The following is a 56198-nucleotide window of genomic DNA, read 5'->3' as shown; positions in this document are numbered from 1 at the left end:
GGAAGGTGGTGTCGGTAATCAGCACCCGATTCTGTTCACGAATCCAGCGAATCAGCCCGTCCACGCCTTCGCGGTCCAGAATCTGTTTGGTGCCGTCCGGGTACGGCTGGGCAAACGAGGTCCGGGGGATGCGCGGCGTGTCAAAGTGCGGTTTTTTCTCCTGCTTTGGCAGGCCCGGGTACCCGTTGACAATCGTGTTGCCGATGTAGGTAAGCAGCTTGGTGCCGCGGTCTTGGCGGCCCGGGAAGATGAACAGTTCCGGTTTGGTGTCGATGAACGAGGTGTCGTATTGGCCGCTCAAGAAATCGGGATGCGTGACGACGTTCTCCAAAAAGGGCAGATTGGTTTTTACCCCGCGAATGCGGAATTCGCGCAGCGTGCGCAGCATTTTGCGGGCGGCCTGGTCAAAGGTGGTCGCGTAGGTGGAAATTTTCACCAACAGCGAGTCGTAGTAGGGCGTAATGATCGCGCCGGGGTAGCCATTGCCGCCGTCCAACCGCACGCCGAAGCCGCCGCCGGAGCGCCAGGCCAAAAGCCGTCCCGCATCGGGCAGGAAGTTGTTTTCCGGGTCTTCCGTGGTGACGCGGCACTGGATGGCGTAGCCGCTCATCTGCACCGCCTCCTGCGACGGGATGCCGATTTCCGGATCGGACAGCGCGTGCCCTTCGGCGATGCGGATCTGCGCCTGCACGATGTCAATGCCGGTGATCAGTTCGGTAATCGTGTGCTCCACTTGAATGCGTGGATTTACTTCAATAAAGTAAAACTGGCGATCCGGCGTCAACAGAAACTCGACAGTGCCGGCGTTGCTGTAGCCAGCTTGTCTCATCAGCTTCAGCGCGGCCTGACAGATGGCCTCGCGCAGTTCGTCATCCAGCGCCAGGCTGGGGGCCACTTCCACGACCTTTTGGTGGCGGCGCTGCACCGAGCAGTCCCGTTCGTACAGGTGCACGATGTTGCCGTGTGAATCGCCAAGGATCTGCACCTCGATGTGTTTCGGCTTTTCCAGATAGCGCTCCAGATACACCTTGGCGTTGCCAAACGACGAGCGGGCTTCGGAGCGGGCCCGATCGAGCGCTTCCTGCAGCTCGTCCTGGCTGCGCACGATGCGCATGCCCCGGCCGCCGCCTCCCGACACGCCCTTGATGATGATCGGGTAGCCGTGCTCTTTGGCAAACAGCAACGCATCCTGCATCGTCTCGATCGGTTCCGGCGTCCCCGGTATCACCGGGATGCCTGCGTTGATCGCCATTCGGCGTGCCTCCACCTTGTCGCCGAACGCCTCAATCAGCTCGGGCGACGGGCCGATGAAAATGATCCCTTCCTGCTCGCAGCGGCGGGCAAATTCGGCGTTTTCAGCGAGAAAACCGTAGCCCGGGTGAATGGCGTCGACGTCGTTGCGTTTGGCGATCTCAATAATGCTGTCGATGTCCAGGTAGGCTTCGATCGGGCCTTTGCCGGCCCCCACCAGATAGGACTCGTCCGCTTTGAAGCGGTGAATGGAGACGTTGTCCTGTTCCGAGTAGATGGCGATGGTGCGAATCCCCAGCTCGGTAGCGGCGCGGAAAATGCGAATGGCGATTTCCCCGCGGTTGGCGACCAACAGCCGGTTGATCTTGCGCTTGTGCATGGTGCTCTCCCCCTTCTTCTCTCGCAGTCGTGAGCGAAAATTATATATAGTGTAAATATACAAAAATGCGCGAGAGGAAACATCAGTTTTTTTTACCATTCCGGGAGTGAGAGGAGACATTTCCTGAATGTAAGCCGTTGTGTCATCGGCAAATATTCGTAAATGACAGGAGGAAACCAGATGAATCCACATCGATTGCCCGTTTTCGTCTACGGTTCGCTGCTGCCAGGGTTTCGCAACTGGGAGCTGTACGTCAAACCGTATCCCCACCAGGCACTGCCGGCGGAAGTAAAAGGGCAGCTCTACCATTTGCCCACCGGGTATCCCGGTCTGCTGAGAGAAGGGGAGGGAACGGTTAAGGGAGGCGTGCTCCTGTTTTCGCCGGACGTGTACGACGAAGCGCTGCGCGGTCTGGACGAACTGGAGACGTATTTTGGACCGGGCGACCCGCGCAACGAATACGAGCGCGAAATCATGACGGCGCGGCTGGTGACAACGGGGGAAGAACAGCGCGTCTACGTGTATCGCTTCGTGGACGAAGCCTTTGCGAGACAGACCGGCATCTTCCTGGCCGACGGCGATTGGGAGGCCTTCATGCGCCGCAAGAGAGAATAGGGGTGTGCCTTTTTGCCCAGAATGGTAGGGAAAGGAGGGAGCCCTGCCATGGAATTGTTGCATGCCGCGCCCGCCGACATCTGGCGGCTGTTGATTCCAGCGGCCAACTGGATGTATGTTGACGACATCCCGGAGGACGAACTGATCTTTCACTACCGCGATCACATCTACTTCGTCAACAGCGACGGTTCCGTTCTCGCCCTGCCCAAGCCCGCCTGTTTTGAGCGGATGGACGCAAGCGAGTGTTTGCAGCTTTTGGCCACCTCGGACGAGACGATCGACTTTGACGACAACGGAGAGTTTGACTACGGTTTTGTCTTGAAACAGATGGGCTATGTCGTGCCGACCCGCCGCTCACGGGAGAAGGCCACCTACCGGATCGAGATTGTCAATACGATCCTGCCCCAGTCGATGAGCACGCAGTACGTATTGAAACGGGTGAGCTTCGAGTTTGCCCTTTTTCACGCGCTGATGCGCTGCCACGAACTGAACATGAGGAGCAACTGGGAGTACGAACACGAAGTAAAACGCATTGACAAAGTGGATCAGCGAACGGAGAAACACGTCCGCTTCCAGGTGTAAAATTCTACTGTTTGCATAGTGAAAAAGGTAGAAAAATAGAGTATGATAAGTTAGGTACATATGAATCTCTGGTGAGGAGGAAATGTTCATGACTGCTACGATCGAACGCCAAGGCGTGGTCACGTTCAAAGGCAACCCGGTCACCCTGCTGGGCCCGGAAATCAAAGTGGGTGACACCGCTCCCGATTTTACCGTGCTGGCCAACAACCTGACGCCGGTAACTCTGGCTGATTCCAAAGGCACTGTACGTATCATTTCTGTCGTTCCGTCTCTGGACACGGGCGTGTGCGACGCGCAAACCCGCCGGTTTAACGAGGAAGCAGCCAAACTGGACGGCGTGACCGTCCTGACCATCTCCGTTGACCTGCCGTTTGCCCAAGCCCGCTGGTGCGGCGCCGCCGGCATCGACAAGGTGCAAACCCTGTCCGATCACCGCGATCTGTCGTTTGGTCTCGCGTACGGCGTCGTGATCAAGGAGCTTCGTCTGCTCTCCCGCGCCGTCTTCGTCGTCGATTCCAACGACAAGGTGGTATACGCCGAATACGTGCCGGCCGTGGGTGAACATCCGAACTACGAGGCGGCAATCGCGGCGGCCAAAGCAGCGAAATAACGGATGTTCTATGCAATAACCCCTTCGTCAAACGAGGGGGTTTCAGCATGTAGACAAAGTCCGTGGCGCATGGGAGATCGGGCCCGCTCGCTCTCTTGACGCCCAGCAAAGAAGTGGATGATGTCCGCTCCAAAACGCGACGCGGGCAGGGGGCAAACATCTGGGTGTTTCGGCGAAGTGAGACTTGTGCCCCCTGTTTTTCCCCGCGTCTTTCGTTTTTCCGCTGAGCAGGTCGTCAAAGGAGCTCGCTTGGCCCATCCCTCCATGCGATGTACGTTGTCTTCAGCTTCGGTTGATGAATGTGCAGGCCTTCCGGCCTGGAAAACATGAAAATTACTTCCTTGTGGACACTTACTAAATAAACAGTTTGTCTTCAGTCTGTAGCTGCCATTATTGGCAGCTTGTTTGATGGTGTCACGATTCCCTTTTCTTGATTTTTCCAAACGGCTTCATGTAGGTAACGAACGTCATCAATATCAAACAGAGAAGGTTAAACGAACCAGTTACGATCATGGAGAGCCAGGTATTTTGAAAATCTTCACGCTGGATTGCCGAAAAGCCCAATTGCTCTGCGGTTGTGAGCAGAAAAGAAAACCAATCTTGGAGAAAGAAAATGCCCAGAAGAATGGTACCAATGGTTAAGACAAACTTGATGACAACCCAGTAATGTTTGAAAAGTCCCCAGTGAGTCCATACGGACAGCATGACACCCGTGATCAATGTGGCGAGCGCCGGGTATTTTAGCATGCTTTCATCAATGACGTGCATGCTTGCCAGGGTATAATACAGCTGTGCACCATTTTCCGCATTTTTTGCATACAAGCCAAGCAAGAACATGCCCATCGTACCACCGAACCACAGAGCAACGGCAATCACGTGTATCGAAACCAATAATTGTTTTGTTCGGATACCGAGTCGTACAGCCATCCGCAGAAATTCCACCTTTCATTTCGATGATGTAATACTTTTGGTCGACATTATAATTTGTGTGAAGAAGCATTTCGTCCATCCCGGGACTGTTTTCGCCTAAGACTCCAGAAGGGGATCATCGTTTTTCCGTGTGATGGTCAGCGTACGGCTTCGATCATCCAAACAGCCGTACGCCCCTCTCACATAGGTTGACATTAAAATCTGCATTTGTATCTGCAACTCTTCCGCGGGAAATTGGCGCGGGCTCCAGTCTCCAGGTTCCAGGCTCCAGGATGGCGGCTGAACAGTGCCGTCCCTCCGTTTGTGCTATACTGACCAGGAAGGGTTTCCGACAAAGGAGAGACGACATGTTGGAAGAACTGATACGGTTTACGGCTACGGAGCGGGAAGCGGATATGACGATTCGCGATGCGCTGCAAAAACGGTTCGGGGTGTCCCGACGGCTTCTGGTCCGGGCCAAATACCAGGGAGCGATCACCCGCAACGGAACGCCTGTTTTCGTCACGGAGCGGCTGCGGCCGGGGGATGACGTGGCCATCCTGGTGCCCGCCGAAGAGGAAGAAACGGTGCAGCCGGAGCCAATGGAACTGGCCATCCGTCACGAAGACGAGGACATCCTGGTTATCGCCAAGCCTGCGGGACTCGTCGTTCATCCCACTGGCGGACACACGGGCGGAACGCTGGCCAATGGCGTGGTCGCCTACTGGCGGGAGCGGGGGGAGCGGCGCAAGTTTCGCCCCGTCAACCGGCTGGACAAGGACACGTCCGGCCTGCTGATCGTCGCCAAAAACCAATGGGCCCACGAGCAGTTCAGCCGCATGCAGAAAGAGCGGACGCTGCACCGCTGGTACCATGCGATCGTCGAAGGGATCGTGGCCGAAGAGGAAGGAACGATCGATGCCCCGATTGGCCTGCGCGACGATTCGATCATCGTGCGCGAGGTGCGGCCGGACGGCCAGCCGGCAGTCACCCATTACCGGGTGCTGGCGACAGGCGGCGGGATGAGCTGGCTGGAACTGAAGCTGGAAACGGGCCGCACGCATCAAATCCGCGTCCACATGAGCCATCTCGGTCATCCGCTGGCAGGCGACGACCTGTACGGCGGCAGCCGGGCCCTCATCGGCCGTCAGGCACTGCACGCGACCAGATTGTCGTTTGTCCATCCGCGCAGCGGGCAGGCGATGGAGTGGAGCGAACCGATACCGGCAGACATGCAGGAACTGGCGGAGCGCGTTTTCGGACACCGGGACTAATCAATTCAGACGTACGGCTCCCTGACGTACGCATCGGCGGGGAGCGTGCACGTCGGCAGATAAGTGACAACATTTCGTCAATTTCCTCTGGCAATAGGAAAGTGTTTCCGTTATGATGAGGATAGAGACAGACAAGAGAAGAGCGGCAGCATGTGTCGACGGCTGGCTGTCTGCGGGGGAACGCCCGCAAGGTTTTCTTCGGTAGCGGACAGAGCCCAGCTTGCGCCTGATGCCCGTCTTGACTTGCATTGACGACAGCGGAATGCTCTGTTTTCGCATGCAGTCGGGACGGTTTGGGGGTAAGCTGGGCTTTTTGTGTGCCGTTCCCAGCCGGCAGGGCTGCCGAAGAAGGAGCGCTGCGCAAAAAATGCAAAAGATCAGGGATGCGTACATGCGTATGGCGAGGAGGGATGTGCGTGAAATTGGTGTCGTACCGTCGCGGCGGCCAGGGAGATTGGCGGGCAGGCTTGTTTCGAAGCAGTTTTGTGATCGACATCGCGCAGGCGATTCCGGAGGCCCCCGCTTCCGTGCTGGCTTTGCTGGACGAGTGGGAGCGCTGGAGGGAGCGGCTGCAGCGTCTGGAGATTGAGGCGGATACGGCTTCCTGCGCGGTGCCGGCGGAGCAGGCTGTGCTGGGTCCTCCCGTGCCCCGTCCCCGCAGCTTTCGAGACTTTTACGCGTTTGAGGAGCACGTCAGGACGGCGCGCGGCCGCCGCGGGCTGGACATGATTCCGGAGTGGTATCATTTTCCCGTCTTTTACTTTTCCAACGCTGCCGCTTTTGTCGGACCGGAAGCGGCGGTAAAGCGGCCCAAGGCGGCGCACTGGCTGGACTACGAGCTGGAGGTGGCCTGCGTCATCGGCAAAGGGGGCGTGGACATTCCCGTCGAGCGGGCGGAGGAGCACATCGCCGGCTACTGCATCCTGAACGACTGGAGCGCCCGCGACGTGCAGCGGGAAGAAATGAAGGTGGGACTCGGGCCGGCAAAAGGAAAGGATTTTGCCACGTCGATGGGGCCATGGCTGGTCACTCCTGACGAACTGGAAGACGTCCGCATTCCCGGCGAAAGCGGGAGCCGGTACAATCTCACCATGATTGCAAGGGTAAACGGCGTGGAGTACTCGCGCGGACGTTGGGCCGACATCCATTACACCTTCGCCGAGATGATCGCCCGGGCATCTGCCGATTGTCCGCTTTATCCCGGCGATGTGATCGGCTCGGGCACGGTGGGGACCGGCTGCATCCTCGAATTGGGGCCGGAACGCTGCCCGTGGCTTGAGCCGGGGGACGTAGTGGAATTAGAAGTAGAGCGTCTGGGGGTTCTGCGCAACGTCGTGGTCGAATAAAGGTTCAGCAAAAACATGAAGGGAGGAAAAACGGATGCCCTTTTACCATCGCATGGGGGAGGTGCCGAAAAAGCGGCACACCACTTTTTACAAACCGAACGGAGAGCTGTACCGCGAGCAAGTGATGGGCACGAAAGGCTTCTCCGGCATTCAGTCGATCCTGTACCACCATCATCCGCCGACGCAGGTGCGCGCGACGCGCCGTTGCGGCGAGATGAAGCCGGAGTACGTGGAGCAGGCGGATCTGCGGCACCAGCATTTCAAAACCTTTGACCTGAAGGCCGGGGGCGATCCGATTTCAGGCCGGCAGTACCTCTTGGGCAACAGTGACGTGGTGCTGGGCGTCTGCGCTCCGACCGAGCCGATGACGTATTTTTACCGCAACGCGGACGGGGACGAACTGCTGTTTGTCCACCAGGGGGAAGGGGAGCTGGAGACTATCTTCGGCACGATCTCTTATCGGCAGGGCGATTATCTGGTGATTCCGATCGGCACCACGTACCGGATCGTGCCGTCCGCTCCCAGCAGGTTTCTGGTGATCGAATCGCAAAGCGACATCGTTCCGCCCAAGCGCTACCGCAACGAGCACGGCCAGCTGCTCGAGCACTCGCCGTATTGTGAGCGGGACATCCGCGTCCCGGAGCGGCTGCAGACGCACGTGGAAGCCGGGGAATTCGAGGTGCGCGTCAAGCGGCAGTCCGTCCTGTACAGTTATCTGTTTGACTTTCATCCCTTTGACGTGGTCGGCTGGGACGGCTATCTCTACCCGTACGCCCTCAGCATTCACGACTTTGAACCGATCACGGGACGCATTCACCAGCCGCCGCCGGTGCACCAGACGTTTGCCGGAGAGAACTTCGTCGTCTGCTCCTTTGTGCCGCGGCTGTACGACTACCACCCGCAGGCGATTCCGGCGCCGTACTACCACAGCAACGTGGAGAGCGACGAGGTGCTCTATTACGTGGACGGCCAATTCATGAGCCGCAAGGGAATCTTCGAAGGCTCCCTCACCCTCCATCCGATGGGCATTCCGCACGGTCCCCATCCGGGCAAGATCGAAGAGAGCATCGGCAAAACGGAAACCAGGGAACTGGCGGTCATGCTGGACACGTTCAAGCCGCTCATGGTGACGCGCCAGGCGCTTGGCATCGAGGACCCGGACTACATGGCCAGCTGGCTCCCGCCCCAAACGTAAACAGGAAAGGGGATGCGCATGGAAATCGACATCAGTGCCATCGGGCGCCAGGACAAATACAAACTCTTGATTGGCGGGGTCGTGCCGAGGCCGATCGCCTGGGTCACGTCCCTCAGCGCAGACGGTGTGGTCAACGCCGCGCCGTTCAGTTACTTCAATGTGGCCAGCATTGAACCGATGTTGGTTTCCGTCGCGGTCATACGCAAGCCGGGCAGTGTGATGAAGGACACGGCCCGCAACATCGCAGAGACGAAGGAATTTGTCGTCAACATGGTGGACGTGTTCAACGTGGATGCGGTCAATCAGACCTCCGCCGATTACCCGCCGGAAGTGAGCGAGGTGGAAGAGCTGGGGCTGACCCAACTGCCGTCCGTCGCCGTCCGCCCGCCGCGTCTGGGCGAGTCGCGCGTCCATTTTGAGTGCCGGCTGCACCGTTTCATGACGCTGGGCGAGCCGGCTGCGTCGGACCTGATCATCGGCGAGGTGGTGCACGTCCACATCGACGATTCCCTTTACCGAGACGGCAAGATCGACATCGACACCTTCTCCCCTGTCAGCCGCCTGGCCGGCCACTGGTACGCCACGCTGGGCGAATTGTTTGAACGGCCGCGGCCGATGTATCAGCCAAAGCAGGACAGCTGATTTTTCCTGCACTCTGATTCCAGGCGGCAAAGGCACGCTCCCGCCGCTGTCACATAGACTGTGGTGGACCCTTTTACATGCAAAAAAGGAGGAGTACGCGTGCAATTTCATTACGATGAAAAGATGCCGCTCAGAATCTTGGACGAAGGTGAATTCTGGAAACTGCAGGAGAGTGAACACACCGTTGTGCTGCGTGAGCTGGTGCCCAATCTGGAAGAGGAGTTCGTCGATGCGCTCGCCGAGTGGGAGCAGGCATTTGCCCAGACGCAGGGTTTGTTTGTCCGCTACATCGAGGCGGTCATCCGTTCCTGCAACAGGGTGAGCGATCCGCTCATGCGGCAAATCAGGGAGCTGGTCACGTTTTCCATGGAACAGAGCCAGCAGTTTATCGCCCTGTTGAATCAGATGGGTTCGGACAGTCCGGCGTTTCGCAGCAATCCCACGGCGCTGGCGGTGTTGAACCACATCCGCCGTGAATCGGAATACTTTATCGGCATTACCGAAGCGCTGATGGCCAAGGCGCTGATCTAGCCCGCTGCCTACAGAAAACACGGCACCATCAGCAGATCATTCCACAGGCTTCACGGGACGGAGCGGGCCTCCGTCCCCGGACGGAGGTCAAATCCCCCTGGGGCCAGTTTTGGGCAACCTTTCTTTCGGGTATCTTGGAGGTAACATCAGAAACGGATACAGAGAGGAAGGAATGTCATGATGGAAAGACGCTTATACCGATCCAGCAGCGATAAACGACTGTTTGGCGTGTGCGGAGGCATCGCCCGATTCCTGCGAATTGACTCCACCCTTGTGCGGGTGGCAGCGGTGATTCTCACCGTGTGCACCTTCGTGCCCCTGTTGATTTACCTGCTGCTCGCGTTGATCATGCCGAAAGAGCCGGCCTGGCCGTACGGACACGACGCCTGCGATCCGTACGATCCGCTGTTTGCCGGTCGGGGATACGGATCTGATCTGGACAGTGAGATTGAGCGCCTGGAAAAACGGGCTTTGATACAAGAAGTACACCGCCTTCGCGCCGAATTGGCGAAATGGAAAGGTCTATAAGAAACCGGCAACAACTGCGTACTTCCGCATATCATGTAAGGTGGAACCTTTACATAGAATGGGGAGGGGAAAGCAGTGCATCTCGGCTTGTTCGATCTGAAGCAAAGGCTGGAACAGACCCGCAAGATATTGCGGGAAAAACAGCAAGTGAAGCGGTTGATTGAAGAGGACATCCGTGAATTGGAAAAAGACGTGCAGGAATTGGAAGCGCTTATGAACCGCTACGCGAACAGTGTGCAGCGCTAATCACCAACACCGTAAGTCAATAAAGCGGCAGCCCCCTTGCTTGGGGAGCTGCCGCTTTTCTTTGCAGACCTTGTTAACCGTACGGTCAGGTCGACTGTCACTGCTTGGTCAGAATCACGGGACCGTCGGCGGTAATGGCGATCGTGTGCTCGTACTGGGCAGACAGCTTGCCGTCACGAGTCCGGGCCGTCCAGCCGTCCTCGTCAATCTTGACGTGGTAGCTGCCTACATTCAGCATCGGCTCGATTGTAATCACCATGCCTTCTTTCAGACGGGGGCCGCGTCCAGGCGGTCCAAAGTGGGGAATGTACGGCTCTTCATGAATCCGTTGGCCGATTCCGTGACCGGTAAAGTCGCGCACGACCGAATAGCCCTGCGCCTCGGCGTAGCTTTGAATCGCGTGGGAAATGTCGCCGACGCGGTTGCCCGGGACAGCCTGCTCAATACCCAGATAGAGCGCTTTTTCCGTCACCTGCAGCAGCCGCTTTGCTTCGGGTGAGATGTTGCCCACCGCGTACGACCAGGCGGAGTCGGCCAGCCAGCCGTCCAGGTTTACCACCATGTCAATCGTCACGATGTCGCCGTCTTTCAGCGGTTCCTTGGTGGGAAACCCGTGGCAGATGACGTCGTTGACGGAAGCGCAGGTGGCGTAGGGGTAGCCCTGGTACCCTTTCTGCTCAGGCGTGGCTCCGTGTTTTGCGAGAAATTGCTCGACAAATTGGTCGATTTCCCAGGTAGTTACCCCGGGGCGAATCCGTTTGGCCAGAGCGCGGTGGCAGGCGGCGAGAATTTTGCCGGCTGCCCTCATCCGTTCGATTTCTTCCGGTGTCTTGAGGATAATCATCGGCTCTCTCCTTGTGTTCCAGTTGTTCTCGTTATTAGTGTAGACCTCTTTGCCGTTGATTGCCACCGTCATTTCCGCGTGGTAGGATGGGAAGAGACAGTGAAGATGGGGGTACGTTGCATGGACAAATTTCAAGAGCACCTGGCTCACTACCAGGCTCATGTGAAGGAAGATCTGGAAAAGCGCGTGGCCTTTATCCGTGAGCAGATTGACGGACCCGGGCTCGGCGGCGCCGTCGTGGGGATTTCCGGCGGCATTGACAGCGCAGTATCCGCTGCTCTCTGCGTACGGGCGCTGGGCAGGGAGCGGGTGATCGGCGTATGGATGCCGGCGTACTCGCAAGCCATTCATGCGGAGGATGCCCAAAAGCTGGCCGACGCGATTGGTCTGCAGTTGGTGACCGTCGACCTTGGACCGGCGTTTGACGCGATCGTCCCGGAAATCGAAAAGGTGCTTCCCCTTGACGACAAAACCAAAGGAAACACCAAGGCGCGGCTGCGCATGACGACGTTGTACGCGATTGCCAACCAAAAGGGCTATCTGGTGGTGGACACCTGCAACCGCAGCGAAATCTACATCGGCTACATGACCAAGGGCGGCGACGGATTGGCCGACATCAATCCGGTGGCCAGCCTGACCAAGCACGAAATACGCATTTTGGCGCGCGAACTGGGCGTGCCGGAGTCCATCCTGACCAAGGCGCCGTCCGCCGACCTGTGGGAAGGGCAGACGGACGAAAAGGAAATGGGCTTTTCGTACGAAGATCTGGACCGACTGCTGATCACGGGCGAGACCGATCCGGAGGCCAAAAAGCGGATAGATTACCTGCACCGCATCTCTGAGCACAAGCGGCGTCCGATGCCGGAAGTGTAGACAGGGACAGGCGAGTCACTGCGAATGACGGTGCCTTGCCGTTCGGCGGCTCGCGGAGAAACGGGGAAGACGTTGATTCTCCGCCGCGTTTGTACGATAATAGAAAGTATGCACAGATCTGTTTAGGAAAGAGGTGGAACAGATGTCGACAACCGAACTGATGCTGAAAACGACTTTGGAAGGACGCGTGTTGCGAACCCTGCAGGCTTACTTCCGCAGCCCCAACGATGTGTTGGTCCGCGAAAGCCTGTGGGCAAACGGCCTGTCTGAAGAGCAGGTAGACGTTACCATGAATCTGTTGCAGCAAAATCTGACCGTTTCCGAAATCATGGAACAGCTGCGGGAAAAAGGCTTTTTCGCGTAACCTCGTGACAAAGCGCTTCGATTGACGGCCTGTTTTCACCCGCCGGTTGCCGTGAACGTCAAAAAAAGAGACCGGGTCGACAAAACTGTCGGTACCGGTCTTGTTTTTTTATTTTGCATAGGGAGACGCGCCCGTTTTCCCGCTTACCGTGACTGCCGTTGGGCAAGTGAACGGCGGGCCCGTTTTTGCCGGTACCACTGCAGAGCGGAGTAGACGAGGAAATAGCTGCCGATTGCGACGATGAGGCCCATGATCGCGCTGCCGGTAAAATAGGCGAGTCCTTTTTGCTTCATCCAGGCGATCCAGTTTGCCCACGGCTCGTTGTTGTGCTTCATATGTTCATGCAGCGGCCGGCCGATAATGGAGTAGCCCAGTTTGTAATTTAGTACCATAAAGATTGGCAGGATCATTTTTCCGATTACAAAGCCGATCAATCCGGCGGGCAAACTGCAGCGAAACAGCTTGACCAGCGGAAACAGCAGGAGGAATGCCAAACCAAAGGTTGGCAGCGTGATGAACTCAACAAATATGCCGACGGAGAAACCTCGGGCGACAAAAGAGGGCGCCCCTTTCATCCGAATCAGCTTGTAGTACTCGTATTTCAACTTGCGGTAGATTTTTTTCCACATTCCGGCTTGTCCCTCATTTATCCTATTTCCATACTCCCACTCATTATAGCGAAAAGTGAGTGGGAAAGCCACGGCGAGAACCCATAAAATTCGTCATTTTTAGACAACAGTTGCGATACAGGCGCACAAACTCATGGCCTGCCAGGCAAGGTCAACACTCGCTGCAAAGAAGATTATACTTCCTTAAATGGGAATAATTCACAGATATTTGTCGCCCGCTTCTTCTTTTGGCATAATGTATTGAAAGAGGGGACAAGCGCGAAATGTGGTGAAAACATCTTGAATGAAATAAATGAAATTGTAACAGTTTTTGGCGGATACATCTCCCAATACGGGTACGGCGCCTTGTTTGGCCTGTTTTTTCTGGGGATTCTCGGAATGCCTCTGCCGGAGGAAACGCTCCTGGTCTTTTCCGGGTTCCTCGTCTCCACTGGCCAGTTGAAGTACGTCCCCACGTTTCTCGTCTGTTTTCTGGGGTCCATTACGGCGATGACCACTGCGTACTGGATCGGCAGGACGTTGGGATTCGTCTTTATCGAGCGGTATGGGAAGCGGCTCGGCCTGGGCTACGCGCTTTATCGCAAGACGGAAGACTGGTTTAACCGCGTGGGCAAATGGGCGCTGCCGCTCGGCTACTTCATTCCCGGCATTCGCCAGTTTACCGCCTATTTTGCCGGCATCACCCGGCTTCCGTTTCCGACGTTCATGCTGTATACATACACAGGGGGCTTATTCTGGTGCGCCTTGTTCGTCACGATCGGCTGGCAATTGGGAGAACGCTGGGAGCAGTTGTTCGTGCTGGTCGCGCGCAACCTGGCAGTCTTCTTCCTGGCCCTGCTTGCCGTTATTGTCTGCTGGTCCTACTGGCGCAAGCGCAAGGCTGCCGCAAAAACGAAACGGGAGGAATTGCCATGAACGATGAGCAGCGCCATCAAGACAAACAATTGTCTGACGAGCGATTGCCCGCCGTCCGGAGACCGGCCGAGCTGGTGCCGTTGAAACTGCCGGAGAAGCACCAACGCTTTTACGACAAGCTGCGGGCGAAGATCCAGGCTTTTATCCGTGAAAAGGGAGGCAGCGAAAAGGCAGCCGCGTACATCCTGCTTGCGCCCGACCTGTTTGTGCTGCTGGCCCGCCTGATGCTGGACAAACGCGTCGGTGTTCAGGCGAAAGCGTTGGCCGGGATTGCCGTGGCCTATTTTATCACGCCGATTGACTTCATTCCGGAAGCCTTGACTGGCGCCCTTGGTCTGCTCGATGACGTCGTGCTGGCGGTGTACGCGCTGCGGCGCATCCTCGTCGACGTGGACGAGGCGATCGTGCGCGAACACTGGAACGGGGAAGAGGATCTGCTCCAGGTGATTACCAGGGTGATCAAGTCGGCTGACGAGCTGGTCGGCAAGAAAATTGTGCACAAAATCGAAGAGACCCTGTTTCGCAAAAAATAGACGAGGAAGGACAGACAGATGAGATATCTGCTTGATTATCAAGAGGGAGAACGGGTTGTCACGTTTTGTCTGGTCAAGAGCAAGGAGGTGGGCGTCGCCAGCAACCAGAGCGAATACCTCAGTCTGGAGCTGGGAGATTGCTCCGGCACGATTGCCGCCAAACTGTGGGACGTCACCCCGGAGCTGAAGGAAGCCATCCAGGTGAAATCCGTCATCAAAATCGACGCGACGGTGCAGGTGTACCGGGGGAAAAAGCAGTTGGTCATCCAGCGGGTCCGGCTCGCGTCTCCGTCCGACGACGTGCAGATGGAATCGCTGGTGCCGGTCTCGCCATTCCCCGCCGACGAGCTTTGGGAGAAGCTGCAGCAGGCGGTTCGCGGGATCAGAAGCGAGACGCTGCGCGCGATCGTGACGGAGGCGCTGACCGACGAGGAGATCGGCGGACGCCTGCGCTGCTATCCGGCTGGTGTGCGCATGCACCACAATTACTACCACGGCTTGCTGGAGCACATCGTCTCACTTTTGGCCGCAGCCGAGCGGCTGGTGCCGCTCTACCCTCAGGTGGACCGGGATGTGCTGTACGCGACGTGCATTTTGCACGACATCGGCAAGCTGTACGAGCTGTCTGACCCGATCGCGCCCGACTACACCACCCCCGGGCAGTTGATCGGCCATTTGGTGATGGGAGCGGAGATCATCAGCGGCATCTGCCGCAAACTTGACATTCCCCTCGGTGATCCCGAAGTGCTGCACTTGAAGCACTGCATCCTGAGCCATCATGGCGATGTGGAAAACGGGTGGGGAAGCGCCGTCTCCGGCAAGACGCCCACTGCCGTGCTGTTCCACTATCTCGACCAGATTGACAGCAAGATGAACGCCCTGGGCCAGGCGCTGGCCGAGATGGGGGACGAGGAGTGGGCCTACGCCGGCGCCTTGAGGCGAAAGGTGTGGCGCGGCTATTGACAGCGACGAGGCAAAAGCGACAGCCGCTTGCGCCTCGCCGGAGCACTTTTTGAAGCGGATCGGGTCCGCTCTTTTTTCATTTATAAAAACAAACCGAATAGACAATCACTTTCGGTCGCAGTAGGATTTTTCCCTGCTGGTGTCGAATACCCATCTTGATTCCCATTTGCTTGGCAGACCTGTTGCCAATAGCGTAGAAGGAGTAAGTTTAATGAAACGGCCAACCTATACCCTGTCGAGTATTATTAAAAAGGTGTTTCGGTCTGGCGAACGCTCCCTTCCCCGCGAGGAGATCTGTTCCCGTCTGGAAGCGAGCGGGTTGACAACCGGCTTCGGCATGGACGGCAGCGCCCTGCTCGCCAAGGTGCTGCGAATGGAGCAGGCACCGGTGAAAGTTGGGCGTTCCGAGGCGATTATCGAATTGACCTATCAGCCCCATCAACTGTTTGATCTGGCGTACCGTTTTGTGCGTGATACCCATATGCCCAAAACGTTGGAACAAATAGCGGCGGAGCTTCGCCGTCAGACCCAGTTCGGCTGGAATCAGATCATGCGCATGCTGCAGTTGGAGCGGGACCCCCGCTTCGTCCAGTACCAGGGTGATGGCCGCTGGTTTCTGGCGGAATGGACACTGGCCAATGACCAGGTATACGCATTCTGCCGCGCCAACGGCATCACCCAGGTGGCGGCCCGTACCGTTCACCACTTTCTGGAGCAGGAGGTGGGCGTGGCGGACGACGCGATGTTTTTGCCGGCGCTGGACGACCGCTTTCGGTTGGACGGCGAGATCTTGTACATAATCGCCCGCGACGGTGACGAAGAGCAAAGTCAAGCCGGTCTGGAAGCGGCCGCAGCCGTGGAGACGGCGGACGAAACAAAGCCTGAGGCAGATTCGGCAGAAGCCGGCCATACAGCCGCCGATGTAAAAGACGCGGGACAGTCCGGCACCTCACAGCAGCAGTCCACGGACGGACAGCGGGAACGCGAGGCGCAGCCCGCACAAAACCATACACACCGCCATCAGGAAGTGCACGAACAACTTCACTTTGAGGAGGAATTGTCCATGAATACCGTACAAACCCAATCGGTTCTGGAAGAAGTACAACAACTGCTGCGCCAGGCGCTGGGACGTCTGGAGTCGCGCAACGCGGAGATGGCCCAGGAAGTAGTGGCTCATTTTCAGCAAAGCAACATGCAGGCCATCGAGGTTCTGATGAAAGAGAAGCATAAAAACGAGCAGATCGCACTTGGCATTCAGCAAGTGCTGACGACTACCGAACAGCAATGAGCGATCTGGAGGCCATGATCCGGTTTGAGCAGAGGTTTTCCTTGCTGCGCGAGATTATCGCGCGTTATCGGATTCGCCTACAGGAAATGGAACGGGAAGTGGTGGAGCTGTTCGCCGCGAATCAGCTTTCCGCCATCGCTGACTGCATGAGTGAAAAGCACCGCATCGAAGCGCTGATATACCGGCTGGAGCAGTTTATCGCCCAGTGGGAGTCGTCCGCAGTGGCGGGCATCGCTCATGACCGACACGAGAACACTTGAACACCTGATAAGAAATGCGGTATATATAGGGGGATTGCGCTAGATTCCCCGCGCATGCCGCGGTGGAAATGAAAGGAGATCCAAACCCCTTATGTCTGTAGGAAGAAATGATCTTTGCCCCTGTGGAAGCGGGAAAAAATACAAAAAATGTTGCGGCATCGTGACACCGATCACGGAGCTGCGCAGCCGACACGAGCAAAAACTGCAAAAGGAGTACGCATCCTGGGTCGAACGGCTGAACCACTTCGTCGCCGGCAAGGTCAGCAGCGAAACCGTCCAACAGGCACGGGAGCGCTTTGCCGCGGAGGTCGGACTGGCGGCTGAGAGCGTCATGAATCCGGAGTGGGCGGCCCACTTTTTCAACTGGTTCGTCCTTGATGTGAAAGCCAACGGCGAAACCGTGCTGGAAAGCTATCTGAAGCAGCACGGCCGCCGGATGGACCTGGATCTGCGCCGCTCCTTCACCCGTCTGCACCTGAACGCCTACGAGATCGTGCAGGTGGAGCGGGATGTGCTGACGGTCCGCCATCCGCTCAGCGGCGAGACCCGCTATGTGCTGAGAACCAGCCCCCTGAACATGCAGCCTGGTCAGATCATCGTGGGCCGGTTGCTCAATCTGGGGCTGCGTGATCTTTTGTTCTCGGGCAGCATCATCTTGCAACCACACGTAAAGCCCGCATTGGTGGAGTGGTTGGGTGAACATCCGGAAGTGCTGGAAGCAGCGGATAACCCTGAACGGCGCACCTACACCACCGCGCTGTATCGATTCATCGTCGCCTTTGGCGCATCGGAGGGCGGCAGCCGCGGCGACTGTCTTACCCGGCGCACCTACACGATTCCGGACATGGACCGGCTTCGTCAGGCGATCGATGCGCAGCGGGCGTTCGAATTGAAAAAGCGGGACGGCAGCCGGGAAATCTGGGTGTACGCCCCGCGCAAGGAAGAGCATCTCTTTCCGACGCTAAAAGATGCGCTTCTGGAGCTGTACGAAGTGCAGGCTGAATTGATCCTGCAGGACAATACGGCCTGGGTGGAAGGCTATCCGGCGCAGATTGACGAAGTGGCATCGCTGCTGCAACTTCCCGGCCAAGCATCCGAGGAAGAGATTCGCGTGCTGACGTCTACTGGTTCCAGGTTGGCGAAAGGCACGTTGTTTGTCACCAGCGAGCCAATGCTGCCGTCCCCTGTTTTGCAGTGGGCGATGCGCGCCTATTTTACGGAAAAGTGGCTCGTGACCCCGCATGAAGCCTTGGACGGGCTGGCTCCTACGCTGGCAGCAGCTTCTGCGAACGAGACGCTGCAAAACAAGCTTCAGGAACTGATCGATCATCTGGTGCGGGACGGACAGTCCGGCCAGGGACTGGGGCGGCTCATCCACCTGGATACGCTCAAGCCGCGGTTGGCGCTGCCAAACAACACCCTGCACGTGGCCAACCTGCTCAGCCGTCCGCTGATCGAAGGGCTGCCGGAGAGCGTCTATACGGTGCAGCCGGAGCGGCTGGCCGATATCAACCGCTTTGTGGCGGAAATGACCGAGGGCAAGTCGGAAGCGACGGTCAAGAAGTACGACGAAGCGATGAACAACTTCCGCACGTTTGTCCGCAGCGCTTTTGGCCCCTCCTTTACCTGGGAGCAGCTCCGGCAGGAAGACGTGGCGTACTTCCTCGTCCACGACATCTTTACCCGCGTGGACGCGGCCACCAAGACGCTGGCCGGCAACCTCTTGTCGGTGCTGATGGCCTTTTTCAAGTGGCTGGACAAGCAGTACGGCACGTCAATTGCCGCCGCCATGCAGCCGCTGTTCGGCGAGTTGAAAGAGGCGCTTCCGGAGGCGTACCGCCTGCGCGGTCTTCTGGAAAAAGAGGCGTACCAGCGTCTGTTTGGCGCGGACGGGCCCAAGCAGGTGGCAGAAGAACACCTCGTGCTGATCAGCCGGGAAACAGACGGTTGGCTGGCGAAACGGCCGAGCGGCGAAACGATCCGTCTGTCGCTTGCCGCACAGGCGGCCGAAGCACTGGCGCCCGATTGGACGATCGCCGGGCTGATCGGCCAAACCCAGGACGGCTCCTGGTATCTGTACGGGACACCCGAGCTGTATCCGCAGGCCGTTTCCCAGCTGCTGGGTGTCACCACCAGCGTTCCCGTATAACTCATCACATGAAAAATCCCCCATGGGCTGAAATCACCCATGGGGGATTTTGCTTTGGTGCGCTGCTTTCGTGTCCCGTGCTCGCTGTTAAGCGTGGTTAATCGCGTGCCACCCAGGCTCGCAGGTTTTGATCTTTGGGCAGAAGCAGGCCGAGGACACCGATCAGCGGCATGAGCGAGCAGAGCGTGATGACGGACGCAATGCCGTACAGGTCGGCCAAATACCCGAGCACCAGCGCACCCATGCCGCCCATGCCAAAGGCCAGACCGATAATCAGGCCGGAGACGGTGCCAACGCGTCCCGGCAGCAGTTCCTGGGCGTAGACGACCGTGACGGAAAAGCTGGACAGCAGGATCAGACCGCAGAGAAACAAGACAGGATAAATCCAATATCCGGACACGTACGGTGTCAGGAGCGTCAGCGGCAGTGCGCCCAGTGTGGAGACGATCAGCAGGTTGCGTTTGCCGAACCGATCGGCCAGCGGGCCGCCCAAAAAGGTGCCGATCGCGCCCGCGAGCAGGAAGACGAACACGCAGTACTGCGCACTGTCATAACTCATGTGCCGGATGTTCATCAGGTAGAACTGGTAGAAGCTTTGATAGCCTGCACTCATCCAGGAACGGACACTGACGATCAGGACCAACAGGCCCAGGGCGACCAGGCGCTTGTTGCGGTGGGTGTAGGCGACTGCAGCGGCGACAGCTTTTTTGGCGCGCTGCTGCCCCTGGTACCAGTTGGCGACGTACACAAGCACTGCACTGGCGGCAGCTGCCGGGACCAAAAACCACATCGCGCCCGGCTGGCCCAGCTGTTGGAAGATCAAAATGGTCATCAGCGGCGCGAGCGCCTGTCCGGCGTTGCCCCCCACCTGAAAAATAGACTGTCCCAATCCTCGGCGGGTGCCGGAGGCGTGGTGGGCGACCCGCGATGCTTCCGGATGAAATACGGCCGACCCGATGCCGACGCAGGCGACGGCGAGCAGCACGACGTAGTAATTGCTGGCCAGAGCCAGTGACAGCATGCCGAGCCCGGAGACCAACAGACCGACCGGCAGCATGTACGGCCGCGACTTGCGGTCGGATATGTACCCGACGACCGGCTGGAGAGCGGAAGCCGTCAGGTTCATGACCAATAGGATCATGCCCACCTGGGTATACGTCAGGGCCAAATTTGCTTCGAGAACTGGCAGCAGGGCGGGAATGACCGCCTGCAGGCTGTCGTTGAGCAGGTGGACCAAGCTGATAGCAAACAACACGCGGTACACCGTGGGAGCGGCATGTACCGCAGCAGAGGTGTTAACACTGCCGCTATGGGCACTCATAAGTTCATCTCCGTCATCGTTTTTGCCCTTAACTGTAGCACTGTTTGCGCCGCTCGTCACTACTGAACATTGATCATATGCCGATGTGAAATAAACGTGCATGCGAACGCGTATTCCATCTTGTGGTAGGGAAACACAGAATAATGTCGAAAGAGTAAGAAAATGCAAGAAGACGCGAATGGCGATGAGGGGGGCATGACATGCTGGGTAGCATGAAGGAATACTGGTTGTGCGCTGGGGGAGCAAATGTGGACGTGCAGGGGATCACGTCCGCCGCACTGCTGCCGGGAACGAGCAATCCGGGTATCGTACGTCAGACGGCGGGCGGCGTGGCGCGCAACGTGGCTGACCACCTGGCGCGCCTGGGAGAAGAGGTGCTGCTGTTCGCGCTGGTTGGCGAAGATGCGGAAGGGGAATGGCTGCGCCAGATGACGGCCCAAAGCGGCGTGGCGACCATCGGGATGGTCCGCGTTCCTGGCGGCAGGACGGGACGCTATCTGGCCATCCGCGCCGCTGACGGCGAACTGCTCGCGGCCATCTCCGACATGGCGGTGAACGAGGCGTGGACGGAGCAGATGATGGAAGACGGTGTAAAGCGGCTGCAGCATGCAACCGGCTTGTTTCTGGACGCCAATTTGCCGGAGTGGGTCATCCGCCGTTTTCTGCGGGAAGGGATGCGCCGGGGCATACCTGTCGTGGCCGATCCCGTCTCGGTGAAAAAGGCGGAGCGGTGGCGGGGGCTTTTACACGGCGTCAAGCTGATCGTCATCGACACGGACGAGCTGGAAGTGCTGACGGGGAAGCCTGCGTCCTCGGCTGCGGGCGCGGAAGCGGCAGCCAGCATACTGCTCAACGAGGGAGTCCAACAGGTGATCGTGCTGGGCGGTGAAAACGGCCTGTATGTGTGCCGGCAGTCAGAGGCGCTCTGGCTGCCGCAGCCCGATTGCTCCCTGCGAGAAACTGCCAAGGATGCGTTTGTGGCGGGCGTGCTGGCTGCCCTCAGAAAAACCGAGTCGCTCGCCGAGCAAGCGGCATTTGGCGTAACGGTGGCGGAACGGGCAGCCGCCTAGCTGCCGCTCACGCACGAATCGATGCGGAAGCGAACGGAAGTCTGCGCGACACAGGGACGGCAATGACCTAAACTCTTTAACAAGAACCACTCCTCCATCGGCAACCGATGGAGGAGTTTTACGTTCTGGCAACATTTTTCTACAAAAATGGACAACAATATGGTATAATACCGAAGTCAGAGTATTACTATTTGGAAGAAATATGCGGTGCTTTATTTCAACAAGCACTTTTCTTGTTTTTTCGATCTTTTCACAACTTTTTTTCAATGCTAACAAGGAGTTTGATACATATGCCTGAAACTGTGGCAACGCGCACGCGCACTTCCGCACAGAAGAAAAAGTCGGCGCGTCGGCGCACCCTGCGCAGACGGCTGATTTTGTTCAGCTTGTTCATGCTGCTGATGATCGGCGGAGCGGCTGGCGCGGTTTATTGGAAAATCGATCGGACACTGGATACCGTGACGAATAACGACTTTTCCCCGCTAACTTCAAATACAGACCCTACCTACCATTCCGACAAGCCGCTGTCGTTTATCATTCTCGGCCGGGATACACGCCCGGAGACAGGGACGATGAATACGGACGTCATGATCGTCGCCGTCGCCAACCCGGAGACGAAAAAGGTGACCATGGTGTCGATCCCGCGGGATACGCGGGTAAAGATTCCGGGGTACCGGGACTACCATAAAATCAACGCCGTCTACGCCAACGGGGAGGCGGAGCGACGTCGGGCGGAGCGGAACAACGAAACGCCGACGGAAGACGGCATCTCGCTGACGAAAAAGACGCTGACGGAACTGCTGGGCATTCCGATCCATCATTACGTCGCAGTTGACTTTGAAGGCTTCAAGGCGGTCATCGACGAGTTGGGCGGCGTCGAGGTCAACGTCGACCGCAAACTGGTGTACGATGACCCGACGGACGGCACCCATATCAACCTGGAGCCCGGTCTGCAGCTTTTGAACGGCGAGCAGGCGCTGGGCTACGTCCGCCATCGGCACGACAACCGCGGCACCAAATACTTTTCCACCGACTTTGACCGCAACCGCCGTCAGCAGGAGGTTATCCGAGCTGTAGTGGACAAGGCCACTTCGCTGGACGGCTTGACGAAAATCTTTAACGTCATGGATATAGGCGCAAAGCACATTCATACCGATCTGTCCAAAGAGCAGATAAAGGGGCTCGCCTACGACTTCAAGGGATTCAATTCCTCTTCGCTGGTTACGTTGGATAACGGGGCGTACTGGAAAGGTGGGTACACCTACCTGCCCAAGGAAAACCTGAACGCCATCCGAACCACCCTGCAGACGGAGATGGGCCTGTCGGGAAGCGTCGTCGCTCAGTTAAACGATTCTCCCGTACTGGAGAGCGGGGAGGAGACGGTGACCGCCAGCAGCAATCCGCGCAAGAAAAGCACATCTGCAACGGTGGAGACGGCTGCACCGGCGACCCGGCCAGCCAAGTCGAAGGCGAAGGAAGAAACGCCATCCAATCCGGCACAGGACGAAACTGAGCTGAAGCCGGAAACAGGCGAAACACCGCCGCCTGATATTATTTCGCCGACGGGACAGGATGGCACGCCGTCGTCCAATCCCGTGCCGTCGACGGGAACCACACCGCCGCCGGACATCGTGCCGCCGGCAGGAAGCCAACAGCAGGTGCCGACAGCAGTCGATCCGTCCGACCAGATCAGCACCTCGTAGCCGTGTCGCGATAAAGAGAGCAGAGAAAACACCCGGTAGACCGGGTGTTTTTTTTTTGCTCGGCGGAGGACGATGTCATGTTCTGCGTACAAAAAAGTTTTTTTGCAAAATAAATGCACAAGGTGGTTTAAAAACACCGAAAGCGTGGTAGAATAATAATATACTGATAAGACAGATCATTCAGACAAATATGCTGACGGGAGGGATTTTGGATGACGATTTTTTTAGTCAACCTGTTTCTGGTGATCGCGTTCGTATACATTATCAGCCGCCAACAAAACGAAGAAATCATTTATGATGAAGATTTTTTCCTCCAGAACCCCTCAGCTTTGGAAGAGTATCATCAAATGCCGCCCGACTTTCAGCAGGCGTTTTTCCGGAAACATAAAGAGTGGATCAAGGAAAAGTACATGCGCGGTGAGAGCTATGTCCTCGCCTTTTGTCCCAATAAAGAAGTCCGGCGTGCTTGGCTGGCGGAGTTCATGAACCAAAAAAACGTTAACAATCCCCCGACCCCTTCTTCGTGAAGGGGTTTCAATTTGCAGACAAAGTCCGAGGTGTCATGTGTGATGGTGCCCGCTCGCTCTCTTGACGACCAGCAAAGAAGTGGATATTGTCCGCTCCAAAACGCGACGCGGGCAGGGGGCAAACAAATTTGGTTGATGAATGTGCAGGCCTCCGGCCTGGGGCCTGGTTACTATGGGGAAATCTTACGATGTGGACCTTTAATGATAAAAAAGAACAGCTTGTCTTCACTCTGCACCCCTTCTTCGTGAAGGGGTTTTCCACTGCCCGGGCGCACGTGATATACTCAAAAGAAAGAGTGACAGCAAGACTGGAGGAACATGTTTGTGTTGCAGCGCATGATGGAAATATTGGACCAAACACTCTCGGGCCACGGGGTGATCCGCGACGTAATTCTGCGGACGGAGCATTCCCTGCTGGAGGACGAGGAGACGCGGGAGATCACGGTATACGTGACGGCTTCGGCGGAGGAGAGCGAACAGCCGTTTGCGACCGTGCATCTGTTTCCGCTGCCCGACGCTGCTGCCTGCGAAGTGGAGGCACAGATCGACTATCCCGGAGCAGTTGAGGCAGAGGCGGCCGCCCGACTGTGGGAGCGGGCTCGTGAGATTGTGCCGGACGTTTCCTTGACGGAAAAGCGGCGCTGTCTCAACCCAGGCGTTCTCGCCGAGTACGGCGTGACTCTCGATTTTCACTTTGTGGTGGAAGAGCCTGATACAGATGGAACAAACGCGCACTGTCGGCAGGCTCTCGATCAATTCGCCGCCAACTTGGGCAGATTGCTCCGGCTGTAAGCAGGCCGGGGCAGCAGGAAAACCGGCCGTGCCCGCCGAAATGATGGGGAGTAAAAATGAATGAGCATTCATTCGATTCGTCAGGAGGGGGCACGAATGGAAACAAAACGCGTCTGGGAACCGATTCGCGTCGGGGGGATTACCCTGAACAACCGCATCATGATGGGCTCCATGCACGTCGGGCTGGAAAAGCTGGAGGGAGGCGTGCGGCGGTTGGCCGCGTTTTACGCGGCGCGGGCCCGCGGAGGAGTAGGTCTGATCGTCACCGGAGGGGCTGCCGTCCGGCCAGAAGGCGGTATGGGCGAGCAGTACTGCAGCGTTTACAGGGATGAGCACATCGAGCCGCTGAGAGTGATCACGGAGGCTGTGCACCAGGAGGGCGGCAAAATCGCCCTGCAGCTCTTTCACGCCGGGCGTTACGCTTATCAGGAAGCCACCGGTCTGGAGCCGGTCGCGCCGTCCCCGCTGCAGGCGCCGATCAATCGGACGCGGCCGCGTGCACTGACCGGCGAAGAGATCGAGCTGACGCTGCAGGCGTTTGCCGACGGCGCGGTGCGGGCGCAGCGAGCCGGTTTTGACGCAGTGGAAATCATGGGCTCCGAAGGATATTTGATCAATCAATTTCTCTCACCGGTCACCAATGTGCGCGACGATGAGTGGGGCGGCGACTTCGAACGGCGGGCACGCTTCGGCGTGGAAGTGATGAGACGCGTACGCGAGGCGGTCGGTCCCGATTATCCAGTGATCTTTCGCATGTCCGGGCTGGACTTGATCCCCAACAGCACGACGATGGACGAGACGCTGCAGTTTGCCCGCATGCTGCAGGAGGCGGGGGCCGACGCGCTTAACATCGGAATCGGATGGCACGAGTCGCAGGTGCCGACGATCGCAATGATGGTGCCGCGCGGGGCGTATGTGTGGGTGGCCCGGCTGGTGAAAGAAGCGGTGACAATTCCCGTCATTGCCAGCAACCGCATCAACGACGTGCGTCAAGCCGAAGCAATCCTGGAGGACCGCTGCTGCGACATCGTTTCCATGGCCCGCCCCCTGTTGGCCGACCCGGATATCATCCGCAAGAGCCGGGAAGGCCGCTTTGACGAAGTCAACACCTGCATCGCCTGTAACCAGGCCTGCCTCGACCACGTGTTTGAGGGAAAACCGGCCTCCTGTCTGGTCAATCCGGCGGCCGGCCGGGAAGAGGAATGGACGCTGTCTCCCGCCCCGGTGAAAAAACGGGTGGCCGTCGTAGGGGCGGGACCGGCCGGGCTGGAAGCGGCGCGCGTGCTGGCGGAGCGCGGTCACCAGGTGGTGCTGATGGAAAAACGGCAGCAAATCGGCGGCCAGCTCAATTACGCGCGGCAGGTGCCGGGCAAATCGGAATTTAACGAAACGTTGCGCTATTACCGGACGCAGCTCGGTCTGCTTGGCGTGGACATCCGGCTGGGTGTGGAAGCACAGGCAGATGCGCTGCTCGCGGAAGGATTTGACGAGGTGGTGGTGGCTACCGGCATCATCCCAAGGCGGCCGGAGATTCCCGGCATTGATCTGCCGCACGTGGTCAGCTACACCCAAGTGTTTGAAAAGCAGGTGGATGTCGGCAAGCGCGTGGTGATCATCGGCGCGGGAGGGATCGCCTGCGATCTATCCCATCTGCTGGTGCAAAACGACAACATCTCGCCGCAGACCGCCCGCTACCTCCTGGAGTACGGGATTCTCAGCGCTGCGGAGGTGCATCGCCTGCAGCAGAGCGGCAGACATGTGCGGATGCTCCGCCGCGGTCGGCACGTGGGCACCGGATTGGGCAAAACGACGCGCTGGGCGGTGCTCGCCAATCTCAAGCGGCACGGCGTCGAGATGCTGACGCAGGTAGAATACAAGGAGATTACGCCGGAGGGCGTGCGCATCGTCCACGACGGCGAAGAGCGGCTCCTGCCCGCGGATACGGTGGTGGTTGCGGCAGGGGGCATATCGGACAACCGCTTGTACGAATCGCTGAAAGGTCGGCTGCCGGTGCACCTCATCGGGGGGGCCAAAGAGGCAGGAGAGCTTGACGCCAAGCGGGCGATTTACGAGGGAGCGCTCATCGGCCGATTGATTTGAGCGAAACAGGGAATCGGCACGTTGTCAGGTTATAGGATCTTTTGTCGAAAGACTTTCATTTGGACATGAATTTTTGCAAAATGAAAGTACGCTGTTCAAATTTAGTTGAATGGGGGCCCTTGCCTTGATGAATCACTATGGCATTCTGCTGGGAAAACGGCACTTTCTCTACTCATCCGCTCGGGTGGTGGAAGTAGAGGGCTGGACGTTCACGGTTGCCCCGGGGGTTAAGGTAATTGCCGGCGGAAGCGCCAACCCGCTGCAAACCTTGATCAGCATATACCGCGGAAGCGAAAAGGTTGCGCAGCTTGTGCTCATCCATAAACGCCACGACACCGATTTGGCGATCCAGGCGGTGTCCAGTGACATATTGTTGAAACTGTCCCCGGCCACGCGCACGGTCAGCGTAACCGAAAAATAGCAGGGCACCCTGTACGGGGTGCTCTTTCACACTTCCCGCATCTGCATACAAACTTGAGGAGGCTGGTACCATGCAATTGACAAACCTGCAGGCAGGAGCATTTTCCCTGACGTGGCTGCGGGGAGGGCTGTCGCAGTTGGACGGAGGGGCGATGTTTGGCGTGGTTCCCAAACCGCTCTGGAGCAAGCGCTATCCATACAACGATCTCAACCAGATACCGCTTAGGGCTGATCCGATCCTGGTGGAAGGCGGCGGCAAAATCATCCTGATCGAGTCAGGCTTGGGCAACGACCGGCTGACGGACAAGCAAAAGCGCAACTTTGGCCTGCTGGAGGAGTCGCAGGTGAAAGAGTCGCTGGCCGCCAAGGGATTGACGCCGGAAGATATCGACATCGTGCTGATGACCCACATGCATTACGATCATGCCAACGGGCTTGTTTCCTGGCAGGACGGCCGGCTCGTCTCCACGTTTCCGCGGGCGGTCATTTATGTCCAGGAACAGGAATGGGCGGAGATGCGCGAGCCCAACATCCGTTCCCGCAACACCTATTGGGAGGACAACTGGAAGCCCATTTATGAACAGGTGCAGACATACGGCGACACGCTGGAGGTGCTGCCCGGCATTTCGCTGCACCACACCGGCGGGCACAGCCAGGGGCATGCGATCGTCCGCATCGAAAGCGACGGTCAACTCGTATTGCATCTGGCCGACCTTTTGCCGACACACGCGCACCAGAATCCCCTGTGGGTGATGGCCTACGACGACTACCCGATGACCTCCATTTTCGCCAAGCAAACATGGATTCAGGAGGGCATCCGCCAAGGCGCCTGGTTTACGTTTTACCACGACATCAAGTATCGGGCGGTGAAATGGGACGAGCAGGGAGTCATTACGGACAGCATAGAAGTGGAATAAAAGCAGCAGTGGTTACTCGCCTCCTTTCGGTACAGCGCAAGCATGTCCCCGAGCAGGGGGCTTTTTTTATGCGGGGGACAGCTTCAACGCCCGTGCGGCCTTCCGTCATCGACTGTGGTCTTATCGATTTTTCGATTGTTGTTCTAAAAAATTTTCATAATCAAAAAAGTTCGGACAGTGATTGACGAAACCAAGACTGCTCCCTACAATTTAGGAAAAACTTGTGATGACTGTTCTGTTTCCATTGTCGGGCAGAGCAGTTGGAGGAGAGAGAAACACATGGATAGGGTCAAGGGGTTGTTGCGCGAATTTCACCCCATCGTCTGGTCGCTTGTGGTCGGCACGGTGTTTGTCCGCGCAGCCAGTTCGATGAGCATGCCGTTCCTGTTTTTGTACTTGTCCAATCACACCGACATGGATTATGGAACCATCGGACTGACGATCGGCGCGGGGGCACTGGCCGGGACGGTGGGCGGCTTCATCGGTGGGACGCTTTCAGATATATTTGGCCGACGCCGCGTCATGCTCGCGGCATTGTACGTCTGGACCCTGGTGTTTGTAGGGTTCGCATTCGGCAAAAGCCCGCTGTTTTTCCTGCTGTTAAACGTCGTCGGCGGGCTCTGCCGCTCCTTTTACGAGCCGGTGTCGCAGGCGCTCATGGCCGACGTGACGCCGCACGAGAAGCGGTACCGTGTCTTCGGCCTGCGCTACACCGCGATCAACGTGGGCGTGGCCGTGGGGCCGATCGTCGGGGCGATGCTGGCGTTGACTTCGGCGGCGCTGCCGTTTCTGATGACTGCCCTCATCTACCTGCTGTACGTCATCAGCTTGCAGGTGATGTTAAACGTCTTTGGCATCAAGCAGATCGAGGGACAGAAAAAAGAGCCGGTCAGCTTTCAGCGTGCACTTGAAGTGGTGGTGCGCGACAAAGCGTTCCGACTCTATATGGTGGCGGGGATGCTGGGGGCGATCGGCTATTCGCAAATGTCAACAACGCTGGCCAAGTATACGGAGATGGCCGTTCCCGACGGGGCGAAGCTGTTTGCCATCCTGATGAGTATCAACGCCATCGTCGTGGTGTTGATGCAGATGCCCTTGACCCGCTGGGCGGAAAACAAGACGCCCCTGACCAGCATCGTGGTGGGGAACGTCATGTACGCACTCGGGGACCTGGGCTACGCCTTCGCCCACTCATGGACGATGTTTATTGTGGCGATGGTCGTTTTTACCATCGGCGAGATTCTCACGTTCACCGCGTCCGATGTCCTGATCGACCGGATGGCGCCGGACAACATGCGCGGCACGTATTACGGAGCGAAAAGCTTCGGCAACCTCGGCCAGTTTATCGGCCCGTGGATGGGCGGCATTCTGCTGGCGTCGTACGGCGGTCCCGTGCTGTTCGGAGTGGTCGCTTTCCTCTCCATGACGAGCAGCCTGTTTCATTGGGCTGGACAGCGCGCCTACCAGAAACGCACCGGGACGTCAATCAACATCGCCCGGAACACGTCACTGTAGTGCCTGCATGATCCGCTCGGCGATCCGGGCGTAACCGGCCTCGTTGGGATGAAAGTGGTCCGTGTAGAGGTAGGTATTTTCCTTGTGGACGAACAGATCGTAGGTGGGAACGACAATGACGCGCGGATAGCGGGCCGCGATGGCGGCAGCATCGCTGTTCCAGTCCAGCACCGGCTTGACGGTGTCGGCGGCCGCGTCGGTGTCCCCGAACGGATTGTACAGGGCGGTGTAGACGATCGGCGCGCTGTCGTTCAGCTCCCGGATACGCCGGAGAATCTGCTCGTAGTTGGCCGCAAGTCCTTTGATGGCAGCGGCCAATTTGTCGTTGTCGACGCGGTATACGCCGCCGGACTGCTTGAACAAATCATTTCCGCCGATGGTAAACAGGATGAGATCGGCCTGCTTCAGCAGCGACTGGACCTGGGGTTGGGACAACTGATCGACGAGGCCGGTCGATTCCTGGCCGTTGATGGCCAGATTGGTCAGCGTGATCGGGTGGCCCGCCTGTTTTTCCAGTGCTTGGCGGACGTGTCCCACGTAACCAAGCCCGTTGGCGTCGCCGGCTCCGCGCGTCAGCGAATCTCCCAGCGCCACCACGTGACGGATGCCTTCCCCTGGCGCCAGCGGGGCCGGCTTGGCATGCCCGGCCGGTTCTGCGACCCGGCCGGATGAGAGCTGGCGAGGGTCCAGCGCAAACACGAAGCCTGCGGCAAACAGCAAAAAGGAGAGCACGGAGAGCAGGCCGACTGTACGCCACATGAATTGACCGGATGTGCGCATCGGGTACCTCCCATTCGTTGGTGGATGGTCAAGCATGGTATAATGTGACATGTACTGTCAGTGTATCACAATCACCGTTTTCGCGTCAGCGAACGGTATCTGGATAGGGAGGGCGAGCAGTGGGCGAGACAGTCCTTTCCGTAAAAGGATTGCGCAAGACGATCGGCGGCAAGCCGATCATTCACGATATGACGTTTGACGTTTACGCCGGAGAGGTCTTTGGCTTTCTCGGGCCTAACGGCGCGGGCAAGACGACGACGATCCGCATGCTGGTCGGGCTGGCCTCAGCCGACGGAGGAGAGATTGAGATCGGCGGCATCTCCCTTCGCCGTTCGTTTCCAGAGGCGATCGCCCAGGTGGGCTGCATCGTGGAAAACCCGGAGCTGTACAAATTCATGACGGGCCGGGAAAACCTGGAGCATTTTGCCCGCATGAGCGGCGGCATTCCCCCCGAGCGGATCGAGGAAATCGTCCGCTTTGTCGATCTGGAACGGGCCATCGACGACAAGGTGAAAACCTATTCGCTCGGCATGCGGCAGCGGCTGGGCATCGCGCAGGCCCTCCTGCACCGGCCCAAGCTGCTCATTCTCGACGAGCCGACCAACGGCCTGGACCCGGCGGGCATCCGCGAACTGCGTCAGTTTATCCGCAGGCTGGCGGAAGAAGAGGGGCTGGCCGTGTTCGTCTCCAGTCACCTGCTCAGCGAGATTGAGATGATGTGCGACCGCGTCGCCATCATCAACAAGGGACGGGTCATCTCCGTCGGACCGGTGCAGGAGCTGATGGAACAGTTTGCCGACCGGGTGGCGTGGACCTTTCCGCCGGAGGCCGAGCGCAGGGGACGGGACGTGCTGAGCCGCCTGTCCTTTGTGGAACGGGTGTGGCCGGACGGCGAGGGACGGCTGTACTGCCGCATGGATACGGAGCGAATCAGCGAGGCAAACGCCGCATTGGTGCGGGCCGGCGTCCCCGTCCTCGGCATCGTCGCCAAGACGGTGACCCTGGAAGATTTGTTCCTGACGCTGACAGGGGGAGGTGGAGAAGATGGGGCCGAGCATGCTCGCACTGGTACAAAATGAGACGATCAAGCTGCTGCGCCGCCGCCGCTTTCTCGTCGTGCTGCTGATCCTGGCCGTCCTCATCCCGATCTTTACCTACGCGCAGTACCGCTCCGTGGTGACGGTCCAGGAGCGGATGGGCACGACTGACTGGCGGACGATATTGCAGCAGCAGATCGTGGACACGCAAAACCGGCTCGCCTCCAGCAGACTGCCGGAGGAGTGGCGGGAGTTCTTAAAAATTCGCGTCCAGCAGCAGCAGTACTATCTGGATCATGACGTCAACCCGATGGCACCGGGGGCGCCCACGTTTGCGCGGGGCTTCATGGATCAGGCCGTGTCGCTGTTTCTGCCGATGATCATCGTCGTGCTGGCGGTCGATCTGGTCTCCGCCGAATACAGCGAGGGGACGATCAAGCTGCTGCTGACTCGGCCCGTGCGGCGCTGGAAGGTGCTGACCAGCAAGTACATCACCCTGCTGTTGTTTACCTCGCTCACGGTACTGATGACCTTGTGTATGGCCTACCTGATATCCGGTGTGGTGTTTGGCTATGCGGGCTGGGATCTGCCGGTGCTGACCGGCTTTGACGTGACCGGCGGCGAACTGGTCACATCCGCGGTGTTCATGCTGCCGCAGTGGAAATACCTGCTCATGCAGTACGGACTTGGGTGGTTTGTGTGCATCGTGGTCGGGACGATTACGTTCATGGTCTCCGTACTGGTGCGCAGCGCGGCTGCCGGAATGGGCATCATGATGGCGGCCCTGATCAGCGGAACGATTTTAACCCAGATGGCGTCGACCTGGGAGTCGGCCAAATACCTTTTCGTCGTCAATTTGCAGTTGACGGACTACCTGGCCGGCACGCTGCCGCCGATCAAGGGCATGACGCTGCCTTTTTCGCTCGCCGTGTTGAGCGTCTGGGCAGCGGCGGCGCTGATTGTCGCCTACGCCGTGTTTATTCGCAGGGATGTCACGTCTTGACCTTCTCTTGACCGGTGTGGACGGAAACCAAAAGGGACACTGCTTTTTCGAGGAAGCAGTGTCCCTTTTTTGGTGCTGGGCAGTTTTGATCGGAAGCGGGATTATTTCCACGTCAGCTGCTTGGACATTTCGACCAGTTGGTCCAGTCGGATGCCCCGGGCGGTCATTACGACGTAGAGCGATTGGTTTTCCGTCTGCGCGTTGAAGTGGACGGCGTGCTCGGCAGCCGCTTCGCCTGACGAATCCGGCAGGTCGAATGAGACGGCGATGGCCTGTTCGCCGTTGACCGTGTACAGCTGTGTGGCCGTAAAGGTGCCGGGGATGGACAAGCTGCGCTTCCCTTTTGCGTTGGGCACCACGTCCACCTTGATCCACTCCTTGCTGCGTTGGTAATGGCAGGAGAGGCGAACCACCTTATGGCTGGTCGGTGATTCGTACTGGACGGTGACTGCCTGCAGGGTCATGCCGTCAGGCGGCTGGTTCAGCACGGGTACAGGCACGTCGGATGAACGGATGGCCGTCTCCAGATCAGTGAACGCGGAGAGCGTAATTTCCTGTTTGGCCTGATCGGTTGCGGGCGGACCGGCTACGGGCGGTACGCTTTCGATTGACGGGTCAGGTGCGGCATCATTGCTGAACATGTTGACGCCCCATTCGTTCTCCGTCTTTTGAATGGCGGATTGACCGTCTGTCGGTTTAATTGCATCCGTCTGTTTCGACGGCGTGTCCTCATGTTTGACATGGTCGTTGGCGGATTTTCCGTTGGCGTTGCGAGCGGCGATGATCGTTCGTTTATGCAGGGGTTGCCCCGATTCGTTGACTGTATCGAACGCCTGTGTCCGCGACGTCTGAGGGGGTTGGGCCTTCTCCGCGGTCTTTGCTCCCGACCCGGCGTGCGGTTCCTGCGCCTGACTTGCAGCAGATTTGGGCTGATTGGTTCCGCTGTCGTTCATCGCCAGTGCGGCCGGCTGCACCGTGGTCCCGTCCGGTGACGTCTGCCCGTCTGGTTGTTTTGCGGCAATGTCTGGATAGCCATACCCGGCGGCCGGGCTTGCTACGGGCGTGTCAGGCGAAAGCAGGATGGACGGAGCGTCGGCAATTTGTCTGTCTTTCTGTTCCATATCGGCTTTGCTCTCGTGGTGCATGGCGTTTTCCGTGGCGCCATCTTGCCCTGCCAGTTGGAACTGCTGGTAGCCGGCCACCCCGACCGCGAGCAGGATGGCGGCTGCGCCCACCCACGACAGTGAAGGGAGGTAAGACGTCCAGCGGCGGAATTTCGCCTGTTTGGGTGACGGCGTGACGGATGCCGACGCGGCGTGAGGAGGAGCGCTTTGGCCGGCGGTTTGATAGATCGCCTGCATGATTTTCTCTTCCAAATCGGCCATCGGTTGAGGAACTTCTTTCAAGAATTGCACCTCCTCGCCGCTAGTCAATTGGGCTTCCATCCAGGCGATACACTCATCGCACGTCTCGATATGGGAAAGCGTTTCGATGTCCGGCTCGTATGCCCATGCTTTTCTAAATTCCTGGCAGTTCATGCACGAGCCCCCCTTCCTTGCGAGTAAGCAGTTTGGCCAGTTCTTGGCGAGCGCGCAGATAGCGGACACGGGCCGTTGACTCGGCGATGCCGAGCAGCGACGCAATTTTTTCAAACGGATATTCGTGCGTGCAGCGCAGCACGATTACTTCCCGATACGATTCGGACAACATCGAAAATGCTTTCTCAATCTCCCGGCGGCGCTCCTTGTTCAAGAGGGAGTCCTGCGGTGATTCGTCGCTCGCCTGGGAGGGGACGTACGCCAGTTGTTCGTCGGATTCGTGAAACTTGCGCCGGCGCAGGAAGTCGATGGTCTTGTTTCGCGCCAGCGTATACAGCCAGGAGGAAAACTGGCTGTCCCCACGAAAGCTGGAGAGTTTTTCATACGCTTTGACGAAGACTTCCTGGGTCAAATCTTCCGCATCGGAGCGGTTGTTTACCATTTTGTAGATAAACACGTAAATCATGTGCTGATACCGCTGAATCAGCTCGCGGTACGCTTCGATGTCGCCTTGCAGAATCCGCTGAATGATTTCGGCGTCGGATTGCATTGAATCTCCGGCCTCCCTTCCTCTATGAGACGCTGGTATCGATCCGAATGTTTCAATCCAGCGCATCCATTTCTATCACGTCGTAGTGGTATCCCTGTTCCACCAGAAACAATTGCCGGTGAAGCGCAAATTCCTGTTCGCGTGTGTCCCGAGTGACCAGCGTGTAAAAATAGGCGGCGTTGTTGCGCTCTTTGGGACGCAGAATGCGACCGAGCCGCTGCGCTTCTTCCTGGCGCGAGCCGAATGTGCCGGATATCTGGATGGCAACATTGGCATCCGGCAGGTCGACGGCAAAGTTGGCCACCTTGGAGACGGCGAGCCGGGTAATCTCGCCGCGCTTGAACTGGCGGTACAGCGCCTCCCGTTCCTTTTCCGGCACCTTGCCCGTAATCAGCGGGAGGTTCAGCGCTTCGGCAAGCTGCTGGAGCTGTCCCACGTACTGGCCGATGATCAGGACGCGGTCGTCGGCGTGACGCTCCAGCAGATGGCGCACGACCTGGAGCTTGCGCGGATTCTCCGCCGCGATCCGGAATTTTTGCCGCGCGTTGGCCCGGGCGTAAGCCTCCCGTCCGTTCGCTTCAAACGGCAGCCGAATTTCCTGGCAGCGCGCTTCCGCAATCCAGCCTTGTTCCTCCAGGGCTTTCCACGGCATTTCGTACTTTTTCGGCCCGATCAGGGTAAACACGTCTTCTTCCCGGCCGTCCTCCCGCACCAGTGTGGCCGTCAGTCCGAGCCGGCGCGTCGCCTGAATCCCGGAGGTGACGCGGAAGACGGGAGCGGGCAGCAGGTGCACTTCGTCGTAGATCACCAAGCCCCATTCCCGTTCTGAGAACAGGCGCATGTGGGGATACGAATCGTCCGCTTTTGAACGGTATGTCAGGATCTGATAGGTGGCTACGGTAATCGGTTTGACCTCTTTCCGTTCGCCTGTGTATTCACCGATCTGTGAGGGATCGAGGTCAGTCTTGTCGATCAGCTCGGCGATCCACTGCCGGACCGATGTGGTGTTGGTCGTCAGGATCAATGTGGCCGTCTGGAGCTGGCAGATCGCTCCCAGGCCGATGATCGTCTTGCCCGCGCCGCACGGCAGCACCAGCACGCCGCTGCCGCCAGTGGCAGCACCGGCGGCGTGGAAGGCATCCACCGCCTCCTGCTGGTACGGCCGCAGCGCAAACGGCCGGCCGCTGGCGGTCACTTCCCGCAGCGCGACGGGACAGGCTTCTCCGGATGTATAGCCGGCCACGTCCTGGACGGGGTAGCCGAGCCGGATCAGCTCCTGTTTGATCAGCCCGCGGGCGTATGGTTTGACGCGCCAGACGGCCGGATTCACCTGTCCTTCCAGCAGGCTGCTCACCGCCTTGTATCCGGTCAGCTCAGCCAGCAGGGGCACATCGTCGCCGGTCAACAGCAGGTGATCGCCGTCTTTTTCCAAGCGAATCAGGCCGTACCGTCCCATCGTTTCGGCGATTTCCCGGACGATGGACGGCGGAACTCCGTATTTACTATACGTGCTCAAGACGCCGGTTACCTGCTCCGCCGTCAGGCCCCCTGCTGCTGCGTTCCACAGGGAGAGCGGGGTAATCCGGTATGTGTGTATGTACTCCGGGCTTTTGATCAGTTCGGCAAAGCCGGACAGCGCCTGCCGGACTTCCGCAAACAGCGGATGCTGCGCTTCCAGCAGGATGGTGCGATCGCTTTGCACGATCAGCGGCAACTCGGGACGGTACGACACATTCTTCACCTCTGCGGCTTTGTGGTCTCCATGTTCATACAGTCAATCGTATCACAATCGGAAGGCGAATGAAAAACGGGTTTGCCGCCGTCGCGCTGCCGCGCTTTTGACAGGAACGGGCAACATTTGGCCGCCCGTGGGTTACACTAACGCAAGAAAACGGGCAAAGGAGTAGGGACGGCATGGCGATATGGAGTGCCTTTTTCAATCTGGTCCTGGTCGCATTTCTCGTCTTTCTCAACGGCTTTTTCGTGGCGACCGAATTTGCCATCGTGAAGGTGAGGGAATCGCGCATCGCCCAACTGGTAGCGGAAGGAAACAGGCGGGCGGGCGACGTCGAACTGGTGCTGGACAACCTGGATGCCTACCTGTCCGCCACCCAGCTGGGGATCACGCTGGCGTCGCTCGGACTGGGCTGGCTGGGGGAACCGGCCGTCGCCCATCTGCTCCACCCTGTCTTCCGCTACTTTGGGCTGAACGAGACGCTGGTCGGCAGCATCTCCTTTATCGTCGCGTTCTCCATCATTACTTTTTTGCACATCGTGCTGGGCGAGCTGGCGCCAAAATCGCTGGCCATCCAGCGCTCCGAGAAGGTCTCGATGTTCGTGGCCCGTCCCATCCGGATGTTTTACAAGCTGATGTACCCGTTTATCGCCTTTCTCAACTGGGCGGCGGCCAAGATTCTCAGGATGCTCGGCATTAGCATGGAACCGCATCAGGAAGCGCACACGGAAGAAGAAATCCGCATCCTTGTCAACGAGAGCCACAAAAGCGGCCTGATCGACCAGACCGAGCTGATGCTGGTGGACAATATCTTTGATTTTTCGGAGACAATGGCCCGGGAGATCATGGTGCCGCGCACGGACATGGTGGTGCTCAACCTGCGCGACCCGTTAGAAGATAACATCAAGGTCGTGCAAAACGGCCGCTTTACCCGCTACCCGGTGGTGGACGGGGACAAGGACCACGTGGTCGGCAGTTTGCATATCAAGGATTTGTTGACCAGCCTGCTGGAAGGGGAGCAAAAAAGCCTGGAGCAGTTGAGCCGCCCAGTGCTGACCGTTCCGGAGACGATATCCATCAGCCGGCTTTTGACCATGCTGCAAAAACAGCGCAGCCAGATGGCGATTATCATCGACGAGTACGGCGGAACGGCAGGTCTGGTTACAGTGGAAGACATAATGGAAGAAATTGTCGGCGACATTCAGGATGAATTTGACGACGAGCGGCCGGAAATCGAGCGGAAAGACGACCTGCTGTCGCTGGACGGCCGCATGCTGCTGGAAGAGGTAAACGACTACCTCGGGCTTGATCTGGACGACAGTGAGGTGGACACGCTGGCCGGCTGGATCTACATGCAGATCGACCATCCGCCGCGCGTGGGCGACGTGGTCAGAGACGGCGGCTACGAATTCATCGTCGGCGAGGTGGACCATTACCGAATCACCCGTGTATGGGTAAAAAGAGGAACGAAGGAAGCGGGGCAACAAGCGTAAAACATCTTTTCAACGCCGCAAAGTATGCTATAATGGAACACAAGTTTTTCTGTTATTGCAGAGTGAGAGCTTAGAGGAGGAAGAACAGATGAGACGAGCTGTACATGCTGTACTGGCCGCATGTCTGTCGATTGCACTGACGGCGTGTGGCAACCAATCCGGCCAACAGACGGACGCAACCGCGACCGCTGCCAACGGCCAGCAAATGGTGAAGCTGGGGCTGACCCAATTCGTGGAACACCCGGCGCTGGATGCGATCCGCCAGGGAATTGTAGACGGATTGAAAGCAGCCGGATATGAAGAAGGCAAAAACGTGGAGCTGGATTATCAAAACGCCCACGGTGACATGAACAACACGGTCTCGATTGCACAAAAATTCGCCGGCGACGGAAAGGACCTGGTCGTGGCCATCGCCACGCCATCCGCTCAGGCAGCAGCCAAGGCGATTACGGATAAGCCCGTGATCTTCAGTTCCGTGACGGACCCGCTGTCCGCCCAACTGGTCAGCAACCTGGAGAAGCCGGACAAAAACGTGACCGGCACCTCTGACAAGGTGTCGATGGAGCAGCAGCTGGAGCTGGTCAAACGCTTCCTGCCGAACCTGAAAAAGCTGGGCGTCATCTACACCACGTCGGAAGTGAATTCCGAGGTGCAGGTGAAGGAACTGGAAGAAGCGGCGAAAAAACAAGGGGTCGAGGTCGTCAAGGCAGGCATCTCCCAGCTGTCCGAAGTGCAGCTCGCAGCCCAGGGACTGGCCGGCAAGACGGAGGCCATCTTCATCCCGATTGACAACACCGTGGTCTCTTCATTTGAAGCGGTGTTGGGCGCGGCGGAACAGCACAAGGTGCCGGTTTTCGCTTCCGACACGGATACGGTAAAACGTGGAGCCGTGGCCACCTACGGCATTGATTACTACCAGATCGGCAAGCAGACCGGAGAGATGGCCGTCCGCATTTTGAAGGGACAGAAAGTGGCCGACACGCCGGTGGAAGTGTCCAAACAGACCGAGCTGTACATCAACGAGACGGCAGCTGCCAACTTTGGCATTGCCATTCCCGATGAATTAAAACAGCAGGCGAAAGAAATCTTCAAGTAGAAAAAGAGAGCCTTGCTCTCTTTTTCTGTTTGAATTGTGTTTCCATCGTGGTAAAATGAAAAAAATTTTATAATTAGGGGGGTTTTTTACATGAGAAAGCAAAAGTATTGGCATGTCGTCCAGAAAATTCTGTGTCCTTTGCTACTTTTATCCGTTGCAGCGTGTGGGCAGCAAAGTGCTCCGGCGGACAGTCAGCCGGCCAACGATCCTGCCCAGGATACGAAGCAATTGAAGGTGGGCATCGTGCAGATCGTGGAGCATCCGGCACTTGATGCGGCGCGGGAAGGCTTCATTGCCAAGCTGGGGCAAAACGGCTACGAGAAAGACAAACAGGTGGTCTACGACATCAAGTCGGCCCAAGGTAACATGGATCAGGCTGTGCAGATCGCGCAGAAGTTTCAGGCGGACAACGTCGATCTGATCCTGGCCATCGCCACGCCGGCCGCTCAGGCAGCCGCTCAGGTGACCAAGGATATTCCAATTCTCTTCACCGCCGTGACCGATCCGGTGGCGGCTTCGCTGGTGCAAACCATGGAAAATCCGGGCGGCAATGTGACCGGCACGACGGACATGAACCCGGTGGAAGAGCAGTTGAAGCTGGTACAGGAGCTGAAGGCGGACGCCAAGACGGTCGGCATCATCTACAACTCCGGCGAGGTAAACTCCAAGGTACAGGTGGATGCAGCCAAAGCCGCAGCGGAAAAACTGGGCCTGACCATCCGTGAAGCAGCCATCACCAGCCCGACGGAAGTAAAGCAGGCAGCCGAATCGATGGTCGGCAAAGTGGACGCATTCTACATCCCGACCGACAACATGGTGGTCTCCTCCATCTCTGCGGTGATCGGAGTGGCGGAGTCGCAAAAAATCCCGGTGGTGGCCGGCGAGGAAAACTCCGTGAAGAGCGGCGCAATCGCTACCTATGGCATTGACTACAGCAAACTGGGCGAACAGACCGCCGACATGGCGGCCAAAATCCTCAAAGGGGAAGCTCAACCGGCCAGCATGCCTGTAGAGAAGCAGGCGGAGATGAAGCTGGTGCTGAACAAAAAAGCGGCGGAAAAAATGGGCGTACCCCTTCCGCAATCCCTGCTCGACCGGGCAGCTGAAGTGGTCGAGCAATAATCGCAGCAACAGGAGGACGCTATGAACCTGGCATATCTCGGAGCAATCGAACAGGGCTTGCTGTTTGCGATCATGGCCCTGGGCGTGTATCTGACCTTTCGCATCTTGAATTTTCCTGACCTGACCGTGGACGGCAGCTTTGCGCTGGGCGGTGCGCTGGCAGCCAAGCTGATCATTGACGGCACGAATCCGTTTCTCGCCACCCTGGCGGCCTTTGTCGCCGGCGCAGCGGCGGGAGTGTTTACGGGACTTTTGCACACCAAGGGGAAAATCAATGGACTCTTGGCCGGGATTTTGACGATGATCGCGCTGTACTCGATCAACCTGCGCATCATGGAGAAAGCCAACCTGCCGCTTCTTCGCGAGGAAACGCTTTACACGTTTGTCAAAAACCTCGGTGTCCCCAATGTGACCGTGGGCGGGGAGGTGCTGTTGACCGGTGTGGCAATTGTATTTTTCATTGGTATTCTGCTGCTGAAAGCACTGATTGATTGGTTCCTGCACACCGACCTTGGCCTCGATCTGAGGGCGACGGGCGACAATCCGAAGATGATCCGCAGTTTCGGCATCAACACCGACACGACCACGATCATCGGCCTGGCCTTGTCCAACGCGCTGGTGGCCGTCTCCGGCGCCTTGGTCGCGCAGTACCAGGGCTTTGCCGACGTGGGCATGGGGATCGGGATGATTGTGATCGGTCTGGCCTCCGTTATTGTCGGGGAAGTGTTGTTTGGCAGCTCCTCCATTGTCCGGGCGACCATCGCCGTCATCGGCGGCTCGCTGGTCTACCGGCTGGTGATTGCCCTGGCGCTGAACAAAGGGCTCAATCCGTCCGACATGAAGCTGATTACCGCGCTGATCGTGATCATCGCCCTGACGGTGCCGACGTTTGCCAAAGGCGTGTGGAAAAGACAAGGGTTCCGTGCGGTGAAAGGGGGGAACGGCGATGCTTAGGATTTCCGGCGTACGCAAAGTATTCAACGAGGGAACTGTCAACGAGAAGGTGGCGTTACGGGAAATCAACCTGCACGTCGCCCCCGGCGATTTTGTCACCGTAATCGGCAGCAACGGGGCCGGGAAATCGACGCTGATGAACATTATTTCCGGCGGATTGATTCCCGACAAGGGCACCGTGACGATTGACGGCAAGGACGTCACCCGGCTGGGTGAGCACCAGCGTGCCACCTTTGTCGGCCGCGTGTTCCAAGACCCGATGGCGGGCACGGCACCCAACATGACCATCGAGGAAAACCTGGCCATCGCCTACGGCCGCGGCCGGCGGCGTACACTGTCGTTTGGCGTTACCAACCGCAAGCGGGAGCTGTTCCGCGAGCACTTGAAACAGCTCGACCAGGGGCTGGAGAACCGTTTGAAGACCAAGGTGGGCTTCCTCTCCGGGGGCCAGCGCCAGGCGCTCAGCCTGTTAATGGCGACGTTTACGGAGCCGAAAATCCTGCTGTTGGACGAACACACGGCGGCCCTGGACCCGAAACGCGCACAGCTGATCGTCGAGCTGACCCGCAAGATCGTGGAGCAGCACCAGCTGACGACGATCATGGTCACGCATAACATGGAACAGGCGCTGAACATGGGCAACCGTCTCTTGATGATGCACGAGGGCAGCATCATTCTGGACATTCCGGAGGAGAAAAAACGGAAGATGAAGCCGCAGGACCTGCTGCAGGCGTTTGAAGCGGCGCGTGGCGAATCGTTCAGCGAAGACCGCTACCTGCTGTCGTAACGCGCACCGTTTACATGCTTGAGCCTTCCCGAAGTGACGGGGAGGCTTTTTCCATTCGCTGCAGGTACAGGTACTGGGCCAGGGCCCCGATGAGCAGCAGCACGGCCGAAGCGCCGAACAGCCATACGCCGCCGAAATGTATCAGGACTAGACTGCCCAGATAAGGCCCCGCTGCGCGGGAGATGTCCCAGTGCAGCCCCGTTATGGCAAAATAGCGGCCGCGCATGGAGGGCGGCGCGATCCGTGCCACCAGCGTCAGCAGGTGATTGAGACCGACGCTTTCGCCGAGAATGAGCACGAGCTGGATGGCGAGCAGTACGGCCGCGCTGTCGGACTGGGCGTAGGCTGCGGAGACCGCGGCAAAGCAGACGTATGAACCGGTGATGAGGATTCGCGGGGACACGCGCTGCGTCCATTTGACCAGCCAAAATTCCAGGAAGATGGATGCGGCCGCTTTTGTGGAGGCCAGCATGGCCAGCAGTTCCAGATAATCGGTGAATGTATTCTTCAGATGCAGCTGCAGATTGGTTTCCGTTTGCGCGTAGAACAGGCTGATCGGCATGGCCAACAGCATCAGGTGCAGCGCGGGACGGATTTTGTGCCGGGCGGCGGGAGCAGGCAAGTCCCCGGCGGCGGCCGGTGATGGTGTGCGTGCCGACGACGACACTTCTGGCGCAGACGCCGGTATCTTCCACCAGACGCACGCGGCGTAGAGGACCAGCGAAAACGCCGTCAATTGAAAGGCAAGGCTGGGGTCGCTTTGATAGATCAGCACGCCCACAAGCGGACCGGCCGCAGCGCCGATATAGCTGGCTGTATTCAACAGGGCGAACGCTTCCGACTGGAGCTTGTGAGGGACGGTATCAGCCAGGAGGGCGCGTGCCGCCGGGATGAAGAGGGAGCGGCCCGCACCGTTTATCATGTACTGGATGGCAAAGGCGGCAAGCGAGTGGGCAAACGCCATTCCCAGCATGGCCAGCGCCTGCAGGCCCAGAGCGACCAGCATGACGGATTTGCGTCCGTACCGGTCCGTCACACCCCCTGCGATTAGCGTCAGCGCGATTTCACTGGCGGGCTGCAGCCCGATCACCAGCATGGTCAGGGGAACGGAGCTGCCTGCCTGCTCGTTCAGATACAAGATCAGAAAAGGGGCAATCATGCTGAGAGAGAGCTGCGTCACCAGTTCGCCGAAGAGCCGGACCCAGACCGTGGTCGGATAGCGAGTGAAAAGTGATGTTCGTTTCATGTTTATCCTGGTATCCTTTCTGTATCGGGATTGGGATTGTACCCGATTGTACGCCGGGGGGAACGAAAGAAAAAGCGTACAAAACGACACGTCGTTTTTTCATGTTTTGAGGCGGTGTATGATTATGATCCTGTTTGAACATTATCATCGGCTGTTTGCCGGCTGCCCGCAGGCGGCGATCGACAAGCCCATCACCCTCTCGCTGGCCTGTGCGGCTTCCATCTTGTGCTGCACCCCGCGCAATGCGGCGGCTACGGTAAAAAAGTTAGCGCAGCGGGGGTGGATTGTCTGGCAGCCCGGTAAGGGCAGGGGACATCAGTCCGTGCTGACGTTTCGCATTCATCCCGCTGACGCCGCGCTCTCTGTCGCCAGGGAACTGGTCCGGCAGGGAGAGATTCGCGGAGCACGCGTGTTTGTAGCCCGGTATCGGGAGGAGTTAGGCGAGCTGGAGGAAAGTTTTCAGCGCTGGATGAGCAGTCAGTTTGGCCTGCATGTCAGCAGGAGTCCGGGAAGCAGACAGGACGTGCTGCGGCTGTCCCAGGGCAGGCCGCTGCCCATGCTGGACCCCTCCCGCGTGCTGCTGCGTTCGGAAGCCCATCTGACCAAACATGTATTTGATACGCTTGTTCACTTTGATCCACAGCAAGGTCGTTTTGAACCCCGGCTTGCCTTGTACTGGGAGGCGAATCCCCAGGGAACGGAGTGGACGTTTATCCTGCGAAAAGGGGTCTGGTTTCACCACGGCAGAATGCTGGAGGCGGAGGATGTGCGGTATGCCCTGCTTCGCCTGCGGGACAAATCTCCCCTGCACCAATGGCTTGTCCGGTCGATCCGTGCGGTGGACGTGGTTGACGCGTACACACTGCGGATCAGGCTGCACCATCCGGACAGCCTGCTGCTGCACGCCTTGAGCAAGGAGTTTGCTTCCATCGTCCCGTTTGACTACACGGAGCAGATGGGCGAGCAATTTGGCTGCATGCCATCGGGAACCGGGCCGTTTCGCGTGGTCCGCAATGACGACTCGATGCTGGTGCTGGAGGCGTTTGAGCCGTATTTTGGCGGCCGTCCGTTTACGGATCGGATCGAAATCTGGTGCGTCCCGGACATGACGGGCGAAACGGAAGCCGGATGGTCCGAAATCGTATTCGCCAACGTCCCGGGAAGGGAAAAACAGGATGATTCGCGGTCGACCTGGACGGAGGTGTCCCGCAGCGAGCGCTGCTTTCAGTACCTCGGGTGCAACATGATCAAGCCTGGGCCGGTTACGTCTGCTGCCTTTCGGTCGATCCTTGACCGTATCCTGGATTGCCGGCTGCTGCTGGAGGAACTGGGAGGATTACGGGAGCCGGCGGTCATCTGGGGAGAACAGGAGAGGCGCAAGGTACGAAGTTTCCCGCAGACGAGTGACGCCGAGATTTTGCGGCGCTTGCAGGCGAGCGGCTACAGGGAAGAACCCCTCCGGCTCGTCAGCTATCCTGACCAGGATCACGTCGAGGATGCGGAGTGGATTCGGATGCGCTGCGCCCGTTATGGCATCGATGTTCGGATTGTGTACGTCGAGCCGGAAGAGATGGCCCGACCCGAGACATTCAGGCATGCCGATCTCGTGCTGGACAGCGCCAACATCGACGAGCGGGAAGAACTGTCGCTTTTGGAATTTTTGCACGACCAGGCATTCAGTCCGTGTCACCACCTGCCGCCGGAAGCCGTCAGGGAAGTGACCGCCCGATCAGCGGAACTTGCGCGCACCTTCGATGAAAAAAAGCGGCGCCGGCAAATGCAGGCGATCGTGTCCTGGCTGCTTCGGCAGCGGGTGTTTTTGCCGCTGTACCGGAATCGCATCGAACTGCTTGCCCACCCCCGATGGTCAGGCCTTTCACTCAATGCGCACGGTTGGCCAGATTTTTCCCGCATGTTTGTCCGAGCGTGACAGAAAATGTCACATTTTTGTCTGAAACCGCTTACCCCTTTCGTCGTATAATTAGGCAAATACTGCTTCTCACATTTGCAGTGAATATCGCGCATTGCAGTGAGTTTCGGGGGAGGAAAAACGATTGTACAGCAAAACCGAAAAGGACAAACAGATTTTGTTTGCGTCCATTCGCTTGATGATCTGCGTTGGCCATGCCGACGGATATATAGGCAATAAAGAATTGACCCGGATTCAGGAGATTGTCAATTCGGAGCATTTCACGCTGAAAGAGCGGCAGATTCTCATGGATGACATGGATTATCCCAAGCGGCCGGAGACAATCGTGGCTGACTTGATGGACCTGACGCGGGCGGAGAAGCTGATGCTGTTGCGCAAGCTGTACCGGATCGCGCTGATCGACCACAAGCTGTCGCAGGCGGAAACGAACGAGATTCGCCGCATCGCTCGCCTGCTGGGGATTCCCGAGGGAAAGATCGCCCAGGTGGAAGCGTGGATCGAAGAAGGCATCCGCTGGCGGGAGCGTTGGAAAAAGATCGTCGACGATTAGGCAGCAGGCGGCGCTCTGAAAGCGAACCGCGTGCAGCTGAAAAACGATGTGCGGACCTCACAGTGGATTGGGGTCCGTTTTTCATTTTTGGTACAATAAGGAGAAAAGCAGGCAGTGCCAATAAGCTCCCCTGCGGGCACTTTGATGTGGCTTGACGAGGAAGAATACTCGAGGTGGCGGCGCCACTACGAAGGAGGACACAACATGTTGCGGATATTGTTGACCAACGATGACGGAATTGAAGCGCAGGGCATCAGGCGGCTGGCGGAAGCGCTCCTCGATCTGAAGAATGCGGAGATTTACGTTGTGGCTCCGGCGGAAGAACGGAGCGGGGTAGGGCACGGCCTCACCTACCGCAGCGCGCTGGCTCCTGTCTCTCACCCCTTTTACGGTCTGCCGGTAAAGGCGTGGGCGATCAACGGCAACCCGGCCGACTGCGTCAAGGCGGCCTGCCATCTGCTGTTTGAAGACCGGCGTAGGCCGGACATCGTCTTTTCCGGCATCAATGTCGGTACCAACCTGGGCCGTGACATCTACTACTCGGGCACCTGCAGCGGGGCAAGGGAAGCGGTCATTCTCGGCGTTCCCGGCGTCGCTCTCTCCTACGACAACTGGTACGCCCAGGACGACTTCGGCCAGGTGGGCGAGCTGATTCGTCCGCTGCTGCACATGTTCTGCGAGCAGGCGGCCGAGAAGAAGCTGCCCGCCGACGTTTTCTTCAACATCAACATCCCCCATCTGCCTCCCGAACAGGTAAAAGGAATCGCGCCGGCAGCGCTCGCCCTGCACCACTACGAAGACAAGTTCGATCGGCAGGACGAGGGATACTGGCTGACACGGGAGTACCCGGATGGCCAGCAGCAGTCCGATGCAGACGACTACTATCTGGTCAAAAACGGCTATATAACGGTCACGCCGGTACATATCGACGCCACGGACCGCTCGCTGTTGGCCGACATGGCCGAGTGGCCGTTGCTGAAGCAGCGGGGTCAGGGCACATCATGACAAGACAGCCGTTTCGTCCGGAAGTCGTGCCCGATCCGTCGCTGAGGTCGCCGACAGCAGCCACGCAGGGGGAAGTGCTGGATGCGACCAACTTTGCCGATTTGTACCGCCTGGCGGGCGAAGAAGGACTGCCCTACTTTGCCCGTCTCAACGCGGCAGGCGACGTGGAGCTGTACCTCGTGTTTGAGAGCGTCGACGCGTTCAGCGAAGCGACCCGGGACGCCGTCTCGGTGGAGTTCAAGACCTACCGCGACAAGCTGCTCGCAGTGATCTGGACTCTCCATGATCCGATCCAGCCGCTCGGCTTCCCGCTCGCGTTTGACATCAAGCGGCCGGAGGAGCATCACATGGCCCTTCGCATGCTGGAACAGGAACAAACACTGCTGCATTACCTCTCCTACGAAGCAGGCCTGCTCACCCATATCTACACGGAAGCAATCACCTTTTCGCCGCAGGAGGCATCGCGGGCGAAAGCGATGATTCGCTCCCTGTACGAAGGGCGGACGGAAGACGTGCCCAGCGAAGCGGCCGTGCAGGAAGAAGCGGTGCAGACCATTTCTGCACTGGAACTGCCCGATCAGGTGCTGGAAGAGACGGGCGTCGCCTATCTGATCGACTACGCCCGCCTGCGCCAGAAGCACGGAGACGAAGGGGCCCAGCACCTGTTGATGAGTGCTGTCCAGCAGGCGGTCTGGGTCATGCGCCGCCACGCCCGCAGCGAGGTGCGCGAGACCGCCTTTACGGTGTGGGCTGCCGAGCAGGGAGAGATGCTCCGGCTGATCGTCACGCCTTCCTTGTCGCACGTGTTTGAGGTGGTGCACATGTCCGCCGACGAGGCCAACCCGTTTGCCCGGTTTCTCTTGGCGCTGCCGGAGTTTGTCCGTACCGAGGAGGCGGTTCCCCTTGAGTGGGGCGCCTATCCGCTGATTCGTATGGAAAACGGCCGGCTGTTTCACCTGGAACTGGACGAAGCCGTGCAGGAAAAGTTGCAGCACTTGTTCGCATCCCGCTGGCCTGCCGCTTCCAATCCGTACGAGCTGAGATAGGGAAAGCGAAACGCCCGTCCGTCACGGCCGTCAGTGAAGAGGCCTGTCCGATCGTTCAACACGCTTGTAAAGTGGTATGTTTGTCGTTTCGGGAAAATATGGGTAAAGTAGTCAGGTTTCCACAAAGGAAACGACAAGCGGCGCTGCGAAGTTAGAGGGACAGATATTCTGCCGGGAAGGGTGAGTAGGATGTACTCTGTTCAACCTTGCGTGTTTGAGGCGGTTTCGGAGTGCGCCCGCCGTTTTCAGGAGGAGGTCGCACAATTGGCCGAACGGTTTGCACTGCGCGTCGACGGCGGCTTCCCCGCGCTGGAGCTGCAGGTCCATCCGCATTTTCGGGCGATCCTGGAGTACACCTTGTGGGGAGATGCCGGCGTGGTCGTAATCCGCGGCAAGGTCGGAACGCAGACCGAGTCGCGGCCATGCAAGCCGATCGCGGTGACGATGAAATTTTCGCTGTCGCACGACCCGGAACTGGACATCGAAGCCAAGAAGCAGCGGATTGAAGAAATCCTTGCCGGTGAAACGGAATTGTCCTGGATTGTCCCGCCGGCTGGACACGTCGGCCATCTGGAGTTGACGCTTCGCTTTGAAAGCAAGCCGGGTTCCGGCTTGGTGGGCGACTACGCCCGCACGGTCCTGGGCATTGTGACCGGAAAGGTGATGGCGGCCTGATCAGTTCCGCTTGAGCTGCACCAATGGTCGAATTTTGCGGCCGGTCGTCGCCGCCCACACCGTTTTCCCCACCAGCGGGCAATAAAAGATCACGGCAAAAAACAAGCGGCTGATGAATAAACTGGTAGGGAGAACCATGGCTCACACCGATGTGCCCAAAAGGGGAGCCTGCCAGAAAGCGGTGGAAAACGGATGGGTGAGTTTACGACGGGGATTTTGTATCCGCGCAAATACGAACCGAAAGTGCTGACTGATCTGCCCAAATCGCGTCAGCCTTACTTCCACAGAAACGTCAATCACCAATGGAACGCCTTTTTCCTGCAGGACGAATGGCTGGAAACGCATCAAACCGTGCAGTTTCTCCTGCAGTTGTCCCGCCATTGCGTGCCGCTGCTCTGGTTTCACGACTCCGAAGAAAATGGATGGGGCTTTCGGCTGTTTGACGGCGGGTACGAGGTATCCTCGGCCACGATCAGCTATTCGCTGGACGTGGAGCTGGCGGAAGCGGAGTTTGGCCGATTGTATCCGCATGTGGATGTGGAGGAAGCCATCAGCGAAAACGACGACCTGCGGCAAAAGTACGAGGAGATCCTGGATCGCGTGGTGCGGTCCGACCAGTATCGACGGGAAGTGGGCAAAGGCATTACCCGGGTGCGTCCCCAGTGTTTCAGCAGGTTTGTCGGACCCAAGCAGGTGCAGCAGATTCGTTCGCTGTTTGACCTGCAGCTCCTGACCGAAGTGGACGAGGAGACCGGCTCCTCCATGCTGTACGACTCCGTCGATCTGTTCAAGGAAATTCTCGGGATCGAGGAGATGGTCTGGGTCAATTACTCGTATCTGGCCAGCGGCGGCCGGGAGTAGCGGAAAAGAGCGCCGATCGCTATTCGATCCGGGAACGAATCAACGTGTCCGTGGCAAGACGGCATCGTCTGTCCCAAAGCATTATGCATGCAAGCTAAACAACGCCCCTGTACGCTTTTTTCGTACCAGGGGCGTTGTTTGGTTTCAAGCCTTTTTCCACTGGGCAAAAATTTCGTCCGCGTCCAACAGCATGATCAGCTTGTCCTGCACGCGGGCAATGCCGCTTAAGTATTTGCCGTCGACTCCGGCTACGATCGGGGGAGCCGGTTCGATCACCTGCCGGGACAGGTAGATGACTTCCGACACGGCATCCACGACGATCCCCACATTCAGCCCTTCCAGCTGCAGGTCGATAAACCGGCTCTCTTCCGTCAGCGGCAGCGGCTCCAGACCGAACATCGTGCGCAGGTTGATGATTGGCAGAATCCGTCCCCTCAGATCAATCACGCCTTCCACGTACGGCGGCGACTTGGGGAAGCGGGTTACCGGCAGCGGCTTGATGATCTCCCGCACCAGCGAGATCGGCAGGCTGTAGGTTTCGTCCCCCATTTGAAACAAAATGGATTGGACGGAATCGCCTTCCGCTTTCCAGTCTGTACCGTCCACATGTTGCAACGTTTCCATCTCCCATGTCCCTCCTGCAACGCAATCCCATTCTTTCATTCTTTACCCGTATTGTACCATGGACAAACGCTGAGAGTGGGAATATTTACCCAGTTTTCTCAGAGCGGGATTACGCCGAGCGACACGAGGACGACCAGTCCCAGGCTGACGCCAAAGCTGATAAAGACGTTGCGGCTGACCGCCATCACGGCCAAGCAGAGCGCGCTGGCGATCAGAAACAGCGGCTGCACCGCCAGTTGCCCCTCGGCCACGAACAGCGAGGGAAAGATGAGCGAGGCAAAGATGCCAAGCGGAATAAAGCTGAGGCCGTTCTTCAGCCGGGCGGAAAAGTGGCGGCTGGGCAAGCGGAGAAACGCCCGACGCGACAGGTAGGTGGCCACCGCCATCACGAGAAAAAGCAGGAGCGGATGGGTGCTCACGTCGACTCCACCTCCTTGACGTTCGGCGATTGAGCGGTTTCGGTCGGTTCAGCCGCGGGCAGGAAATAGCCGATGGCAAAGGCGAGCAGGCCCGCGACCAGAACGGGCAGCCCGTTGGGGAGCACGAACGTCATCCCGACGGCGGCCGCCCCGCAGAGCACAAATGTCAGGATGCGGACAACGGACAAGAGCTGGTAGTACGCGAGCGCCACAAACATCGCGGTAAAGCTGAAACCAAGGCCCAGAGCGGCCGGGTCCGGTATCCACTGGCCGGCCACTGTTCCCAGCCAGGTGCCCAGGCACCAGGCAATGTACAGCGAAAGGCCGACCCCGAGAATGTACGACGTGTCGCTCGGATAGCGGCGAAAACGGTTAAGGGTAATGGCGTACTGCTCGTCGGTCAGCAAAAAAGCGAGCGCATTCACCTGGGCGGGCGAAAAGCGCTGATAGTAGGGAGACAGCGACAGGCCCATCAAAAAGTGGCGTGCATTTAACAGACAAGTCGTCAAGATGATTGCCCAAAAGCCAGCGTGTTCGGCGATCATGGAGCTGGCCGCAAACTGCGCTGCCCCTGAATAGACGAATAGTGACATCGCCATGCTTTCCCAGGCGGCCAGGCCGGACTGACCGGAGAGCATGCCGAAGATGGCACCAAACAAGACGTAGCTGGCCGTAATCGGCAGGGCGTCCAGCACACCCTGCTTCCACGCTGCGGGTTCACTCGTGTTCATGTCATCAACTCCTTTTGTTCGTGCAGCAGACGGGCGATGATGGCCATCCCCCTGTCGATCTGTTCCGGCCGTTCGTGCGTAAAGCAAAGGCGGATATACGGCTGTTCTGCCTCCCGCAGCAAAAACATATCGCCGCAGGCAATCAGAACCCCCTGTTCCCGGCAGAGCGTCATCAGCCGGCGGGGGTTGATCTCTTCAGGCAGGGACAGCCAGAAATAAAACCCGCCGGCCGGCCGTTCCCAGCGGATGCCGAGAGGCCGCAGCCGTTCCAGATGGCGTTCCATGATCGCCGCCTGCTCGGCGTATTGGCGGCGTGCGTCCGTCAGGTGCGGGAGCAGCGCGCCGTCGCGGAGAAAGGCGGCCACTGCCAGCTGTCCCAGCGTATTGGTGGTGATCGACAATTCCTTCAGCCGGGTCAGCAAGCGCACAAATGGACGGCTGGCCGCCACCCAGCCGATGCGCAGGCCGGGGAACAGCAGTTTGGAAAACGTGTTCAGGTAGATGACGCTGCCGGTCTCATCCAGCGCCTTCAACGGCGGCGGCGGTTCCTCCGCGAGATGCAGGTGCCGGTAGGCGTCGTCCTCGACGATGGGAATGCCGTATCGTTCGCTCAGCGCCAGGAGCCGCTTGCGGCGTTCAAGCGACAGCGTCCGGCCGGTCGGATTGTGATACGTCGGCACCGTGTAGAGAAAGCGCGGCCGGCAGCGGGCCAGTACGCCTTCCAGGACGTCGATGCGCATGCCGTCCGCATCCAGCGGCACCGGCACGATCTGCAGGCCAAGCGACTGGAAGAGCTGCAGCGAGCCGAAATAGGTGGGCATTTCCGTAACGATGCAGTCACCGGGCCGGGCCAGCAGGGTGGTGATCAGGTACAAGCCTTCCTGGGAGCCGCTGGTAATCGTCACCTGCTCCGGAGATGAGATCTGCTCCATCCCCATCCACTCCACCAACAGTTCCCTGAGCTGGGGCAGCCCCTGCACCGAGGTAAAGTAATACGAAGGCAGCTCTTCTGCCGTCGCCTTCACGTAGTCGGAAAAGCGGGAGGAAGCCAAGGTGTGCTTGCCCCCGTCACCGTGGGCAAAGTTGATGGGATTCGGACAGCGGTCGGTGACCTCCAGCAGCTCCGCCATGTGCGACGGGGAGGAGGCCAGCGATTCGTAACCGTGCTGGCTGTTCCAGTCAATCCGCCTGATGCGCGGAGCGGGCGGGAGGACTTCCACGTACCGGCCGCTGCCCATCCGGCTGGCGATGAATCCTTCCGCTTCCAGTTCGGCATAGGCCCGAACCACCGTATTGCGGCTCACCCCCAACTGCGCGGCCAGTTTCCGCTCCGGTGGCAAAGGGGAGCCAATTGCCAATTCGCCGCTTAATATTTGATAGCGCAGCTGATTGTACACACGTGTGTAAATCGGTTTTCGCCCCATGATGCCGCCCCTTTTCAGTCTGTGCTTTGCTCTCCACTATACCGGCTCCCGTAATAAAATAAAAGAGCCAATTTTCCGGCAATAAAAAGCCAAACAGACGGACTGGACCATAGGGGCCAATCCGTCCGTAAAAAAGGGGGGAGCCGGTTACGGCTCCCGCAGCTCGTCCAACGAGATCCCTTGTTCCAGGGCAAATTCAAAGTCGTCTACATCGTAAAACTGAACGGGTACGACATATTCCAAAATCCGATCCTGGTAATCCGTCTGGTCGGTGATCAGCGGTATCTCAAAACGCATCGATGTGAGCAGCAGTTGGGTCTCCACCGGATCAAACAGTTCTCCCCACATGGCGTTGTCGTCTACCTTGACCACGTTGAGCGTCACGCCGTTTGGAAACGAAAACGGCACGATGGACCAGGGAGCGATCAGGCCCTTTTCCATGCGCTTGCGGTTGAACGGATCGGAGAAGAACTGAATCATTTCCTTCATGATCTTGCGTACGTGCTGATCGTCGGCCGGGATCGGCATGATCGGTTCCGGGCTATGATAAAACTCGTCCAATTCGTAGATTGTCGACGCGGGTATGTAATACTCTACAGGTTGCGACGGTGCCATTAATTCCCCGTAGATGGCCAGCATGATCGCTTCAATAACGAATTGTTTCGGCATTTCGACAACCCTCCTCGTAACCATCATACTGAAATCGGAAGTTGACAACAACCCTGGGGAGAGGGCCGAGCACACCTGCTGGACAGTAAAGGGGGAGGCATGGCAGAGAAAAAATTGACGGCCTGCTGCTCGCAATAGCGCAGCAGGGCGGCAACAGCATCGAAACATAAGGAAGCAGCCGCATTCCAGATGAAACACAAGGCAACAAAAAAGCTGAGACAAGGGTCTCAGCATCTGACTGAAAACAAACTATTTATCTGGTAAGTGTTCACAAGGAAACGATCTTCCATCGTTTCCAGGCCGAAAGGCCTGCACATTCATTAACCAAAGCTGAAGACAAATTACTTGTCATGGAGTGATGGGCCAAGCGAGCTCCTTTGACGACCGGCTCAGCGGAAAAACGCTAGACGCGGGGAAAAACAGGGGGCACAAGTCTCACTTCGTCGAAACCCCCAGATGTTTGCCCCCTGCCCGCGTCGCGTTTTGGAGCGGACATCATCCACTTCTTTGCTGGTCGTCAAGAGAGCGAGCGGGCCCGAGCACCCATGTGCCACGAACTATGTCTGCATGCTGACCTGAGACCCTTGTGTCTCAGCTTGTTGGCTTTCCCGGAAACGCAGAGGACGGCAGGCTTGTCCAGTCTGGAGATTCGCTCTGTCTGCCTTTGCCGTCATGCCGAATACGACACAGTACGGCAGGGCATGCAGCTAGTTCTTGGCTGCGGCGCTCCGGTCGGAACGCGTAAACCAGCGGAACGGATTGAGCGACCAGCGCGCTTGATGACGCTCCAACCGCTCTTTTCGCCGGGTCAGGCGCTGCTGCATGAGATCCATTTCAAATGTGACGCGGCGCATCTCCAGCCGCAGCGACTCTTGCATCTCCTCGATGTCGGCGATTTTTTGCAAAATGGTGGACTGCAGTTGGTTCAATGACGACAGTTGGGCCAGCTCATGCTGAAACTGAACGATCATCTCCTGCACGGTCAGCTCCATCTCGCGAAGGCCGGCTGCTTTTGGCCCGGTCACCACAACGGATTGTTCCTGAGCGGCGGCCGTTTCCTCCTCGGCCAGCATGTCCGCCGGAATGCGTCCTTCTTCAATCAACTGACGCTGTATGTCACGCAGGGAGTAGTTGCCTTCGTCCTTGCGTTGTTTGACTTCTTTCAGCAAGGAAAACCCTGTTTCACTGATCAGGTAGTGACCCTGAGGATTTTTTTGCCGCTCCTGCGGCGGCACGAACATCTCCAACCAGTTTCGCAACGTCCGGACGTGAACATCCAACCGATCCGCCACTTCCTTGGAAGCCATCCACACTTGTACATCCATCCCGAATCACTCCTTATCCCATCAGGAATTCCCGTGGCCCCATTATAGCACCAATTTTTCCGGGTAAAAGGGAATCGACAAAGGTTCTAAAAACAAGTGGCGTTTCGGCTAATTCGGACAGGTTGGCGATTTTTGTCATGTGTTCGCCGGGCATGGCAGCAAGGACGGGGCCATGCAGCACAGCTCTTCGTTTTGCCCCGGGAATCTCTAGCGGGTACTGCCGCAGGTAAAGGCATAACGACCGGGACACGCGCGTAGAATGGAAGGGACACACGTCCGACACCCCGGATGAAAGGGGACGTGCCATGCAACCGGATCTGATCGTGATACTTACGGTGGCAGCGGCCGCAAGCAGCATCGGCGGGCTTCTCCTGTGCCTGCGCGCCTGGTCGGAAGAGACGCTGTACGCCATGGTCAGCGTCGGCGGCGGTCTGCTGTTGGCGCTTACCCTGCTGGATTTGCTTCCCCATACAATGGAAGGGGGAAGCGAGCGGGCCATGCCGTTGGTGATGTTCGGGTTTGCGTTATTGTTCGCGCTGGAGCTGATCGGAGGAGCGGAGCGGAAAGCCGGCTCCTCCCGCCTGATCGGCCTGTTCAGCGGATTTCTGCTGCATGCGTACGTGGAGGGCGTCTCGCTGATCGCCAGCTATCACCTGGACCATCGCATCGGGTTTTCCGTCCTGCTGGCCATGGTGCTGCACAAGGTGCCGGACGGCGTGATCTTTGCTTCACTGGTGCTGGCGGCGACGCGCTCGCAGTGGAAAGCGTTCTGGGGGACGGCCGCACTGGGGGCCTCCACACTGGCGGGGGCATTCAGCGTAGGGGCGGTGGAACAAATTTTCCCGGACGGATGGTCTTCCGTGGTGATAGCCCTTACCACCGGCGTCTTCCTGTACGTCTCGGCCAGCCATCTGGTGCCGCTGATTCAGAACGGACGGCGGGTATTGGGGGTGTACTTTTTTGCCGGGATGGTTGCGTACCTGTTCGTGACAGCCGTCTGGCTTCCGGGTGGGCATGTTCATGCATAAACAGCCGCCTCCCCAGCCAGCCTAAAAATGGTTGTGGGCCAAAAAAGCCTGGACGGAAGGGAGCGATCATCCATGGAGAACAGAGAAGACTTGACACCGGCAGGCGAACCGGCGCAGCTGCAGGCGGAATTCCCGGCAAACGGAACGCCGCTCAATCCGGTGGAAGAATCCTGGGTCTTTTCCAACAGTGCAGCCGCTCCGGCGGACGATTTGGCAAAAGCGATGCAGCAGGGAGAATAACCGATGGAAGCGGTCCCGTTTCGCGTTTTTCCAGCAGACTCTCGTAACCGAGGACAAGATCGGTTATAATGTCAGGGGAAAAACGTTGAAAAGGGGCCGATACATAATGAATACATTGTTGCAAGACAAGAACTTCGTTATCATGGGCGTGGCCAACCACCGCAGTATTGCCTGGGGAATTGCCCAGTCCCTGCACAAGGCCGGGGCCAACCTGATCTTTACCTATCAGGGGGAGCGGCTGCGGGAAAACGTGGCGCAGCTGGCCCAAAGCCTCGGCGGCGAGCCGATTTTGATTAACTGCGACGTGACCAAGGATGAAGAAGTGGAAGCTGCGTTCGCCCAAATCAAGGAAAAAGTGGGCGTCATCCACGGACTGGCTCACTGCATCGCGTTTGCCAAGACGGAAGAGCTGGAAGGCGAGTTTGTCAACACGTCCCGCGACGGCTACGCGCTGGCGCAGGACATCAGCGCCTACTCGCTGGTTGCGGTGACGCGTGCCGCTCGTCCGCTGATGACCGAAGGCGGAAGCATCGTCACCCTGACCTATCTGGGCGGCGAGCGCGTCGTTGCCAACTACAACGTCATGGGCGTTGCCAAAGCGGCGCTGGATGCCTGCGTCCGCTATCTGGCGAGCGACCTCGGCAAAGACAACATCCGCGTCAACGCCATTTCCGCCGGACCGATCCGCACCCTGGCGGCAAAAGGCGTGCGCAACTTCAACAGCATGCTGAAGGAAATCGAGGAAAAAGCACCGCTCCGCCGCACCGTGGACCAATCCGAGGTGGGCGACACGGCGCTCTTCCTGTTCAGCCATCTCTCCCGCGGTATCACGGGCGAAATCATCCACGTCGATGCCGGTTACAACATCATCGCACGATAAAAACGCAAACCCCTGCTCCGGCATGTACGGCCTAGAGTGCACCCCTTAAAGTAGACATTGGAAAAACCCCTTGGGATAACCGATGTTACTTTAAGGGGTGAATTTTTTATGGCTATCAAAGGTCAAAAGTTCAAGCATTATCCTTTGTCGTTGAAAATG

Annotated in this window: 58 protein-coding genes (1 of these 58 running past the window's edge); 42 read left to right on the top strand and 16 right to left on the bottom strand. The window is 58.2% G+C overall.

The features are described from left to right. A protein-coding gene (locus tag ETC00_RS15885; RefSeq protein ID WP_171567119.1) for a pyruvate carboxylase crosses the window boundary here: on the bottom strand, nt 1–1630 show its 5' portion. It extends 1817 nt beyond the left edge of the window; 1630 of the gene's 3447 nt are visible here — the first part of the coding sequence; the start codon lies at nt 1628–1630; the stop codon falls past the left edge of the window. Nucleotides 1631–1810: 180 nt separating this feature from the next. On the opposite strand from ETC00_RS15885, the gene ETC00_RS15880 reads away from it, so the two are divergent. From ETC00_RS15880 to tpx, 3 genes are all read left to right on the top strand, one after another. Further along, nucleotides 1811–2245, top strand: coding sequence for a gamma-glutamylcyclotransferase family protein (locus ETC00_RS15880; protein ID WP_230077252.1), 435 nt, complete (start codon nt 1811–1813; stop codon nt 2243–2245). Between the two features lie 48 nt (nt 2246–2293). Next, complete coding sequence (locus ETC00_RS15875) at nt 2294–2827, top strand: hypothetical protein (protein ID WP_171567117.1); 534 nt, start codon at nt 2294–2296, stop codon at nt 2825–2827. Nucleotides 2828–2915: 88 nt separating this feature from the next. Continuing rightward, complete coding sequence (tpx, locus tag ETC00_RS15870; RefSeq protein WP_171567116.1) at nt 2916–3437, top strand: thiol peroxidase; 522 nt, start codon at nt 2916–2918, stop codon at nt 3435–3437. A 414-nt stretch (nt 3438–3851) separates the two neighbouring features. Here the strand turns inward: tpx and ETC00_RS15865 are convergent, their stop codons facing one another. After that, nucleotides 3852–4364 carry a DUF2269 family protein gene (locus tag ETC00_RS15865; protein ID WP_171567115.1) on the bottom strand — a complete coding sequence of 171 codons (513 nt, stop codon included), beginning with the start codon at nt 4362–4364 and terminating at the stop codon, nt 3852–3854. 350 nt (nt 4365–4714) lie between these two features. On the opposite strand from ETC00_RS15865, the gene ETC00_RS15860 reads away from it, so the two are divergent. The 7 genes from ETC00_RS15860 to ETC00_RS15830 all read left to right on the top strand — a co-directional run bounded on the left by ETC00_RS15860 (nt 4715) and on the right by ETC00_RS15830 (nt 10108). Next, on the top strand, nt 4715–5620 hold the full coding sequence (locus ETC00_RS15860; protein WP_171567114.1) for an RluA family pseudouridine synthase: 906 nt from the start codon (nt 4715–4717) through the stop codon (nt 5618–5620). Between the two features lie 416 nt (nt 5621–6036). Further along, entirely contained in the window at nt 6037–6966 is a 930-nt protein-coding gene (locus ETC00_RS15855; protein ID WP_171567112.1) for a fumarylacetoacetate hydrolase family protein, read from the top strand. A 34-nt stretch (nt 6967–7000) separates the two neighbouring features. Next, complete coding sequence (locus ETC00_RS15850; protein ID WP_171567110.1) at nt 7001–8161, top strand: homogentisate 1,2-dioxygenase; 1161 nt, start codon at nt 7001–7003, stop codon at nt 8159–8161. Between the two features lie 18 nt (nt 8162–8179). Then, entirely contained in the window at nt 8180–8803 is a 624-nt protein-coding gene (locus ETC00_RS15845; RefSeq protein ID WP_171567107.1) for a flavin reductase family protein, read from the top strand. A 99-nt stretch (nt 8804–8902) separates the two neighbouring features. Further along, on the top strand, nt 8903–9334 hold the full coding sequence (locus ETC00_RS15840) for a DUF2935 domain-containing protein (protein WP_171567105.1): 432 nt from the start codon (nt 8903–8905) through the stop codon (nt 9332–9334). Between the two features lie 177 nt (nt 9335–9511). After that, nucleotides 9512–9862 carry a PspC domain-containing protein gene (locus tag ETC00_RS15835; protein WP_171567103.1) on the top strand — a complete coding sequence of 117 codons (351 nt, stop codon included), beginning with the start codon at nt 9512–9514 and terminating at the stop codon, nt 9860–9862. Between the two features lie 75 nt (nt 9863–9937). Continuing rightward, the gene (locus tag ETC00_RS15830; RefSeq protein ID WP_171567101.1) at nt 9938–10108 is read left to right on the top strand and encodes a hypothetical protein; all 171 of its coding nucleotides are present in this window, start codon (nt 9938–9940) and stop codon (nt 10106–10108) included. 97 nt (nt 10109–10205) lie between these two features. On the opposite strand, the gene map is transcribed toward ETC00_RS15830, so the two are convergent. Continuing rightward, nucleotides 10206–10952, bottom strand: a complete 747-nt coding sequence (map, locus tag ETC00_RS15825) for a type I methionyl aminopeptidase (protein WP_171567099.1) — start codon at nt 10950–10952, stop codon at nt 10206–10208. 120 nt (nt 10953–11072) lie between these two features. Between map and nadE the strand changes: the two genes are divergently transcribed. Both nadE and ETC00_RS15815 read left to right on the top strand, forming a co-directional pair. After that, nucleotides 11073–11825, top strand: coding sequence for an NAD(+) synthase (gene nadE, locus ETC00_RS15820; RefSeq protein ID WP_171567096.1), 753 nt, complete (start codon nt 11073–11075; stop codon nt 11823–11825). Between the two features lie 142 nt (nt 11826–11967). Further along, nucleotides 11968–12189 (top strand): hypothetical protein, encoded by a 222-nt coding sequence (locus ETC00_RS15815; protein WP_171567095.1) that lies wholly within the window; start codon nt 11968–11970, stop codon nt 12187–12189. A gap of 143 nt (nt 12190–12332) precedes the next feature. On the opposite strand, the gene ETC00_RS15810 is transcribed toward ETC00_RS15815, so the two are convergent. Next, nucleotides 12333–12818 (bottom strand): DUF2062 domain-containing protein, encoded by a 486-nt coding sequence (locus ETC00_RS15810; protein ID WP_171567093.1) that lies wholly within the window; start codon nt 12816–12818, stop codon nt 12333–12335. A gap of 288 nt (nt 12819–13106) precedes the next feature. Here ETC00_RS15810 and ETC00_RS15805 point away from each other — a divergent pair, with 288 nt between their 5' ends. The 6 genes from ETC00_RS15805 to ETC00_RS15780 all read left to right on the top strand — a co-directional run bounded on the left by ETC00_RS15805 (nt 13107) and on the right by ETC00_RS15780 (nt 18926). After that, a complete protein-coding gene (locus ETC00_RS15805; protein ID WP_171567129.1) occupies nt 13107–13733 on the top strand; it encodes a DedA family protein in 627 nt (208 codons plus the stop codon). Next, entirely contained in the window at nt 13730–14266 is a 537-nt protein-coding gene (locus tag ETC00_RS15800) for a YkvA family protein (RefSeq protein ID WP_171567091.1), read from the top strand. The genes ETC00_RS15805 and ETC00_RS15800 overlap by 4 nt, the downstream gene beginning before the upstream one ends. 18 nt (nt 14267–14284) lie before the next feature. After that, nucleotides 14285–15229 (top strand): 3'-5' exoribonuclease YhaM family protein, encoded by a 945-nt coding sequence (locus ETC00_RS15795; protein WP_171567089.1) that lies wholly within the window; start codon nt 14285–14287, stop codon nt 15227–15229. A gap of 211 nt (nt 15230–15440) precedes the next feature. Continuing rightward, nucleotides 15441–16517: a hypothetical protein gene (locus ETC00_RS15790; RefSeq protein ID WP_171567087.1), complete on the top strand. Its 1077-nt coding sequence runs from the start codon at nt 15441–15443 to the stop codon at nt 16515–16517. Beyond that, the gene (locus tag ETC00_RS15785; protein WP_171567085.1) at nt 16514–16777 is read left to right on the top strand and encodes a hypothetical protein; all 264 of its coding nucleotides are present in this window, start codon (nt 16514–16516) and stop codon (nt 16775–16777) included. The genes ETC00_RS15790 and ETC00_RS15785 overlap by 4 nt, the downstream gene beginning before the upstream one ends. 43 nt (nt 16778–16820) lie before the next feature. Next, nucleotides 16821–18926 (top strand): YecA family protein, encoded by a 2106-nt coding sequence (locus ETC00_RS15780; protein ID WP_371808914.1) that lies wholly within the window; start codon nt 16821–16823, stop codon nt 18924–18926. A 97-nt stretch (nt 18927–19023) separates the two neighbouring features. Here the strand turns inward: ETC00_RS15780 and ETC00_RS15775 are convergent, their stop codons facing one another. After that, a complete protein-coding gene (locus ETC00_RS15775; RefSeq protein WP_171567081.1) occupies nt 19024–20247 on the bottom strand; it encodes an MFS transporter in 1224 nt (407 codons plus the stop codon). A 200-nt stretch (nt 20248–20447) separates the two neighbouring features. Between ETC00_RS15775 and ETC00_RS15770 the strand changes: the two genes are divergently transcribed. From ETC00_RS15770 to ETC00_RS15735, 8 genes are all read left to right on the top strand, one after another. Then, complete coding sequence (locus ETC00_RS15770; RefSeq protein WP_171567079.1) at nt 20448–21317, top strand: carbohydrate kinase family protein; 870 nt, start codon at nt 20448–20450, stop codon at nt 21315–21317. Nucleotides 21318–21607: 290 nt separating this feature from the next. After that, nucleotides 21608–23020, top strand: a complete 1413-nt coding sequence (locus ETC00_RS15765) for an LCP family protein (protein WP_171567077.1) — start codon at nt 21608–21610, stop codon at nt 23018–23020. A 212-nt stretch (nt 23021–23232) separates the two neighbouring features. Next, nucleotides 23233–23547: a hypothetical protein gene (locus tag ETC00_RS15760; RefSeq protein ID WP_171567076.1), complete on the top strand. Its 315-nt coding sequence runs from the start codon at nt 23233–23235 to the stop codon at nt 23545–23547. 324 nt (nt 23548–23871) lie between these two features. After that, nucleotides 23872–24339 (top strand): hypothetical protein, encoded by a 468-nt coding sequence (locus tag ETC00_RS15755; protein ID WP_171567074.1) that lies wholly within the window; start codon nt 23872–23874, stop codon nt 24337–24339. A 96-nt stretch (nt 24340–24435) separates the two neighbouring features. Next, entirely contained in the window at nt 24436–26439 is a 2004-nt protein-coding gene (locus tag ETC00_RS15750) for an oxidoreductase (protein ID WP_171567072.1), read from the top strand. Nucleotides 26440–26566: 127 nt separating this feature from the next. Beyond that, nucleotides 26567–26860 carry a hypothetical protein gene (locus ETC00_RS15745; protein WP_171567128.1) on the top strand — a complete coding sequence of 98 codons (294 nt, stop codon included), beginning with the start codon at nt 26567–26569 and terminating at the stop codon, nt 26858–26860. 70 nt (nt 26861–26930) lie between these two features. After that, on the top strand, nt 26931–27776 hold the full coding sequence (locus ETC00_RS15740) for a YtnP family quorum-quenching lactonase (protein WP_171567070.1): 846 nt from the start codon (nt 26931–26933) through the stop codon (nt 27774–27776). 279 nt (nt 27777–28055) lie between these two features. Beyond that, nucleotides 28056–29291, top strand: a complete 1236-nt coding sequence (locus ETC00_RS15735; RefSeq protein ID WP_171567068.1) for an MDR family MFS transporter — start codon at nt 28056–28058, stop codon at nt 29289–29291. On the opposite strand, the gene ETC00_RS15730 is transcribed toward ETC00_RS15735, so the two are convergent. Continuing rightward, nucleotides 29283–30071 carry a GDSL-type esterase/lipase family protein gene (locus ETC00_RS15730; RefSeq protein ID WP_171567066.1) on the bottom strand — a complete coding sequence of 263 codons (789 nt, stop codon included), beginning with the start codon at nt 30069–30071 and terminating at the stop codon, nt 29283–29285. The two genes, ETC00_RS15735 and ETC00_RS15730, sit on opposite strands and share 9 nt — an antisense overlap. 119 nt (nt 30072–30190) lie before the next feature. On the opposite strand from ETC00_RS15730, the gene ETC00_RS15725 reads away from it, so the two are divergent. Further along, nucleotides 30191–31150, top strand: coding sequence for an ABC transporter ATP-binding protein (locus tag ETC00_RS15725; protein WP_304415219.1), 960 nt, complete (start codon nt 30191–30193; stop codon nt 31148–31150). Then, nucleotides 31116–32111, top strand: a complete 996-nt coding sequence (locus tag ETC00_RS15720; protein WP_171567064.1) for an ABC transporter permease — start codon at nt 31116–31118, stop codon at nt 32109–32111. The genes ETC00_RS15725 and ETC00_RS15720 overlap by 35 nt, the downstream gene beginning before the upstream one ends. Nucleotides 32112–32212: 101 nt before the next feature. Here the strand turns inward: ETC00_RS15720 and ETC00_RS15715 are convergent, their stop codons facing one another. Genes ETC00_RS15715 through ETC00_RS15705 form a run of 3 tightly spaced genes read right to left on the bottom strand, consistent with a single transcriptional unit; the run spans nt 32213 to nt 35931 of the window. Next, a complete protein-coding gene (locus tag ETC00_RS15715) occupies nt 32213–33649 on the bottom strand; it encodes a hypothetical protein (RefSeq protein ID WP_171567063.1) in 1437 nt (478 codons plus the stop codon). Beyond that, complete coding sequence (locus ETC00_RS15710; RefSeq protein ID WP_171567061.1) at nt 33630–34199, bottom strand: RNA polymerase sigma factor; 570 nt, start codon at nt 34197–34199, stop codon at nt 33630–33632. Before ETC00_RS15710 ends, ETC00_RS15715 begins: the two co-directional genes overlap by 20 nt. 52 nt (nt 34200–34251) lie before the next feature. Then, complete coding sequence (locus tag ETC00_RS15705; RefSeq protein WP_171567059.1) at nt 34252–35931, bottom strand: DNA repair helicase XPB; 1680 nt, start codon at nt 35929–35931, stop codon at nt 34252–34254. A 182-nt stretch (nt 35932–36113) separates the two neighbouring features. On the opposite strand from ETC00_RS15705, the gene ETC00_RS15700 reads away from it, so the two are divergent. The 5 genes from ETC00_RS15700 (at nt 36114) to ETC00_RS15680 (ending at nt 41386) form a co-directional block, all read left to right on the top strand. Then, a complete protein-coding gene (locus ETC00_RS15700; RefSeq protein WP_171567057.1) occupies nt 36114–37427 on the top strand; it encodes a hemolysin family protein in 1314 nt (437 codons plus the stop codon). A gap of 88 nt (nt 37428–37515) precedes the next feature. Then, a complete protein-coding gene (locus tag ETC00_RS15695; RefSeq protein WP_171567055.1) occupies nt 37516–38523 on the top strand; it encodes an ABC transporter substrate-binding protein in 1008 nt (335 codons plus the stop codon). Nucleotides 38524–38613: 90 nt separating this feature from the next. Next, nucleotides 38614–39645, top strand: coding sequence for an ABC transporter substrate-binding protein (locus ETC00_RS15690; RefSeq protein ID WP_171567053.1), 1032 nt, complete (start codon nt 38614–38616; stop codon nt 39643–39645). Nucleotides 39646–39666: 21 nt separating this feature from the next. Continuing rightward, nucleotides 39667–40599: an ABC transporter permease gene (locus ETC00_RS15685; protein ID WP_171567052.1), complete on the top strand. Its 933-nt coding sequence runs from the start codon at nt 39667–39669 to the stop codon at nt 40597–40599. Continuing rightward, nucleotides 40592–41386, top strand: a complete 795-nt coding sequence (locus ETC00_RS15680; RefSeq protein ID WP_171567050.1) for an ABC transporter ATP-binding protein — start codon at nt 40592–40594, stop codon at nt 41384–41386. Before ETC00_RS15685 ends, ETC00_RS15680 begins: the two co-directional genes overlap by 8 nt. 10 nt (nt 41387–41396) lie before the next feature. On the opposite strand, the gene ETC00_RS15675 is transcribed toward ETC00_RS15680, so the two are convergent. After that, complete coding sequence (locus ETC00_RS15675; protein WP_171567048.1) at nt 41397–42632, bottom strand: MDR family MFS transporter; 1236 nt, start codon at nt 42630–42632, stop codon at nt 41397–41399. A 124-nt stretch (nt 42633–42756) separates the two neighbouring features. Here ETC00_RS15675 and ETC00_RS15670 point away from each other — a divergent pair, with 124 nt between their 5' ends. From ETC00_RS15670 to ETC00_RS15645, 6 genes are all read left to right on the top strand, one after another. Then, a complete protein-coding gene (locus tag ETC00_RS15670) occupies nt 42757–44562 on the top strand; it encodes an SgrR family transcriptional regulator (protein WP_171567046.1) in 1806 nt (601 codons plus the stop codon). A gap of 124 nt (nt 44563–44686) precedes the next feature. Further along, complete coding sequence (locus ETC00_RS15665) at nt 44687–45112, top strand: tellurite resistance TerB family protein (RefSeq protein WP_171567045.1); 426 nt, start codon at nt 44687–44689, stop codon at nt 45110–45112. A gap of 204 nt (nt 45113–45316) precedes the next feature. Beyond that, nucleotides 45317–46117, top strand: a complete 801-nt coding sequence (gene surE, locus ETC00_RS15660; protein ID WP_171567043.1) for a 5'/3'-nucleotidase SurE — start codon at nt 45317–45319, stop codon at nt 46115–46117. Next, a complete protein-coding gene (locus ETC00_RS15655) occupies nt 46114–47163 on the top strand; it encodes a hypothetical protein (RefSeq protein ID WP_171567042.1) in 1050 nt (349 codons plus the stop codon). The genes surE and ETC00_RS15655 overlap by 4 nt, the downstream gene beginning before the upstream one ends. A gap of 264 nt (nt 47164–47427) precedes the next feature. Next, a complete protein-coding gene (locus ETC00_RS15650; protein ID WP_249179048.1) occupies nt 47428–47838 on the top strand; it encodes a hypothetical protein in 411 nt (136 codons plus the stop codon). Between the two features lie 192 nt (nt 47839–48030). Further along, nucleotides 48031–48699 (top strand): hypothetical protein, encoded by a 669-nt coding sequence (locus ETC00_RS15645; RefSeq protein ID WP_171567039.1) that lies wholly within the window; start codon nt 48031–48033, stop codon nt 48697–48699. Between the two features lie 144 nt (nt 48700–48843). Here the strand turns inward: ETC00_RS15645 and ETC00_RS15640 are convergent, their stop codons facing one another. The 6 genes from ETC00_RS15640 to ETC00_RS15615 form a co-directional block, all read right to left on the bottom strand. Then, a complete protein-coding gene (locus tag ETC00_RS15640; RefSeq protein ID WP_171567037.1) occupies nt 48844–49323 on the bottom strand; it encodes a chemotaxis protein CheW in 480 nt (159 codons plus the stop codon). Nucleotides 49324–49421: 98 nt separating this feature from the next. Then, complete coding sequence (locus ETC00_RS15635) at nt 49422–49742, bottom strand: AzlD domain-containing protein (protein WP_171567036.1); 321 nt, start codon at nt 49740–49742, stop codon at nt 49422–49424. Further along, nucleotides 49739–50473 (bottom strand): AzlC family ABC transporter permease, encoded by a 735-nt coding sequence (locus ETC00_RS15630; RefSeq protein WP_171567034.1) that lies wholly within the window; start codon nt 50471–50473, stop codon nt 49739–49741. Before ETC00_RS15630 ends, ETC00_RS15635 begins: the two co-directional genes overlap by 4 nt. Beyond that, nucleotides 50470–51897, bottom strand: coding sequence for a MocR-like pyridoxine biosynthesis transcription factor PdxR (pdxR, locus tag ETC00_RS15625; protein ID WP_171567032.1), 1428 nt, complete (start codon nt 51895–51897; stop codon nt 50470–50472). The genes ETC00_RS15630 and pdxR overlap by 4 nt, the downstream gene beginning before the upstream one ends. A 147-nt stretch (nt 51898–52044) precedes the next feature. Further along, a complete protein-coding gene (locus ETC00_RS15620; protein WP_171567030.1) occupies nt 52045–52566 on the bottom strand; it encodes an ADP-heptose synthase in 522 nt (173 codons plus the stop codon). A 707-nt stretch (nt 52567–53273) separates the two neighbouring features. Beyond that, nucleotides 53274–53891 (bottom strand): MerR family transcriptional regulator, encoded by a 618-nt coding sequence (locus ETC00_RS15615; protein WP_171567028.1) that lies wholly within the window; start codon nt 53889–53891, stop codon nt 53274–53276. Nucleotides 53892–54196: 305 nt separating this feature from the next. Between ETC00_RS15615 and ETC00_RS15610 the strand changes: the two genes are divergently transcribed. From ETC00_RS15610 to fabI, 3 genes are all read left to right on the top strand, one after another. After that, complete coding sequence (locus ETC00_RS15610; RefSeq protein WP_171567026.1) at nt 54197–54919, top strand: ZIP family metal transporter; 723 nt, start codon at nt 54197–54199, stop codon at nt 54917–54919. A 72-nt stretch (nt 54920–54991) separates the two neighbouring features. Next, on the top strand, nt 54992–55159 hold the full coding sequence (locus tag ETC00_RS15605) for a hypothetical protein (RefSeq protein ID WP_171567024.1): 168 nt from the start codon (nt 54992–54994) through the stop codon (nt 55157–55159). A 106-nt stretch (nt 55160–55265) separates the two neighbouring features. Continuing rightward, nucleotides 55266–56039 carry an enoyl-ACP reductase FabI gene (gene fabI / locus ETC00_RS15600; RefSeq protein ID WP_171567023.1) on the top strand — a complete coding sequence of 258 codons (774 nt, stop codon included), beginning with the start codon at nt 55266–55268 and terminating at the stop codon, nt 56037–56039. Nucleotides 56040–56198: the final 159 nt, after the last annotated feature.

Origin of the sequence: Brevibacillus sp. MCWH (assembly GCF_013096935.1) — a bacterium.
GTDB lineage: Bacteria > Bacillota > Bacilli > Brevibacillales > Brevibacillaceae > Brevibacillus > Brevibacillus aydinogluensis.
This window is presented reverse-complemented; position numbering and strand designations above follow the sequence as displayed.

What these genes read in the sequence shown, in the direction of transcription:
- ETC00_RS15880 (WP_230077252.1), top strand. Translation starts at nt 1,811, where the DNA reads ATGAATCCACATCGATTGCCCGTTTTCGTCTACGGTTCGCTGCTGCCA.
- ETC00_RS15875 (WP_171567117.1), top strand. Translation starts at nt 2,294, where the DNA reads ATGGAATTGTTGCATGCCGCGCCCGCCGACATCTGGCGGCTGTTGATT.
- tpx (WP_171567116.1), top strand. Translation starts at nt 2,916, where the DNA reads ATGACTGCTACGATCGAACGCCAAGGCGTGGTCACGTTCAAAGGCAAC.
- ETC00_RS15865 (WP_171567115.1), bottom strand. Translation starts at nt 4,364, where the DNA reads ATGGCTGTACGACTCGGTATCCGAACAAAACAATTATTGGTTTCGATA.
- ETC00_RS15860 (WP_171567114.1), top strand. Translation starts at nt 4,715, where the DNA reads ATGTTGGAAGAACTGATACGGTTTACGGCTACGGAGCGGGAAGCGGAT.
- ETC00_RS15850 (WP_171567110.1), top strand. Translation starts at nt 7,001, where the DNA reads ATGCCCTTTTACCATCGCATGGGGGAGGTGCCGAAAAAGCGGCACACC.
- ETC00_RS15845 (WP_171567107.1), top strand. Translation starts at nt 8,180, where the DNA reads ATGGAAATCGACATCAGTGCCATCGGGCGCCAGGACAAATACAAACTC.
- ETC00_RS15835 (WP_171567103.1), top strand. Translation starts at nt 9,512, where the DNA reads ATGATGGAAAGACGCTTATACCGATCCAGCAGCGATAAACGACTGTTT.
- map (WP_171567099.1), bottom strand. Translation starts at nt 10,952, where the DNA reads ATGATTATCCTCAAGACACCGGAAGAAATCGAACGGATGAGGGCAGCC.
- nadE (WP_171567096.1), top strand. Translation starts at nt 11,073, where the DNA reads ATGGACAAATTTCAAGAGCACCTGGCTCACTACCAGGCTCATGTGAAG.
- ETC00_RS15815 (WP_171567095.1), top strand. Translation starts at nt 11,968, where the DNA reads ATGTCGACAACCGAACTGATGCTGAAAACGACTTTGGAAGGACGCGTG.
- ETC00_RS15810 (WP_171567093.1), bottom strand. Translation starts at nt 12,818, where the DNA reads ATGTGGAAAAAAATCTACCGCAAGTTGAAATACGAGTACTACAAGCTG.
- ETC00_RS15800 (WP_171567091.1), top strand. Translation starts at nt 13,730, where the DNA reads ATGAACGATGAGCAGCGCCATCAAGACAAACAATTGTCTGACGAGCGA.
- ETC00_RS15795 (WP_171567089.1), top strand. Translation starts at nt 14,285, where the DNA reads ATGAGATATCTGCTTGATTATCAAGAGGGAGAACGGGTTGTCACGTTT.
- ETC00_RS15790 (WP_171567087.1), top strand. Translation starts at nt 15,441, where the DNA reads ATGAAACGGCCAACCTATACCCTGTCGAGTATTATTAAAAAGGTGTTT.
- ETC00_RS15785 (WP_171567085.1), top strand. Translation starts at nt 16,514, where the DNA reads ATGAGCGATCTGGAGGCCATGATCCGGTTTGAGCAGAGGTTTTCCTTG.
- ETC00_RS15775 (WP_171567081.1), bottom strand. Translation starts at nt 20,247, where the DNA reads ATGAGTGCCCATAGCGGCAGTGTTAACACCTCTGCTGCGGTACATGCC.
- ETC00_RS15770 (WP_171567079.1), top strand. Translation starts at nt 20,448, where the DNA reads ATGCTGGGTAGCATGAAGGAATACTGGTTGTGCGCTGGGGGAGCAAAT.
- ETC00_RS15765 (WP_171567077.1), top strand. Translation starts at nt 21,608, where the DNA reads ATGCCTGAAACTGTGGCAACGCGCACGCGCACTTCCGCACAGAAGAAA.
- ETC00_RS15760 (WP_171567076.1), top strand. Translation starts at nt 23,233, where the DNA reads ATGACGATTTTTTTAGTCAACCTGTTTCTGGTGATCGCGTTCGTATAC.
- ETC00_RS15750 (WP_171567072.1), top strand. Translation starts at nt 24,436, where the DNA reads ATGGAAACAAAACGCGTCTGGGAACCGATTCGCGTCGGGGGGATTACC.
- ETC00_RS15745 (WP_171567128.1), top strand. Translation starts at nt 26,567, where the DNA reads ATGAATCACTATGGCATTCTGCTGGGAAAACGGCACTTTCTCTACTCA.
- ETC00_RS15740 (WP_171567070.1), top strand. Translation starts at nt 26,931, where the DNA reads ATGCAATTGACAAACCTGCAGGCAGGAGCATTTTCCCTGACGTGGCTG.
- ETC00_RS15735 (WP_171567068.1), top strand. Translation starts at nt 28,056, where the DNA reads ATGGATAGGGTCAAGGGGTTGTTGCGCGAATTTCACCCCATCGTCTGG.
- ETC00_RS15730 (WP_171567066.1), bottom strand. Translation starts at nt 30,071, where the DNA reads ATGCGCACATCCGGTCAATTCATGTGGCGTACAGTCGGCCTGCTCTCC.
- ETC00_RS15720 (WP_171567064.1), top strand. Translation starts at nt 31,116, where the DNA reads ATGGGGCCGAGCATGCTCGCACTGGTACAAAATGAGACGATCAAGCTG.
- ETC00_RS15715 (WP_171567063.1), bottom strand. Translation starts at nt 33,649, where the DNA reads ATGAACTGCCAGGAATTTAGAAAAGCATGGGCATACGAGCCGGACATC.
- ETC00_RS15710 (WP_171567061.1), bottom strand. Translation starts at nt 34,199, where the DNA reads ATGCAATCCGACGCCGAAATCATTCAGCGGATTCTGCAAGGCGACATC.
- ETC00_RS15700 (WP_171567057.1), top strand. Translation starts at nt 36,114, where the DNA reads ATGGCGATATGGAGTGCCTTTTTCAATCTGGTCCTGGTCGCATTTCTC.
- ETC00_RS15695 (WP_171567055.1), top strand. Translation starts at nt 37,516, where the DNA reads ATGAGACGAGCTGTACATGCTGTACTGGCCGCATGTCTGTCGATTGCA.
- ETC00_RS15690 (WP_171567053.1), top strand. Translation starts at nt 38,614, where the DNA reads ATGAGAAAGCAAAAGTATTGGCATGTCGTCCAGAAAATTCTGTGTCCT.
- ETC00_RS15685 (WP_171567052.1), top strand. Translation starts at nt 39,667, where the DNA reads ATGAACCTGGCATATCTCGGAGCAATCGAACAGGGCTTGCTGTTTGCG.
- ETC00_RS15680 (WP_171567050.1), top strand. Translation starts at nt 40,592, where the DNA reads ATGCTTAGGATTTCCGGCGTACGCAAAGTATTCAACGAGGGAACTGTC.
- ETC00_RS15675 (WP_171567048.1), bottom strand. Translation starts at nt 42,632, where the DNA reads ATGAAACGAACATCACTTTTCACTCGCTATCCGACCACGGTCTGGGTC.
- ETC00_RS15670 (WP_171567046.1), top strand. Translation starts at nt 42,757, where the DNA reads ATGATCCTGTTTGAACATTATCATCGGCTGTTTGCCGGCTGCCCGCAG.
- surE (WP_171567043.1), top strand. Translation starts at nt 45,317, where the DNA reads ATGTTGCGGATATTGTTGACCAACGATGACGGAATTGAAGCGCAGGGC.
- ETC00_RS15655 (WP_171567042.1), top strand. Translation starts at nt 46,114, where the DNA reads ATGACAAGACAGCCGTTTCGTCCGGAAGTCGTGCCCGATCCGTCGCTG.
- ETC00_RS15645 (WP_171567039.1), top strand. Translation starts at nt 48,031, where the DNA reads ATGGGTGAGTTTACGACGGGGATTTTGTATCCGCGCAAATACGAACCG.
- ETC00_RS15640 (WP_171567037.1), bottom strand. Translation starts at nt 49,323, where the DNA reads ATGGAAACGTTGCAACATGTGGACGGTACAGACTGGAAAGCGGAAGGC.
- ETC00_RS15630 (WP_171567034.1), bottom strand. Translation starts at nt 50,473, where the DNA reads ATGAACACGAGTGAACCCGCAGCGTGGAAGCAGGGTGTGCTGGACGCC.
- pdxR (WP_171567032.1), bottom strand. Translation starts at nt 51,897, where the DNA reads ATGGGGCGAAAACCGATTTACACACGTGTGTACAATCAGCTGCGCTAT.
- ETC00_RS15620 (WP_171567030.1), bottom strand. Translation starts at nt 52,566, where the DNA reads ATGCCGAAACAATTCGTTATTGAAGCGATCATGCTGGCCATCTACGGG.
- ETC00_RS15615 (WP_171567028.1), bottom strand. Translation starts at nt 53,891, where the DNA reads ATGGATGTACAAGTGTGGATGGCTTCCAAGGAAGTGGCGGATCGGTTG.
- ETC00_RS15610 (WP_171567026.1), top strand. Translation starts at nt 54,197, where the DNA reads ATGCAACCGGATCTGATCGTGATACTTACGGTGGCAGCGGCCGCAAGC.
- ETC00_RS15605 (WP_171567024.1), top strand. Translation starts at nt 54,992, where the DNA reads ATGGAGAACAGAGAAGACTTGACACCGGCAGGCGAACCGGCGCAGCTG.
- fabI (WP_171567023.1), top strand. Translation starts at nt 55,266, where the DNA reads ATGAATACATTGTTGCAAGACAAGAACTTCGTTATCATGGGCGTGGCC.